This is a genomic window from Arthrobacter subterraneus (genome assembly GCF_900099735.1).
Lineage (GTDB): Bacteria > Actinomycetota > Actinomycetes > Actinomycetales > Micrococcaceae > Arthrobacter_D > Arthrobacter_D subterraneus.
This window is the reverse complement of the sequence record NZ_FNDT01000011.1, coordinates 1-57,671: the sequence shown is the minus strand read 5'-3', so window position 1 is coordinate 57,671 and position 57,671 is coordinate 1. Positions and strand designations below refer to the sequence as shown.

At 65.0% G+C, this 57,671-nt stretch carries 40 protein-coding genes, 4 tRNA genes, 1 rRNA gene and 1 pseudogene (1 of these 46 running past the window's edge); 31 read left to right on the top strand and 15 right to left on the bottom strand.

Going from position 1 to position 57,671, the window contains the following annotated elements:
- The 3 genes from upp to BLS52_RS12265 all read left to right on the top strand — a co-directional run.
- Nucleotides 1-93: the 3' end of a uracil phosphoribosyltransferase gene (upp, locus tag BLS52_RS12275; RefSeq protein WP_090587072.1), read on the top strand. Its footprint begins 543 nt before the window's first position; only the last 93 of its 636 coding nucleotides appear in the window; the start codon falls outside the window, past its left edge; the stop codon is at nucleotides 91-93.
- A gap of 450 nt (nucleotides 94-543) precedes the next feature.
- A complete protein-coding gene (locus BLS52_RS12270; protein WP_090587070.1) occupies nucleotides 544-1,386 on the top strand; it encodes a winged helix-turn-helix domain-containing protein in 843 nt (280 codons plus the stop codon).
- Between the two features lie 31 nt (nucleotides 1,387-1,417).
- On the top strand, nucleotides 1,418-1,942 hold the full coding sequence (locus tag BLS52_RS12265) for a SixA phosphatase family protein (RefSeq protein WP_090587069.1): 525 nt from the start codon (nucleotides 1,418-1,420) through the stop codon (nucleotides 1,940-1,942).
- Nucleotides 1,943-1,994: 52 nt separating this feature from the next.
- On the opposite strand, the gene BLS52_RS12260 is transcribed toward BLS52_RS12265, so the two are convergent.
- Together BLS52_RS12260 and BLS52_RS12255 are read right to left on the bottom strand one after the other, a co-directional pair.
- Complete coding sequence (locus tag BLS52_RS12260; RefSeq protein WP_090587067.1) at nucleotides 1,995-3,407, bottom strand: dihydrolipoyl dehydrogenase family protein; 1,413 nt, start codon at nucleotides 3,405-3,407, stop codon at nucleotides 1,995-1,997.
- A gap of 108 nt (nucleotides 3,408-3,515) precedes the next feature.
- Nucleotides 3,516-3,591, bottom strand: a tRNA-Arg gene (locus BLS52_RS12255).
- Nucleotides 3,592-3,884: 293 nt separating this feature from the next.
- Here BLS52_RS12255 and BLS52_RS12250 point away from each other — a divergent pair.
- Nucleotides 3,885-5,744 carry a phosphoenolpyruvate carboxykinase (GTP) gene (locus BLS52_RS12250; protein WP_090587065.1) on the top strand — a complete coding sequence of 620 codons (1,860 nt, stop codon included), beginning with the start codon at nucleotides 3,885-3,887 and terminating at the stop codon, nucleotides 5,742-5,744.
- Between the two features lie 71 nt (nucleotides 5,745-5,815).
- Here BLS52_RS12250 and BLS52_RS12245 read toward each other — a convergent pair whose 3' ends face one another.
- Entirely contained in the window at nucleotides 5,816-7,222 is a 1,407-nt protein-coding gene (locus BLS52_RS12245) for a phosphomannomutase/phosphoglucomutase (RefSeq protein ID WP_245702844.1), read from the bottom strand.
- 123 nt (nucleotides 7,223-7,345) lie between these two features.
- Between BLS52_RS12245 and BLS52_RS12240 the strand changes: the two genes are divergently transcribed.
- Nucleotides 7,346-9,460, top strand: coding sequence for a RecQ family ATP-dependent DNA helicase (locus BLS52_RS12240; protein ID WP_090587062.1), 2,115 nt, complete (start codon nucleotides 7,346-7,348; stop codon nucleotides 9,458-9,460).
- 81 nt (nucleotides 9,461-9,541) lie between these two features.
- On the opposite strand, the gene BLS52_RS12235 is transcribed toward BLS52_RS12240, so the two are convergent.
- Together BLS52_RS12235 and BLS52_RS12230 are read right to left on the bottom strand one after the other, a co-directional pair.
- Nucleotides 9,542-9,629, bottom strand: a tRNA-Ser gene (locus BLS52_RS12235).
- A 66-nt stretch (nucleotides 9,630-9,695) separates the two neighbouring features.
- Nucleotides 9,696-11,785, bottom strand: a pseudogene (locus BLS52_RS12230) (prolyl oligopeptidase family serine peptidase).
- 87 nt (nucleotides 11,786-11,872) lie between these two features.
- Between BLS52_RS12230 and BLS52_RS12225 the strand changes: the two are divergent.
- Together BLS52_RS12225 and BLS52_RS12220 are read left to right on the top strand one after the other, a co-directional pair.
- Complete coding sequence (locus BLS52_RS12225; RefSeq protein WP_090587060.1) at nucleotides 11,873-14,245, top strand: ATP-binding cassette domain-containing protein; 2,373 nt, start codon at nucleotides 11,873-11,875, stop codon at nucleotides 14,243-14,245.
- A gap of 76 nt (nucleotides 14,246-14,321) precedes the next feature.
- Nucleotides 14,322-16,232, top strand: a complete 1,911-nt coding sequence (locus BLS52_RS12220; RefSeq protein ID WP_342707452.1) for an FAD/NAD(P)-binding protein — start codon at nucleotides 14,322-14,324, stop codon at nucleotides 16,230-16,232.
- Nucleotides 16,233-16,323: 91 nt separating this feature from the next.
- On the opposite strand, the gene BLS52_RS12215 is transcribed toward BLS52_RS12220, so the two are convergent.
- Nucleotides 16,324-20,799, bottom strand: a complete 4,476-nt coding sequence (locus BLS52_RS12215) for an ExeM/NucH family extracellular endonuclease (RefSeq protein ID WP_090587057.1) — start codon at nucleotides 20,797-20,799, stop codon at nucleotides 16,324-16,326.
- Nucleotides 20,800-21,269: 470 nt separating this feature from the next.
- Nucleotides 21,270-21,357, bottom strand: a tRNA-Ser gene (locus BLS52_RS12210).
- A 79-nt stretch (nucleotides 21,358-21,436) separates the two neighbouring features.
- On the opposite strand from BLS52_RS12210, the gene BLS52_RS12205 reads away from it, so the two are divergent.
- From BLS52_RS12205 to BLS52_RS12165, 9 genes are all read left to right on the top strand, one after another.
- The gene (locus BLS52_RS12205; RefSeq protein WP_090587055.1) at nucleotides 21,437-22,417 is read left to right on the top strand and encodes an NAD(P)H-quinone oxidoreductase; all 981 of its coding nucleotides are present in this window, start codon (nucleotides 21,437-21,439) and stop codon (nucleotides 22,415-22,417) included.
- A gap of 69 nt (nucleotides 22,418-22,486) precedes the next feature.
- Nucleotides 22,487-22,726, top strand: a complete 240-nt coding sequence (locus BLS52_RS12200; RefSeq protein ID WP_026544313.1) for a hypothetical protein — start codon at nucleotides 22,487-22,489, stop codon at nucleotides 22,724-22,726.
- Between the two features lie 132 nt (nucleotides 22,727-22,858).
- Nucleotides 22,859-25,156 (top strand): carbon starvation CstA family protein, encoded by a 2,298-nt coding sequence (locus BLS52_RS12195; protein WP_035778016.1) that lies wholly within the window; start codon nucleotides 22,859-22,861, stop codon nucleotides 25,154-25,156.
- On the top strand, nucleotides 25,156-25,332 hold the full coding sequence (locus BLS52_RS12190) for a YbdD/YjiX family protein (RefSeq protein WP_090587053.1): 177 nt from the start codon (nucleotides 25,156-25,158) through the stop codon (nucleotides 25,330-25,332). Before BLS52_RS12195 ends, BLS52_RS12190 begins: the two co-directional genes overlap by 1 nt.
- 106 nt (nucleotides 25,333-25,438) lie before the next feature.
- The gene (locus BLS52_RS12185; protein ID WP_090587052.1) at nucleotides 25,439-25,693 is read left to right on the top strand and encodes a hypothetical protein; all 255 of its coding nucleotides are present in this window, start codon (nucleotides 25,439-25,441) and stop codon (nucleotides 25,691-25,693) included.
- 52 nt (nucleotides 25,694-25,745) lie between these two features.
- Nucleotides 25,746-26,384, top strand: a complete 639-nt coding sequence (locus BLS52_RS12180) for a bacterial proteasome activator family protein (protein ID WP_090587051.1) — start codon at nucleotides 25,746-25,748, stop codon at nucleotides 26,382-26,384.
- Nucleotides 26,385-26,390: 6 nt separating this feature from the next.
- Nucleotides 26,391-26,849, top strand: a complete 459-nt coding sequence (locus BLS52_RS12175) for a hypothetical protein (RefSeq protein ID WP_026544310.1) — start codon at nucleotides 26,391-26,393, stop codon at nucleotides 26,847-26,849.
- 66 nt (nucleotides 26,850-26,915) lie between these two features.
- Nucleotides 26,916-27,755 carry an aldo/keto reductase gene (locus BLS52_RS12170; RefSeq protein ID WP_090587049.1) on the top strand — a complete coding sequence of 280 codons (840 nt, stop codon included), beginning with the start codon at nucleotides 26,916-26,918 and terminating at the stop codon, nucleotides 27,753-27,755.
- A gap of 184 nt (nucleotides 27,756-27,939) precedes the next feature.
- Complete coding sequence (locus BLS52_RS12165; protein WP_245702849.1) at nucleotides 27,940-29,796, top strand: amylosucrase; 1,857 nt, start codon at nucleotides 27,940-27,942, stop codon at nucleotides 29,794-29,796.
- A 27-nt stretch (nucleotides 29,797-29,823) separates the two neighbouring features.
- On the opposite strand, the gene BLS52_RS12160 is transcribed toward BLS52_RS12165, so the two are convergent.
- From BLS52_RS12160 to tmk, 4 genes are all read right to left on the bottom strand, one after another.
- Nucleotides 29,824-29,896 (bottom strand) — tRNA-Thr (locus tag BLS52_RS12160).
- An 82-nt stretch (nucleotides 29,897-29,978) separates the two neighbouring features.
- Entirely contained in the window at nucleotides 29,979-31,529 is a 1,551-nt protein-coding gene (locus BLS52_RS12155; protein WP_090587046.1) for an alpha/beta hydrolase, read from the bottom strand.
- On the bottom strand, nucleotides 31,526-32,689 hold the full coding sequence (locus tag BLS52_RS12150; RefSeq protein ID WP_090587044.1) for a DNA polymerase III subunit delta': 1,164 nt from the start codon (nucleotides 32,687-32,689) through the stop codon (nucleotides 31,526-31,528). Before BLS52_RS12150 ends, BLS52_RS12155 begins: the two co-directional genes overlap by 4 nt.
- Nucleotides 32,686-33,300, bottom strand: a complete 615-nt coding sequence (gene tmk / locus BLS52_RS12145; RefSeq protein WP_090587043.1) for a dTMP kinase — start codon at nucleotides 33,298-33,300, stop codon at nucleotides 32,686-32,688. The genes BLS52_RS12150 and tmk overlap by 4 nt, the downstream gene beginning before the upstream one ends.
- 200 nt (nucleotides 33,301-33,500) lie before the next feature.
- Between tmk and BLS52_RS12140 the strand changes: the two genes are divergently transcribed.
- Both BLS52_RS12140 and BLS52_RS12135 read left to right on the top strand, forming a co-directional pair.
- Nucleotides 33,501-34,646 carry a trans-sulfuration enzyme family protein gene (locus BLS52_RS12140; protein WP_090587041.1) on the top strand — a complete coding sequence of 382 codons (1,146 nt, stop codon included), beginning with the start codon at nucleotides 33,501-33,503 and terminating at the stop codon, nucleotides 34,644-34,646.
- Nucleotides 34,647-34,679: 33 nt separating this feature from the next.
- Nucleotides 34,680-34,979, top strand: coding sequence for a DUF2516 family protein (locus BLS52_RS12135; RefSeq protein ID WP_035778048.1), 300 nt, complete (start codon nucleotides 34,680-34,682; stop codon nucleotides 34,977-34,979).
- A gap of 42 nt (nucleotides 34,980-35,021) precedes the next feature.
- Here BLS52_RS12135 and BLS52_RS12130 read toward each other — a convergent pair whose 3' ends face one another.
- Nucleotides 35,022-35,819: an SAM-dependent methyltransferase gene (locus BLS52_RS12130; protein ID WP_090587040.1), complete on the bottom strand. Its 798-nt coding sequence runs from the start codon at nucleotides 35,817-35,819 to the stop codon at nucleotides 35,022-35,024.
- Nucleotides 35,820-35,926: 107 nt separating this feature from the next.
- On the opposite strand from BLS52_RS12130, the gene BLS52_RS12125 reads away from it, so the two are divergent.
- Nucleotides 35,927-36,682, top strand: a complete 756-nt coding sequence (locus BLS52_RS12125) for a phosphoglyceromutase (RefSeq protein WP_026544303.1) — start codon at nucleotides 35,927-35,929, stop codon at nucleotides 36,680-36,682.
- Nucleotides 36,683-36,757: 75 nt separating this feature from the next.
- On the opposite strand, the gene phoU is transcribed toward BLS52_RS12125, so the two are convergent.
- Nucleotides 36,758-37,417: a phosphate signaling complex protein PhoU gene (gene phoU, locus BLS52_RS12120; RefSeq protein ID WP_090587130.1), complete on the bottom strand. Its 660-nt coding sequence runs from the start codon at nucleotides 37,415-37,417 to the stop codon at nucleotides 36,758-36,760.
- A 174-nt stretch (nucleotides 37,418-37,591) separates the two neighbouring features.
- Here phoU and BLS52_RS12115 point away from each other — a divergent pair, with 174 nt between their 5' ends.
- Entirely contained in the window at nucleotides 37,592-38,842 is a 1,251-nt protein-coding gene (locus BLS52_RS12115; RefSeq protein ID WP_090587038.1) for a sensor histidine kinase, read from the top strand.
- Nucleotides 38,839-39,519 (top strand): response regulator transcription factor, encoded by a 681-nt coding sequence (locus BLS52_RS12110; protein WP_090587037.1) that lies wholly within the window; start codon nucleotides 38,839-38,841, stop codon nucleotides 39,517-39,519. The genes BLS52_RS12115 and BLS52_RS12110 overlap by 4 nt, the downstream gene beginning before the upstream one ends.
- 49 nt (nucleotides 39,520-39,568) lie before the next feature.
- On the opposite strand, the gene BLS52_RS12105 is transcribed toward BLS52_RS12110, so the two are convergent.
- Entirely contained in the window at nucleotides 39,569-40,096 is a 528-nt protein-coding gene (locus BLS52_RS12105) for a hypothetical protein (protein ID WP_139186264.1), read from the bottom strand.
- Nucleotides 40,097-40,351: 255 nt separating this feature from the next.
- Here BLS52_RS12105 and BLS52_RS12100 point away from each other — a divergent pair, with 255 nt between their 5' ends.
- The 6 genes from BLS52_RS12100 (at nucleotide 40,352) to glgX (ending at nucleotide 46,814) form a co-directional block, all read left to right on the top strand.
- Complete coding sequence (locus BLS52_RS12100; protein WP_026545321.1) at nucleotides 40,352-40,834, top strand: CarD family transcriptional regulator; 483 nt, start codon at nucleotides 40,352-40,354, stop codon at nucleotides 40,832-40,834.
- Between the two features lie 110 nt (nucleotides 40,835-40,944).
- A complete protein-coding gene (ispD, locus tag BLS52_RS12095) occupies nucleotides 40,945-41,664 on the top strand; it encodes a 2-C-methyl-D-erythritol 4-phosphate cytidylyltransferase (RefSeq protein ID WP_090587034.1) in 720 nt (239 codons plus the stop codon).
- Nucleotides 41,661-42,149 carry a 2-C-methyl-D-erythritol 2,4-cyclodiphosphate synthase gene (ispF, locus tag BLS52_RS12090; RefSeq protein WP_090587032.1) on the top strand — a complete coding sequence of 163 codons (489 nt, stop codon included), beginning with the start codon at nucleotides 41,661-41,663 and terminating at the stop codon, nucleotides 42,147-42,149. The genes ispD and ispF overlap by 4 nt, the downstream gene beginning before the upstream one ends.
- 49 nt (nucleotides 42,150-42,198) lie before the next feature.
- Nucleotides 42,199-43,638: a cysteine--tRNA ligase gene (gene cysS, locus BLS52_RS12085; protein ID WP_090587031.1), complete on the top strand. Its 1,440-nt coding sequence runs from the start codon at nucleotides 42,199-42,201 to the stop codon at nucleotides 43,636-43,638.
- 88 nt (nucleotides 43,639-43,726) lie between these two features.
- On the top strand, nucleotides 43,727-44,719 hold the full coding sequence (gene rlmB, locus BLS52_RS12080; RefSeq protein ID WP_090587029.1) for a 23S rRNA (guanosine(2251)-2'-O)-methyltransferase RlmB: 993 nt from the start codon (nucleotides 43,727-43,729) through the stop codon (nucleotides 44,717-44,719).
- A gap of 16 nt (nucleotides 44,720-44,735) precedes the next feature.
- Nucleotides 44,736-46,814, top strand: coding sequence for a glycogen debranching protein GlgX (gene glgX, locus BLS52_RS12075; protein ID WP_090587028.1), 2,079 nt, complete (start codon nucleotides 44,736-44,738; stop codon nucleotides 46,812-46,814).
- On the opposite strand, the gene glgP is transcribed toward glgX, so the two are convergent.
- Entirely contained in the window at nucleotides 46,811-49,423 is a 2,613-nt protein-coding gene (gene glgP, locus BLS52_RS12070) for an alpha-glucan family phosphorylase (RefSeq protein ID WP_175460159.1), read from the bottom strand. The two genes, glgX and glgP, sit on opposite strands and share 4 nt — an antisense overlap.
- Nucleotides 49,424-49,612: 189 nt before the next feature.
- Here glgP and BLS52_RS12065 point away from each other — a divergent pair, with 189 nt between their 5' ends.
- The 4 genes from BLS52_RS12065 to BLS52_RS12050 all read left to right on the top strand — a co-directional run.
- Nucleotides 49,613-51,628 (top strand): alpha-1,4-glucan--maltose-1-phosphate maltosyltransferase, encoded by a 2,016-nt coding sequence (locus tag BLS52_RS12065; protein ID WP_090587024.1) that lies wholly within the window; start codon nucleotides 49,613-49,615, stop codon nucleotides 51,626-51,628.
- Nucleotides 51,628-53,394: a maltose alpha-D-glucosyltransferase gene (gene treS / locus BLS52_RS12060; protein ID WP_090587023.1), complete on the top strand. Its 1,767-nt coding sequence runs from the start codon at nucleotides 51,628-51,630 to the stop codon at nucleotides 53,392-53,394. Before BLS52_RS12065 ends, treS begins: the two co-directional genes overlap by 1 nt.
- Nucleotides 53,394-57,119, top strand: coding sequence for a 1,4-alpha-glucan branching protein GlgB (gene glgB / locus BLS52_RS12055; protein ID WP_090587021.1), 3,726 nt, complete (start codon nucleotides 53,394-53,396; stop codon nucleotides 57,117-57,119). Before treS ends, glgB begins: the two co-directional genes overlap by 1 nt.
- Before the next feature lie 422 nt (nucleotides 57,120-57,541).
- Nucleotides 57,542-57,671, top strand: a 16S ribosomal RNA gene (locus tag BLS52_RS12050); the annotation flags it as partial.

The window sequence follows — 57,671 nt, the reverse complement described above, 5'->3', positions numbered from 1 at the left end:
CTCGCGTCCATCGACGAAAAGTTGAATGAGAACGCCTACATCGTCCCCGGTCTGGGCGATGCCGGAGATCGTCTGTACGGCGTCGTCGGCTAACCGGACAGCCGTCCACTATCCGGGCAACCGGCTAAACGCCTTCACGCGTAACCGGTTCACATTCAGGACAATCCGTCCGTTTTTTCGACGCACCGAGACAGTTCGTCCAACATTCTGCCGGAAACACGGCAGCGGGTTGACATTCTGTCTGCGTGCCCAGCCGTCCAGAATGCGGACGCCCTACCATTGTTACTTGTGCGTAGCGGATTGTTACGTGCAATAATTCGGATTGTGAACACCAACTCAGCAGCATCTGCAGCCGCAGCCTATTCCCCGGACGTCCTGTCCGCGCAGGGATCCCGCTGCTGTCGAATGTGCGCGTAACGGTTTACCCCACCCTCTTACGCATTCCTGGCCCAACGGCGGGCTCCACCAGAAGCTCCATCTCGACCGGGCACACCCCTGCATTCGAGCCGTGATGACGGCGATTCACCTTGAGGTTGTTTAGACATGACCGTTTCTTCCGGATACGTCCACATTTCCCTCCGCAACGCGCAGAACCGCGCCGGCATCCAGCGACAGGCCTACGGGCAGCGCCCCGGAATTCCGAGCTACAGCCAGCCGGCCGCAGCCGCATACTCACCGGCCTACGGGCAGCTCCAGTCCGTGCCGTCTCCCGCGGAACCGGCCCAGCCCATCACCGCGCCGGTTCCTGTGGTCACTCCGAACGGGATCCCGGGCCCCCAGGCGGTCACGGGCGACACCACTGCACGCGGCTTTGTCCTGTACGTCGCACTCGATGAGGACACCGCCGCCGAGCATGACACCACGCTGAGCAAGCTGGCACAGGACGTGCGCGCCTATGTCCGCACCCTCGTGCCCGGCGCTCAGAGCCACGCCGCCGTTGCGCTCGCTCCGGCAGATGCGGTGGGAACTGATATCGACGTCGTCCGGCAGGCCCTCGGTGACCCGACGGTGAACCGCCGGCCGCGCACCGAGCAGCAGCCCACTCCGCCGCCGGCTCCGCGCCCCACCGGGGTGCTGATCGATCTTTCCCGCCGTGAAGTGCACCTCGACGGCGACATCCTGAACCTGACGTTCAAGGAATTCGAACTCCTCAACTACCTCGTGGAGAACGCCTCCCGGACCGTCGGGCGCGAGGAACTCCTGAGCGGACTGTGGCGCAACGCCGATGAGGTGCCCAACGAACGCACCATCGACGTGCACATCCGGCGGCTGCGCTCAAAGCTTGGCCGCCTGGCAAACACGGTCCGGACGGTTCGCGGGCAGGGCTACCGCTTCTACGAGCACCCCGAGGTTGTTGTGTGGGCTGCTCCGGAGTACTCGATCTAGGCGCACGCTTCGCACAAAGTAGGGTGAGGGAATGTCCTCCCACCATCTGAAGCGTCTGATGCTCCTGCGGCATGCGAAGTCGGACTGGCATGGTGATGTCTCGGACCATGAGAGGCCGCTCAGCGGCCGCGGTCATCGTGACGCGCCGCTGATCGGCCGCTGGATGGTGGAGAACAGCGCCGTCCCGGACCTCATTCTCACCTCCACCGCACTGCGCGCCCGGCAGACCTGCATCTGGGTGTGCCAGGAACTGGGGGAGAAGGCTCCAACGCCGCGGCTCGAGCCGAAGCTCTACGCTGCCAGTGCCACCGAGATGCTCACGGTGATCAACCAGGTGCCGGAAACCGCAACGAGCGTCCTGGTCATTTCACACCTCCCAGGTATCCAGAACCTGGCCATGCGGCTCGCGTCGGTCGACTCGGATGAGGACGCCGTCGTCGACCTTGCCACCCACTATCCGACGGCGGGACTCACCGTCCTCAGCCATGCCGGGGAGTGGGCGGAACTGGACGGGCGGGACGCCGAGGTGACGGACTTCGTGGTTCGACGCGCCTGAACCGCGCCGGAATCAGGATCGCGCCCGGAATCAGGATCGCACCTGAAAAAGGCTAGAGACCGTACTTCTCCAGCAGCCGCAGCCACACTTCGCTGATGGTCGGATAGGCAGGCACCGCGTGCCACAGCCGCTCCAGCGGTACTTCGCCGGCAATGGCGATGGTTGCCGCATGCAGGAGTTCGGCGACGTCAGGTCCGGCGAAGGTCACGCCGACCAGCACCTTCCGGTCCTCGTCCACCACCATCTGCGCCCAGCCCTCGTAGCCGTCAGCGTGCAGTGAGGACCCGGCAACAGCCAGCTCAAGCGATGTTTCGCTGACGTTCAACCCGTCCTTCCGTGCGGCCTCGAGTGTCCGGCCCGCCATGGCTATCTCGGGATCGGTGAAGACAACCTGCGGGACCGCGTAGACGTCCGCCGTGGCCGCGAAGGCGCTCCACTTCGGCGGCGATCCATTCAGCGTCCCGTTGGCGCGGGCAATGACGGCATCGCCCATTATGCGCGCCTCATACTTCCCCTGATGGGTCAGTAGCACCTTCCCGGCGGCGTCGCCCACCGCATAGAGCCACGGGTGGGTGACGACCTGACCGGATTCATCCGTGTCGAGCTGCCGGGTCTCCAGTCCGAGTCCTTCAAGGCCCAGCCCGGCCAGCGCCGGGCGCCGGCCGGTGGCCACCAAGAGCTTCTCCGACTCCACCACCGTGTCGCTGGCCAGTGTCACCCGGAAGCGGCCGCCGTCGTAAGCAACGGATTCTGTGGTGGTGTTCAGGTGGAGGGTCACGCCGTCGTGCTCCAGACCCTGCTGCACCAGACGGACAGCGGGTTCCGGGTAGCTGCCCAGCAGGGCGCTGCGGGCCACCAGGGTGACCTTCGAACCGAGCCGGGCGTACGCCTGGGCAAGCTCTGTTCCGGCAACGCCGCCGCCCAGCACCGTAAGGCTCTCCGGAATTTCCTTCACGGAGGTCGCCTCCCGCGTACCCCAATACGTGAGGCCCTCAAGCCCACCGATGGGCGGAACGGACGGGACGGATCCGGTAGCGAGAACAACGGCGTGGCGCGCAGTGAGCGTGGTGACGCCGTCGTCGGTGGTTACCTCCACCCGACGCTCACCGGTGAGGCGCGCCGTCCCGCGGAGCAGGGTGATCCCCGTGGCGTTGACCCAGTCGACCTGGGAGGAGTCGTCCCAGTGGGAGGTGAAGCTGTCGCGGCGGGCGAGCACTTCCTGGGTGTCGAGAGCGCCGGTGACTGCTTCCCGCGCGCCGGCCACGGAACGGGCGGCGTGCAGTGCGGTCCCGGAGCGCAGCAGTGCCTTGGACGGCATGCACGCCCAGTAGGAGCATTCGCCGCCGACCAGTTCGGATTCCACCAGGACGGCGGAGAGCCCACCGCGGACAACGCGGGCGGCCGCATTCTCGCCGACGGCGCCGGCTCCAATAACAACGACGTCGGTACTCTGCTCTGTGCTCATGGTCCCGAGCCTGTCATCCGGCCGACGGCGGGGCAAACAGTTCCCGCGGGAAACGCCCGGGCCAGGCATGCACAAAAAAACCGCCCCGGAGGTCCGGGGCGGTTTGGCTGGTGCGCGCGAAGGGATTCGAACCCCCAACCTTCTGATCCGTAGTCAGATGCTCTATCCGTTGAGCTACGCACGCAATTCAAAAGCCGGTTTGAAAGACTTTCTCAGGCCGTTTGGCCGTAGATAACTTTACAGCCATTCGGAACCTAACGCTAATTGAGATGGCCGGGTGGTCTTCTACCGGTCGGTAGTATAGACCGGTCTACGTGACCTTTATCACAGCGCGGGGCATCATTGGATAGTGAAAACCGCAGAAACTCGCGGATCACCGTCGACCTGAAACCAACTCTACGCCCGCAGCGACCGAAATCAGCCGGAAGCCCGCCCCTAGCATCAATACACACCATCCACCCAACGAAGGGACGAGAAATGGGCGATTCCGCGCGACAGCCGCTGCTCGCTGACCGAGCGACTGACCGGGACGCAGCCTCCGCTGCGCCGACAACCCATCAGGGCCTGCTGGCCTGGGTTGAGGAGACTGCCGCGCTGACGCAGCCGGACCGGGTGTATTGGGTCAACGGATCCGAGGAGGAGAACCACCAGCTCAGCGACGAGCTCGTCTCCGCAGGCACCTTCAAACGCCTCAACCCTGAACTTTTCCCCAACTCCTTCGCGGCGTTCTCAGACCCGGCCGATGTTGCCCGGGTCGAAGAGCAGACCTTCATCTGCTCGCGGAATGAACGCGACGCCGGGTTCACCAACAACTGGATGGACCCGGACGCCATGAAGGAAAAGCTGCGCGGCCTGTTCGCCGGCTCGATGCGCGGCCGGACCATGTACGTCATCCCATTCGTCATGGGACACCTTGACGCCCCGACTCCCAAGTTCGGTGTCGAGATCACGGACAGCGCGTACGTGGTGACGTCCATGCGCATCATGGCGACCATCGGCACCGAGGTCCTCGACCGGATGACCGAACTCAATGCGGACTTCGTTCCGGCGCTGCATTCCGTGGGCGCACCGCTCGAACCGGGACAGCAGGACGTCGCGTGGCCGTGCAACGAGGAGAAGTGGATTGTCCACTTCCCTGAAGAACGGTCCATCTGGTCCTTCGGATCCGGCTACGGCGGAAACGCGCTGCTCGGCAAGAAGTGCTACGCGCTGCGCATCGCCTCGGTCATGGCACGGGACGAGGGCTGGCTGGCCGAGCACATGCTCATCCTCAAGCTCACCTCGCCGCAGAACAAGACGTACTACCTGTCGGCGGCGTTCCCCTCGGCCTGCGGCAAGACGAACCTCGCACTCCTCGACCCGACGATCGACGGCTGGAAGGTCGAGACACTCGGCGACGACATCACCTGGATGCGGTTCGGCAAGGAGGGCGAACTCCGTGCCGTCAACCCGGAGGCGGGCCTGTTCGGGGTTGCTCCCGGCACCGGATGGCACACCAACCCCAACGCCATGCGCGCCATCGCCAAGGGCAACTCGATCTTCACCAATGTGGCACTGACCGACGACGGCGGTGTCTGGTGGGAGGGCATGACCGAGGAAGTGCCGGCGCACCTCACGGACTGGCAGGGCAACGAGTGGACGCCGTCGTCGGACGCTCCGGCCGCGCACCCCAACGCCCGGTTCTGCACGCCCATCGACCAGATCGACATGCTGGCCGAGGAGTTTAACGACCCCGAAGGGGTCGAGCTGTCCGCGATCCTGTTCGGTGGCCGGCGCAAGACCACGGTGCCTCTGGTCACGCAGTCCCGCGACTGGACCAACGGCATCTTCATGGGCTCCACATTGTCCTCGGAGACCACTGCCGCGGCTGCCGGCGCGGTCGGCCGGGTGCGCCGCGACCCGATGGCGATGCTTCCCTTCATGGGGTACGACGCCGGTGATTACCTCAGCCACTGGCTGAAAGTCAGCGGACAGGCGAATCAGGAGCGGCTGCCGAAGATCTTCCTGGTCAACTGGTTCCGCCGCACGGCCGACGGCGGCTTTGCCTGGCCCGGCTTCGGCGACAACTCGCGCGTGCTCAAGTGGATCATTGAGCGCCTGGAAGGTGAAGCGGAAGCTGTCGAGACACCGATCGGGTATGTCCCGGCCCCGGATGCACTCGACCTGACAGGACTCGACATGGCCCCGGAGGATGTCGAACAGGCCGTCCGGGTCGACGCGGAAGAGTGGGCTGCCGAGCTCGAGGGCATCGAGCAGTGGTACCAGCAGTTCGGCGATTCGCTGCCCGCGGAGCTTTCCGCGGAGCTGCAGCGGCTCAAGGAGCGGTTCGCCGCCTAGCAGCGGCTTTCGCAAGGTGTGGCCGGTTCCGTGCAGCAGTGCGGTACCGGCCATACTGCTTTCCGGTTTCGTTACTGGCGGATCTGCTCAAGGACGGCAGCGGTGAGGTTTTCCAGGATCTCGGGGTTCTCCGCCTCGGCGTTCAGCCTCAGGAACGGTTCCGTGTTGGACGCCCGGAGGTTGAACCACCAGGAGCCGTCGGCAGCGGTGAAGGTGAGGCCGTCCACCTCGTCCACTGTGACGCCGTCGCTCTCGAATTCCTGCCGGACCCGGGCGGTGGCGGCCTCAACGTCGTCAAGCCGGGTGTTGATCTCCCCGGAGGCGAAGTAGGGCTCGTATTCCTTACCGAGTGCGGAGAGCGGCCGGTCCTGCTCGCCGAGAGCGGCGAGTACGTGCATGGCCGCCAGCATCCCGGTATCAGCGTTCCAGAACTCCCGGAAGTAGTAGTGGGCGGAGTGCTCGCCGCCGAAAACCGCGCCTTCTTCGGCCATGACGGCCTTGATGAACGAGTGGCCCACGCGGGTGCGTACCGGCCGGGCGCCTTCCGCACGCACGAGTTCCGGCACCGCACGCGAGGTGATCAGGTTGTGGATGATGACCGGTTCCGCCTCCCCGGCAGCCTGGGCACGGCGGATCTCCCTGCGCGCAACCATGCCGGTGACAGCACTGGGTGAGAGCGGCTCGCCCAGTTCGTCGATGACAAAGCACCGGTCCGCGTCGCCGTCGAATGCCAGGCCGAGGTCCGCGCCGTTGCTGACGACCGCCTGCTTCAGGTCCCGCAGGTTCTCAGGTTCCAGCGGGTTCGCCGGATGGTTGGGGAAAGAACCGTCGAGCTCGAAGTACAGCGGAATGATCTCCAGGGGCAGCGCGCTGAGGTATTCGGCGCCGAGGACGGCCGGGGTGGTGAGGCCGGCCATGCCGTTGCCGGCATCCACAACCACCTTCAGCGGACGGATTCCAGACAGGTCAACCAGCGAACGCAGGTATTCCGCGTAATCCTTCAGGACGTCACGTGAAGAGGTTGACCCCCGCCGGTCGGCTTCCGGGATGGTGCCCTCGGCGAGGTACCGTTCAGCGCCTTCCCGCACCTCGGCAAGCCCCGTCTCAGAGGACATCGGCACAGCGCCTGGCCGGGACATCTTCATCCCGTTGTATTGCGCGGGATTATGGCTCGCGGTGAAGGTGACACCCGCCGCGTTGTAGATCCCGCTGGCGTAATAGAGCTCGTCCGTGGAAATGAGGCCGAGCATCACCACATCTGCGCCCCGCGCGGTGGCTCCCTCGGCGAATGCCTCGGAAAACTCGGGCGAGGACGGACGCATGTCGCCGCCCACCAGCACCGTCTCTCCGGAAAGCCCGAGTACGTCGACGAACGCCGCACCCACCGCCCTGACGGACTCCACCGTGATGGTCTCACCGACGATCCCTCGGACGTCGTAGGCCTTGAACGATGCGGAAAGGTCGATGGTTGTGTTCACGCTGGAAAGTCTAACCGCTCGGGTCCGCCGGTCCGGAGCCTGGGGAGGGCAGGACGACGGCGGTTGTCCACAGCGCATGGAACCCCGCCGGATACGTCAGAGGCAACTGCCATACTGGGGCGCATGGCTGAAACAACCACCCTGCACCAGCAGGCGCTCGCGATCCTCCAAACGCTTGTCGGACGGGATGATGCCGTCTTCCATGAGGGGCAGTTCGAGGCGATCGAAGCGCTGGTCAACGGTGGGCGCAGGGCGCTCGTGGTCCAGCGCACCGGGTGGGGGAAGTCTGCGGTGTACTTCGTGGCGAGCCTGCTGCTGCGTTCCGCCGGTGCCGGGCCCACCCTCATCGTGTCGCCCCTGCTCGCGCTGATGCGGGACCAGGTGGCAGCGGCCGGGCGTGCCGGGGTGCGCGCCGCAGCGATCAACTCTGCAAACCAGACGGAGTGGCAGGAGATCACCGCCCGGCTGGACGCGGATGAGCTCGATGTTCTGCTGGTGTCGCCGGAGCGGCTGAACAATCCGATCTTCCGTGAAACCCAGCTGCCCGAGCTCGTCCGGCGCACCGGCCTGCTGGTGATTGACGAGGCCCACTGCATTTCCGACTGGGGCCATGACTTCCGCCCGGATTACCGGCGCCTCCGTGACCTCATCACGTCGCTGGCGGCCGGGGTCCCCGTGCTGGCAACCACCGCTACCGCCAACTCCCGGGTGGTCAAGGACGTCGAAGATCAGCTCGGTACGGACGGCACCGCCGTCTACACGCTGCGCGGTGAGCTTGCCCGCAAGTCGCTGCGCCTCGGCGTGCTCCGCCTGCCCAGCCCCCGTTCCCGGCTGGCATGGCTTCTGACACACCTCGGGGACCTCCCTGGCAGCGGCATCATCTACACGCTCACTGTTTCCGCGGCTGAAGACACTGCGCGTCTGTTGCGGGAGAACGGCCATGCCGTGCTCGCCTACACCGGCCGTACGGACCCGTCGGACCGTGAGGCGGCTGAACAGTCACTGAAGAACAACGAGGTGAAGGCCCTCGTGGCCACCAGCGCTCTCGGCATGGGTTTTGACAAGCCGGATCTCGGTTTTGTGGTCCATCTCGGAGCGCCATCCTCCCCGGTTGCCTACTATCAGCAGGTCGGAAGGGCCGGTCGAGGAACCCCCAACGCGGACGTCCTGCTGCTGCCGGGAAATGAGGACCGCGAGATCTGGGAGTACTTCGCCACGGCCTCCATGCCCGCCGAAGACAAGGCGCAGCGCATTCTGGAGGAACTTGCTGGCGGCACCGTACTGTCCACTCCTGCGCTGGAAACCCGGGTGGACGTGCGGCGCTCGCCGCTGGAGCTCCTCCTGAAGGTGCTGGACGTGGACGGTGCGGTGCAGAAGGTGACCGGCGGCTGGCAGGCCACCGGGAAGCCCTGGACCTACGACCGCGAGCGGTATGCACGGATATCGCAGGCCCGCGTTCATGAGCAGAACGCAATGCTCAACTACGAGAACACCGAAAATTGCCGGATGGAGTTCCTCGCGGCGGCGCTCGATGATCCCGCTGCTACACCGTGCGGCCGGTGCGACAACTGCGCCGGCCGGTGGTACTCCGATGAGGTGTCCTCCGGCGCCTCCGAGAGCGCCGGAAGCGCACTGGGCAGGGTCGGTGTGCTGCTTGAACCGAGAGGGCAGTGGCCTTCGGGGATGGACAAGCTGGGGGTGCCGGTCAAGGGGCGCATCCCGGCGGACCAGCAGCTCTCCGCCGGTCGGGCGCTCGCGCGGATGACCGACCTGGGCTGGGGCAACCGGGTCCGCGAACTCCTGGCGGACTCGTCTCCGGACGCCGCACTTGATCCGGCTGCCATCCAGGCCTGTGTCCGTGTACTTTCCGAATGGTCCTGGGACACCCGGCCGGTGGGAGTGGTCAGCATGCCGTCACGACGGCGCCCGCTCCTGATCAGTTCCCTCGCGGAGGGACTGGCCGGTGTCGGGCGCATCCCCTACCTGGGTGCACTGCAGCTGCCGCAGGGCTGGCCGAGCGGGAGCTCCGGCGGCAACAGCGCGTTCCGTCTCGCAGCGGTCTGGGACAGGTTCGCGGTTCCCGAGGAGGGCCACGCCTGGTTTGCTGCAACCCCCGGCCCGGTGCTGCTGGTCGATGACCTGGCGGACAGCCGCTGGAGCCTGACGGTGGCCGGCCGGGCACTCCGACAGGCAGGTGCCCAGGAGGTGCTTCCCTTTGTCCTTGCGCAGAAGGCCTAGCAGTCGTCGAGCCGGGAACCCATACAGACGAAAGGCGTCTTCGGGGATCAGCTGACCCTCGAAGACGCCCTTCGAAAAACGCGGAGACGGGGGGATTTGAACCCCCGGTAGGCTTTAGGCCCACACTTCATTAGCAGTGAAGCCCATTCGGCCGCTCTGGCACGTCTCCAGCAGCTATTACTAGCCACCCAAGACTACCCAGAACCTCAGGGCAAGAGCAAAATACCCCCAGGGTCTAGAGCTGCCCGGTGAGTGCCTTCCACAGGAACTCGAAGGACATGGCGTGCATGCGCGCAGCCTGGCGGTTGTCAGACGCCCCGGCATGGCCGCCCTCAAGCGCCTCGTGGAACCACACATTCCCAACCCCAAGCGCCTTCATCCGTGCGGCCATCTTCCGTGCCTGAACCGGACCCACCCGGTCATCGCTCGTTGCCGTCCAGATCAGCGTCTTCGGGTACTTCCGGCCCTCCTGCAAGCGGTGGTACGGCGAGAAGGTCTGCACGTACTCCCACTGTTCGGGCTTGTCCGGGTCGCCGTACTCGGCAATCCAGGAGTACCCGGCTGACAGCTTGGTGTACCGCTTCATGTCCAGCAGTGGAACGCCGCACGAGATCGCCCCGAACAGGTGCGGGTACTGCGTGAGCATGTTGCCCACCAGCAGCCCGCCGTTGCTCCTGCCGGTGCAGCCGAGCAGCTCCGGACGGGTCACCCCGCGCTCCACCAGGTCCTCCGCGATTGCAGCGAAGTCCTCATACGCCCGGTGCCGGTTGGCGTGCAGCGCCGCCTGGTGCCAGGCCGGCCCGTATTCGCCCCCGCCCCGGATGTTCGCGAGCACGTACACGCCCGGGCGGCCGTCAGCTGTCCGGCGTTCCAGCCATCCCCGCCCGATCACCCCGCTGTACGCCGGCGTCATGGCGTGCTCGAAGCCCCCGTACCCGGAGAGTAGCGTCGGGTTGCCGCCGTCGAGCGCCAGATCGTTCGCCGCGACCTGGAAGTAAGGCACCCGCGTTCCGTCGCTGGAGACCGCGAAGTGCTGTGAGACGGTGAAGGACTCCTCGTCAAAGTACGACGGCGACGCCTTTACTTCCACATGCGTGCCGCCAATAGTGCCGCGCACCACCGTTGTGGGGGTGAGGAATCCGGTGGCGACCAGCCAGTAGTCGTTGCCGGCGTCGTCGTCCTCATCATCGACCGCGTAGGCATCCACCGCATGCAGGGGCGGACAGGCGTCCAGTACTTCGGCGGTCCAGGACTGTGCAGGGTTGACCACCCGGATCTCCGAAGACACGTCCTTCAGGAGATTGAGCAGGAGATGGTCCCGGGTCCAGCTCCAGGACTGCAGGGCTGTGTGCGCATCGGGTTCGAACACGGTGGTCAGAGCGCGCTGCCCGGCCAGGAAGTCCTCGAGTGGGCGGCCTGAAGGGAACCGCCGCGGTACGTTACGCCGTCGAGCTCGAAGTCGGTGCGCGGACGGAGCACCAGCCACTCCCGGTGAAGTGACACGTTGACGTCGTCAGGAACGTCGATGTGCACCCATTCATCCCCCCGGCGCAGGAACGTGCGGCTGGAGTAGAAATCCACGATGTGGGCGGCGATGTCCCGCTCGAACCCAGGGGTCTGGTCACGCACCACCACGGCCATCATGGAGGTTTCGGGGATCTCGAAATACAGGCGCGCGGACTCGAGCGGTTCACCGCGGCGCAGCGTCCGCACGGTCCGCGGGTAGGAACTGGTGGTCATGGACCCCGGCCCGAAGTCCGTACCCACATGGAGGGCGTCCGGGCCCGCCCAGCTGATCCTGCTCTTCGCCACCGGAATATCGAACCCGCCCTCCACAAAGGAGCGGTCGACGACGTCGTACTCGCGGTAGCGCTGGGCATCCCCGCCGTCGGGGGAGAGCGCTATCAGCGCCCTGCGGTAGGGCCCACCGTCGGTGGGGCGAAGGAACATCGCCCCACCCCACACCCACTCCTGGCCCTCCGCAGCGGCCAGGGCGTCAACGTCGAGCAGGACGTCCCAGTCGGGGGCATCGGTCAGGTAGCTTTCCCAGGTGGTCCGCCGCCACAGGCCCTTGGGGTGCTCCCTGTCCCGCCAGAAGTTGTAGTAGTGGTCGCCGCGCTTGACCACCATCGGAATCCTGTCAGTGGAATCGAGCACCTCAAGCAGGCGCTGTTCATCCGCGAGGAACTGCTTATTGACAAGTTCCGCTTCCGTGACGGCGTTCTGGCTGCGCACCCATTCCAGGGGCTTCTGACCGTAGATGTCCTCCAGCCAGAGGAACTCATCGTCGGTTGCGGAATCAGGCTGCTGCGTGGTGGACGTCATACCGTTATCTTAGGCAACCTGACGCCCGGGCAGAATGCCTTCCATACGGGTCTGCCCATCGAAGCTGCCAACTGGTTAGATGGAGCAATGCATCCAGCGGATACCCATGACCTGATCCGGGTGCAGGGCGCCCGCGAGAACAACCTCAAAGACATCAGCATTGACATCCCCAAGAGACGGCTGACGGTGTTCACCGGTGTGTCGGGCGCAGGCAAGAGTTCGCTCGTCTTTGCGACGATCGCAGCCGAATCGCAGCGGATGATCAACGAGACCTACAGCGCCTTTGTGCAGGGATTCATGCCCACTCTGGCTCGGCCGGACGTTGATCTGCTTGAGGGGCTGACCACCGCGATCATCGTTGATCAGGAACGGATGGGTGCCAACCCGCGGTCCACCGTGGGTACGGCGACTGACGCCAACGCCATGCTGCGCATCCTTTTCAGCAGGCTCGGCTCCCCCTATGTGGGACCACCCACCGCGTACTCCTTCAATGTCCCCACCCGCAAGGCCAGCGGCGTGATGTCCACCGAGAAGGCCGGACGCGTTGAGCGGAGCGTCGTCAGTCAGGCCGTCTACCTGGGCGGCATGTGCCCGAGATGCGAGGGCATGGGAAATGTCAGCGACATCGACCGCGCCGCGCTGTATGACGAGGCAAAGTCCCTGGCCGACGGCGCCCTGACCGTCCCCGGCTACTCGATGGACGGCTGGTACGGAAGGCTGTTCGAGGGTATGGGCCTGCCGATGGACAAGCCCATTGCGAAGTTCACCAAGAAGCAGCTCGACACGATGCTGTACGCGGAACCGACCAAGATCAAGGTTGAAGGCATCAACCTCACGTTCGAGGGCATCATTCCGAAGATCCAAAAGTCCATGTTGTCCAAGGACCCCGAGGCCATGCAACCCCACGTGCGCCGGTTCGTGGAGCGGGCAGTGACCTTCCAGCGCTGCCCTGAGTGCGACGGGACGCGGCTCACCAGGGAAGCGCTGTCGTCAAAGATCAACGGGAAGAACATCGCTGAGCTCTGCTCGATGCAGATCACCGACCTGGCGGAGTGGCTGCGCGGGCTGGGAAAGGCCGGCAGCACGGCGGCGCCCCTGGTGAAAGGGCTGCAGCACCTCCTGGATTCCTTCGCGGAGATCGGTCTGGGCTACCTCTCGCTTGATCGGCCGGCCGGAACGCTCTCGGGCGGCGAAGCGCAGCGGACCAAAATGATCCGCCACCTCGGTTCCTCCCTGACCGACGTCACCTACGTCTTCGACGAGCCGAGCATCGGCCTGCATCCGCATGACATCGAGCGCATGAACAAGCTGCTCCTCCAGCTTCGGGACAAGGGCAACACGGTGCTGGTGGTTGAACACAAGCCCGAGACCATCACGATCGCCGACCACGTGATCGACCTGGGGCCAGGTGCAGGCACCGCGGGCGGAACGGTGTGTTTCGAGGGCACCGTTGAGGGACTGCGCCAGACGGATACGATCACCGGACGCCACCTCGATGACCGCGCACGCGTCAAGGATGCCGTCCGTTCCTCCACGCACGCCATGGAAGTCCGGGGAGCGTCGACGCACAACCTTCGGAACGTCGACGTCGACATCCCGCTGGGCGTGCTGTGCGTCATCACGGGCGTGGCAGGCTCCGGCAAGAGCTCACTGATCCACGGATCCGTTGCAAAACGCGACGGCGTTGTGGTGATCGACCAGGCGGCCATCCGGGGCTCACGGCGAAGCAACCCCGCCACCTACACGGGACTGCTGGAACCGATCCGCAAGTCCTTCGCCAAGGCGAACGGCGTCAAGCCCGCGCTCTTCAGCTCCAACTCCGAGGGCGCCTGCCCCACCTGCAACGGTGCCGGCGTGATCTACACCGACCTGGGCGTCATGGCCACCATGGAGTCACCCTGTGAGGAGTGCGAGGGCAGGCGGTTCCAGGCCTCGGTGCTCGAGTACACACTGGGTGGAAAGAACATCGCCGACGTGCTCGCCATGCCGGTGTCGGAGGCACTGGAATTCTTCGACACCGGGGATGCGCGCACTCCCGCCGCCTCCAGGATCCTGGACCGGATGGCCGACGTCGGGCTCGGGTACCTGAGCCTGGGACAGCCGCTCACCACGCTCTCCGGCGGCGAGCGGCAGCGGTTGAAGCTGGCCACCCAGATGGGCGAGAAGGGCGATGTCTACGTCCTCGATGAACCGACCACCGGCCTGCACCTTGCCGACGTCGAACAGCTGCTCAGGCTCCTGGACCGGCTCGTTGATTCGGGCAAGTCCGTGCTCGTCATCGAGCACCATCAGGCGGTGATGGCGCATGCCGACTGGATCATCGATCTCGGTCCCGGTGCCGGGCACGACGGCGGGACGGTCGTTTTCCAGGGAACGCCGGCGGACCTCGTCGCGGACCGCTCCACCCTGACCGGCTCGCATCTGGCCGCCTACGTGGGGGAAACGGAGCCCGCGCGCTGAACCCCGGTACGGGCGGCCTGGGCCGGTCACGCCGAACGGGGCGGGTCCGACCGGCCGATAACCTAGAAGGATGGAGATGACGCGGGCAGTTCAGGTGGCCATTATCGGCGCCGGTCCGCGCGGCACTTCCGTGCTGGAACGCCTGATCGCAAACTGGTCGGCACTGCGGGAGGCTGATCGCCCGCGGGTCACCGTTCACCTGATCGATCCTTACCAGCCAGGACCCGGGCATGTGTGGAGGACCGACCAGTCGCGGCATTTCCTCATGAACACGCCGGCGCTGTTTCCCACGGTGGTGCCCGTCGGCCCCGCAGCCGCCGCACGCGCTCCCTCCCTGGTGCCGCTGTCCTTTGACGACTGGCGGCAGCTGATGGATGCCTCACCGGATGATCGGCTGAGCGACGGCGACCGCAAGGAAATCCAGTCCCTCACCTCGGCAGACTTCGCCAGCCGGGCACTGTACGGGCGCTATCTCGAGTACATTTACACGTCGCTGATCGAACAGCTCGGCGACGGTTTCGACGTCGTCGAGCACCGCGCGGAGGCAAGCCATCTCGAGGAGCTGGAGTCCGGCTTCCGGGTGAATGTCGGCGGGAACACCACCGTGATGTGCGACGCCGTCGTGCTGGGGATGGGTCACCTGCCCGCCCAGCTCAACCCGGAGCAGGAGTCGCTCAGGGACGGTGCCGCGCGCCTGGGACTGCAGTACTGGCCGCCGAACGTTCCCGCCGATGTCGACTGGAACCGGCTGCCGGCGCGCAAGACCGTACTCGTGCGGGGCCTGGGCCTGAACTTTTTCGACATCATCACCCACCTCACCGAGGGCCGGGGCGGAACTTTCGTCCCCAGCGGCGAACCGGCCGGCCGCGCGCTGATCTACCGCCCTTCGGGCCGGGAACCCCAAGTGGTCGCCGCCTCCCGGCGAGGTACGCCATACCGCGCCAAGGCGAAACTCACCAGCTACGTGCCGCGCAGCGTGCGCCTTCGCTACTGCACGCCCAGCCGCGCCGGCGCCTTCGCAGCAAGCGGCATCCAGCCCGGCTTCGACCATGACCTCTGGCCGCTGCTGCACCGGGATGCCGTCTGGGCCTACTACAGCACGCTGGCACGCACCGGCGGACTGCCGGCGGAGTTCCTGCCGTCGCTCCAGAGCGTGCTTGACGATCCCGACAACGCCTGGCGCGCTCGCCTTGAGGAGCTCCTGGGTGACTACGTGCCTCTTGCCGACCGGCTGGACCTTGAGTCGCTCGCCCGACCCTTCGGGCGGCACCGGTTCGCTTCCGCGGAGGAATACAACCAGGCGGTGCTCGACTATCTCGAGGAGGATGCTGCAGGCTCCGACCGCGGCGAAGAGGATCCCCTGAAGATGGCCATCGGCGCCATGAACGCGGGACGCTCAGTCATCAAGCAGATTGTCGCCGACGGGGGGCTGACCGAAGCGTCATGGACGGCGGAGCTGCGCGGGTGGTTTGAACCGCTGGTGGAGGGCCTTGCGAGCGGACCGCCCGCCCTCCGGATCGAACAGTTGGCCGCCCTGGCGAGGGCTGGCGTCGTGCGCTTCGCCGGTCCGGCGCCGCGGTTCGAGCTGGATGCTGCGAGGGGGAGGTTCACTGTCTCCTCGCCATGGGTGGAAGGCGGAAAATACGACGCCGGCGTGCTGGTCGAGGCGATGATGCCGGCCAACCGGGTGGTCCAGAACCGCTCGGTCCTGCTGCGCCGGCTGCTCGAGGATGGACTCGTGCGGGCGCGCACCACCATGTCCGAAGACGGCGTGCCGGAGGTTTCCCCGGGACTGGACGTGACCAGGCCGCCCTACCGGGCGGTGGGCGCGAGCGGGCTGGTGCAGGAAAATCTGTTTGTGCTGGGACTGCAGCTCAGCGCCGTGCAGTGGGGAACAGCGATCGCCGCCGAGGCAGGCGCCTCACTCGACGCCGGAAGCAGGACGCTGCGCGACGCCGATGACATCGCGCTCGCAATCCTCGGCTGACCTGCCGGCGGCACGGCAGAAAGCGCTCGTCCGCTGCTGCGGACGAGCGCCTCCTGCCGTTCCTATCGGGGCCGGGATCCCCGGTTGTGCTCTAGCCGCGGCGTGCGTCGGCGAGGCACTTGCGGTACTCCGCCATTGCCTGCCCGAAGCCGTCCGCCTTTTCGGCTTCCGGCCCACGCTCGGGTTTGGCCGGGGCAGCGCATCCGGTTTCGGCGGGCGCCTCCACGGTCACGGGCAGATTGACCGTCGTGCCCGATTCCTTCGCAACCAGGACAATGGTCCCCGCTCCAGGCGTTGATTCCGGAACGGTGAGGGTGACCTGCGCGGCACCATCGGTCACGGGGGTGGTTCCCAGCTCCGTGACGGTGCCGGTGCCGTCAACAAAGCTGGCAGACAGGCTGGTGTTGGCGGGACTGCCCAGTGAGGTCAGATCCAGCTTCGCAACGCTGAAGCTGACGGAATCGCCGCCCTGCACGCTGACCGGCGCGTCCTTCACCACCACTGACCGACGGTCGAAGCTCGGTGACAGCGGGCTGTTCTGCCCGATGTAGCTGATCCACGCGTCGCGGTCCACGAGTCCCGAATCGCGGACATCGGTTGCCTGCTGGAAGACGGTGAAGTTGTCACCGCCCTGAGCCAGGAAGCTGATCGTGCCGATGCGGTATTCCGCAGCCGGATCCAGCGGAGCTCCGTCGATCGTGACCGACGTGATGCGGGAACCGGCAGCGAGGTCCGGGTTGTAGGTGTAGGCCACGTTGTCGGACAACCCGAGCGCCTGGAAGGACCGGGATGCACCCGCCGGCTGCCACTGCTGCTCCAGCATCGTCCTGAACTGCTCCCCGGTCAGGGTGACGGTCCAGAGGTTGTTGACGAAGGGCAGGACTGCGTTGGCTTCGGCGTAGGTGATCACTCCGTCCTCTCCGTAGTAGAGCTCGTTGCGGAGCCCGCCTGGATTGACGACGCCGATGTCAGCTCCACCGCGTTCGGCGGCCGAGAGCGAAGCCCTCATGGAGTCAGCAACCAGGTTCCCAAGCGTCGACTCCGAACCGCGGTCATCCCGGGCGCCGTTGAGGAAAGCCGTGGTGATGTCGGCAGTCACCGAACCAACCGGGCGGCTGCCGATGACCTTCGCTTCAGCGAGGGCAGCATCGACAATTGCCTTGACCTCCGCCACGCGGGGGTAGGTTGCTGCCAGCACGGCCGGGTCCGTTGCGGACCGTGCCACGTTCTGCGCGGTGTAGGACTCGACCTCGCCGGTGGCGTTATCGACGCTCAGTGTGATCTGCCCGATGAATTCGCCGTAGGAGCCGGTCTGCACAATGGGGCGGGTCTCGCCCTCAGCACCGGGGACCGGAGCGTCCCACACGTACTGCTTGTGGGTGTGGCCGGTGTAGATGGCGTCGACAAGCGGCGTGGTCCCGGTGACGATCTCTGCAAAGGCGCCGCCCGCGGCAACCTCCTGCTCTATGGTGGCACCCTCGACGGCGCCGTCTCCGGCTCCCTCGTGGTAAGCGGCCACAATGACGTCCGCCAGATCCTGGTCCTCGATCTGCTGAGCCACGCGGTTCACGGCCTCGACGGGGTCCCCGAACTCGAGAGCGGCGATGCCGCCGGGGCTCACGAGCGACGGTGTCTCCTGCGTGACAGCACCGATGACAGCCACATCAATGCCGCCAACGGTCACGATCCCATATTCCTCGAGCGCGGGAGTGTTGGTTCCCTTGAGGTAGACGTTGGCGCCGAGGTAGGGGAACTCTGCGGCGTCGGCCACCCGGCCGTCCAGGTCCTCGAAGCCGCCGTCGAACTCGTGGTTGCCCACCGCTGAGGCTCGGAGGTCCAGCGCGTTGAGGACGTCGAGAGTGGGCTGGTCCTTCGCTACCGAGGAGGCGAAGAGGGAAGCTCCGATGTTATCCCCGGCGGAGAGGAACAGTGAGTTCTCTTCACCGTACTGCGCGCGCAGTTCCTCGATGGTGCCCGCCAACTTCACGGTGTTCGAGTCGATCCGCCCGTGGAAATCGTTGATTCCCATCAGGTTGAGCTCGGTGGTGGAGTCCGCCGGTGCGAGGTCCAGCCCCACGATCACCGGATCGTGGTCGCTTGCCCTGAACTGGTTCGGCGCGTAGAAGTTCGTTGCGTTGTAGTTGTAGCGGCTGTACTCAAGCGCCACGGACTCAACAGCGTTGATGCTCCACACGTCCACGCCGGAAACCGTTGCATCGGCTGCGGGGGAGGCGAGGATGTGGTCGAGGGAACCTACAAGTCCCGAGAAGACGTAGGAGTAGCCCTCGGTCTTGCCGCCCTGGTTGATGTAGCCCGCGTCATAGAGAACCTGCATCGGGTCCTCGGCCGAGTAGGAGTTGAAGTCACCGGCGAGGAAAACCTTGTCGGTGCCCGCCTCGGACTTCATTCGGTCGGCGAACGCCACGAGCGCCGTTGCCTGCTCAATCCGGTCTGCATTGGATGCGCCCTGGCCGTCGCCCTGGTCAGCGTTCTCATCGGAGCCCGATCCCTTCGATTTGAAGTGGTTGGCGATCACCAGGAATCTGGTGGACGCGTCCCCGCCGGCAACAGTGAAGGACTGGGCGAGCGGCTTGCGTGCGTTTGAGAAGGCCACGTTGTCATTCAGGATGACTGACTCCCCGACAGGCTCCACTGCCGCCACCTTGTAGATGAAGGCCGTGCGGATGAAATCCTCATCCTCGACGGCAGGCCGTTCAGCGGGCGAGCGGACGTAGTCCCAGACTCCCGGGGCAGCCTCATTCAGTGCGGCTGTCAGCGTGGCGAGTGCCTCGTCCCGGTCCTTCCCGAACCTGGCCGAATTTTCGATTTCCTCCAGGGAGACAACGTCGGCGCCGAGACCGTTGATCGCCGCGACGATCTTCGCTTCCTGCCGCTCAAGATTCTCCGCGTTCGCTGCACCGCGGGCGTCACAGCCGCCCCGGACAGTAACGGGATTGCCGTCGCGGTCCTGGTAATAGGTGCACCCGGTGAGCTGATCGCCGGTGGTGGTGAAGTAGTTCAACACGTTGAAGGATGCGATCTTCACGTTTCCGCCGACGTTCGCGGGCACCTCAGGACGCGTGCCCTCGAACGTGACCGGCTGGACCGCCGCGGCGTTCGCGGCGGTAAGGGCGGTCAGCGGCTGGAATTTCCAGGAGCTGTTGCGGAAGTCGAGAACAACGGGCGCCGTGAAGGTTGCCGACGAGTTGACCCGTACCGGCTGCTCCGGTGTGAGGTACGGCAGCGGCTGGTCCATGTTCGCAGCGGAGAGGAAATTGGTGGTGGCGCCGTCGTCGAGCTTCACCCGCCGCGCGGCGTTGTCCGCCGCGACGGCCGCGTTACCGGCGGTCCCAGGCGGAGCGATTTCGGTTGGCTGGACCAGCGGAGTGTCTCCGACGGCGAGCGTGATTTCCCCATACTGGTTCAGCGCGTAGTTGTCTGAAACCGTGAAGCCGGAGGTCGGCTGGACGAGCATCCCCTCGAGTGCTTCGCGTCCGGCGTCGTCGGCAGGGTAGGCAACGGCGGCCGCCTTGACCGCCTCGGCAGGTTCAGCCGGTTTGGTCATGCCGCCGGCGGGGACCGTGATCTGCGAAAGGTCGAAGTATTCCCCTGCCGTTCCGGTCACCTCGACGAAGTCGCCGACCGCAACCTCCGCGACAGTAGCCGGAGAGTAGATGAAGATGCCGTCGGAGGCCGCGTGATCAGAGCCCAGGTCCCCTCCTGTCCCGGCAGTCTGGAGGTAGTAGCCGTCAAAGCCGCCGGAAGGGTAGGCAGCGGTCACAACTCCACGGGTGGTCACAACCTGTCCCGCATAGGGGGTGGCTGTGCCCGTTCCCTGAATCTGGTCAATCGGCACTACCTGGCCGGGGGCCGGCGGCTGGGGCTCGGGTTCCGGCTCGTTATCCGCCGTTTCACCAGCGGCATTGGTGGGCGTCACGGCGTCGAGCGCGCTGAAGTCCACCTGATTGTTGTCGGTATCGACACCGCCGGAACGGTTCATGGAGAGCGGGTTGCCGGTGCCGCCGGGACCTTCCTCGCCGCTGGTCTCATAGGTGTTGGACGAGCCGTAGCCCAGCAGGTCAACCACGCCGGGAGCTCCCGTCACCGACCCGACAGCCAGCGGGGTCACCGCGGTGGACTGGTTGGACAGGACGATGGTTCCGCTTGTGCCGCTGAAGTTCAGGGAGGAGGACAGGTCAGGCGCCGGCAACGCGGATCCTGCGGATCCGTTGCTGGACCCCTGAACCAGGTAGGTCCCGTTCGCGGGAATGGTGCCCCTCAACACGGCGACCCCGGTTGGTGCGGCGCTCCCCGTCGCCGAGCGGTACTGCAGCGACCAGCCGTCGAGGCTCACCGGAGCATCAGTGGTGTTGGCCAGCTCAACAAACTTGTGGGTGAACGGCGCGTTTGCGCTGCCCCCGTTGACGTATGCCTCATTGATGACGACGCCGGTGCCCGCCTGCGGCCCGACTGTTTCCTCTGCGCTGGCTGGCAGGAACGCCACCGGGGAAGCGAGTAGCCCCACCGAAAGCGCTGAGCACAGCGCGCCCCTCCACGAATTTTTCATTCGTACTGTTTCTCCTTGGCTTTGGCCGGGTTACGGCCGCGAGTGATGCCCGCAGCGGCTTGCGCCTCCGCGGAACTGGCCACGAAAGTGACAATAGGATTCGTCGGTGACATTCCGGCCGCGGCAAGCCAAGCACGCCGCAGCGAACGGGTGGTTACCCTGCGGGGAACAGATCAGCCGGGTTGAGACCATCAACGGAATTTCCCATCGTCGGCCCGGTGGTATCGGACTTGGCGCCCTGTCCCACTCCACCCCATTAGTGATGCAGGACACATCAGGCGCCGAGCACATTCAAACACGACTGCTTGCCGTTGGAAACTATTTGTTGGAGTCCCGGAGTGTTCCGGTGAGGGGCCCGGTGTCCGTGTCGCCGAAAAGGCTTCTCATCCCGGGATTCGGCTCATTAAAAGCAGTTGCACCCCGATCCTTCCGGAACGGGGTGCAACGGGTGAGCCGGCTCAGGCTCAATGCGGAAGGTAAGGGATTCGAACCCTTGAGGCGGGGTTACCGCCCACTGGTTTTCAAGACCAGCTCCTTCGGCCGCTCGGACAACCTTCCCTACGGGGAATAGTGTTTCATGCAGAGCAGGCTGCACAAAACTCCCAAAACCCGCAGGGCAACTCCCGGGAAGGAAACAATGAAAGCCGTAGTGCTGCGAAAGTCCGGCGAGCCGGATGTTCTCGAGGTGACCGAAGTGGAGCCCCCGCGCCCAGGGGCCGGTGATGTCCTCATCGACGTTGTTGCTGCAGGCCTCAACCGTGCCGACGTCCAGCAGCGCAGGGGCGTGTACCCGCCGCCGCCCGGCGCTTCCGAATATCCCGGGCTGGAGGTTTCGGGGAGGATTGCCGATGCGGGCACCTCCGACTTCCGGCCCGGTGACGCGGTGGTGGCGCTTCTCGCGGGCGGTGGTTACGCGGAACAGGTTGCGGCGCCTGCCGGTCAGGTGCTGCCGGTGCCTGCCGGAGTGGACCTCGCAGCAGCCGCCGGGCTGCCGGAAGTGGCCGCGACCGTCTACTCGAACCTGATCCTGACTGCCGGGCTGCGCCGCGGTGAAACCGTTCTGGTTCACGGCGCAACCGGGGGGATCGGCACCATGGCCATCCAGCTCGCACAGGCGTGGGGAGCGCGGACAATCGTGACCGCGGGTACCGCGGAGAAGCTGGAGTTTGCCCGTTCCCTCGGTGCGGAGGTGTGCGTGAACTATCGGGAGCAGGACTTCGTTGCCGAGGTGGACGCGGCCACGGGCGGGCGGGGAGTGGACGTCATTCTCGACGTCGTCGGCGCCAAATACCTCAGCCGTAACGTGAAGGCGCTGGCAACCGGTGGTCGGCTCGTCGTCATCGGACTGCAGGGAGGCGCCAAAGCCGAACTTGATCTGGGCGCGCTGATGGCCAGGCGGGCGTCGGTCACCGGGACCACGTTGCGTTCGCGTCCTGTGGAGGAGAAGTCGTCCATCATGGCGGGCGTCTACCAGCATGTCTGGCCGCTCATTTCGGACGGGACCATTTCCGTACCCGTCGATCGGACGTTCCCGCTGGCCGAGGTGGTTGAGGCGCACCGGTACTTCGACTCCGGGCAGCACACGGGAAAAATCCTGCTGAGCGTGCAGGAGGCATGACAGGGTCTGCTTTGTGGATTCCGGGTGGTATGACAAGCTAGCACCCACCGTAATTCCAAGGAGGAAACCATGGCCAAGCACAGGGCAGACGGCGAGCCGGACGGCGTATCGCGGGCCGGAGATGAAGAGTCGGGCCTGGAGCGCGCTGCGGAAAGCTGGGCGGAAAACCTCGCCGATCAGGTCAATGACGGAGTCCAGAGCAGTCCCCGCGACACCGCTGAGGACGGTCCGGATCCGCAGACCGAGACCCACTCCAGCCTGAGTGAGGGCTCGAATTCCCGCGACGGCAGGGACGATCCCAGCCACTAGCTGCGCAAGCCGTTTGGCTCATGGAAACAGCCGTTTGGCGATTGCACGCCTCCTCTGTGCAAACTCTGTGACGCAGCACTCGTGGCACTGCTACTTTCAGTGAGTTAAGCCACTCACATATAAGGGAGCGCCATGAGTGAGAACGAATCTGGTCGCGGACAGGCGGGGGCGAGCCGCGTCCAACGGAATGAGGACGCCGACGTCCTCCTCCAGGATCCGGATCTGCCGCCGACTGCTGTCGATGCGGACAAGGAAGATGGCGGCTGGACGCCGCTGAAGATTGCAGTCTGGGTGGGTATAGCCCTGCTCGGCGGCGTGAGCTGGACGGTGCTTGCCATTGTCCGCGGCGAGACGGTCAACGCGATGTGGTTTGTATTCGCAGCCGTCTGCAGCTACCTCATCGCCTACCGGTTCTACTCCAAATTCATCGAACGCAAGCTCCTGCGGCCCAACGACCGGCGCGCCACCCCCGCCGAATACAAGGCCGACGGCAAGGACTTCGCCTCTACCGACCGCCGTGTGCTCTACGGCCATCACTTCGCAGCGATCGCCGGAGCCGGCCCGCTCGTGGGTCCCGTACTTGCTGCCCAGATGGGTTATCTGCCCGGAACCATGTGGATCGTCATCGGCGTGATCTTCGCCGGCGCGGTCCAGGACTACCTGGTCATGTTCTTCTCCATGCGCCGCGGCGGGCGGTCACTCGGCCAGATGGCGCGTGAAGAGCTCGGCCTAATCGGCGGCACCGCCGCCCTGATCGCAACGCTCACCATCATGATCATCATCGTGGCGATCCTGGCTCTTGTTGTGGTCAACGCTCTCGGGGAAAGCCCGTGGGGTGTGTTCTCCGTGTCGATGACCATCCCCATCGCACTGTTCATGGGCGTCTACCTGCGCTACCTCCGTCCCGGCAAAGTGTCCGAGGTATCCCTCATTGGATTCGCGCTGTTGATGCTCGCAATCGTTGCGGGTGGCTGGATCGCCGAGACCGAGTGGGGCGTTGCCCTCTTCACGCTCGACAGGGTCACCATCGCGTGGGGCATCATCATCTACGGCTTCATCGCGGCAGTCCTGCCGGTGTGGCTCCTGCTCGCCCCCCGCGACTACCTCTCCACCTTCATGAAGATCGGCACGATTGTCATGCTGGCCGTGGCAATTGTGATCACCCGCCCGGAAATCAGCGTTCCTGCGGTCAGCGAATTCGCCTCGCGGGCCGACGGACCCGTTGTTCCGGGAACCCTCTTCCCGTTCCTGTTCGTGACAATCGCCTGTGGTGCGCTCTCCGGCTTCCACGCCCTGATCGCCTCCGGAACCACACCGAAAATGATCGAGAAGGAACGCCAGACCCGGTTTATCGGTTACGGCGGAATGCTCATGGAGTCCTTTGTGGCGATCATGGCTCTGGTGGCGGCGCTGTCGATCGACCGCGGCATCTACTTCGCGATGAACTCCTCGGCCGCGGCCACAGGAGGAACCATCGAGGGCGCCGTCGCCTTCGTCAACGGCCTGGGCCTGACCGGGGTAAACCTCGCACCGGAGGCTCTGAGTACGCTCGCCAACAACGTGGGTGAGGAGTCGATTGTCTCCCGTACCGGCGGTGCGCCGACTCTCGCAGTAGGCATTGCCCAGATCATGCAGGGCCTCTTCGGCGGCGCCGGCATGATGGCGTTCTGGTACCACTTCGCCATCATGTTCGAGGCACTCTTCATCCTGACCGCGGTCGACGCCGGAACCCGCGTCGCACGGTTCATGCTGCAGGACACCATCGGTAACTTCGTGCCGAAGTTCAAGGACACCTCCTGGCGGGTAGGCGCCTGGATCTGCACAGCGATCATGGTCGCGGGGTGGGGGGCCATCCTGATCATGGGCGTCACCGATCCGCTGGGCGGCATCAACACGCTGTTCCCGCTGTTCGGTATTGCCAACCAGCTCCTGGCAGCCATTGCGCTGGCCGTCTGCATGGCGATCTGCGCCAAGAAGGGTGCCTTCAAGTACCTGTGGATTCCCGCCCTGCCGCTGGCGTTTGCAGCAGTGGTGACCATTACGGCGTCGTTCCTGAAGATCTTCTCCCCGGTGCCCACCGTCGGCTACTGGGCCAACCACATGGCTTTCCGCAATGCGCTGGCCGCAGGGGAGCAGAGCTTCGGCAACGCCGCCACCGTGGAGGCGATGGAGAAGGTGGTCCGCAATACCTTCATCCAGGGAACGCTGTCCATCCTCTTCGTGACGCTGGCGATCATCGTGATCGCCACGGCAATCATGGCAACTGTCAGGGCGTACCGCACAGGCGGTGGGCCGAGCGCCGAGGATCCCGCAGTTCCCTCGCGCACCTTCGCCCCGGCAGGCCTCATTGCAACTCCGGCCGAGAAGGAACTCGAAGCGCAGTGGGCCAACCTCCCGCATGACAAGAAGCCGGCGCGGGCAGGTCACTGATGAGCGTCAAAGAGCTGATCTGGCTCTTCAAGGGTGTGATGGGAGAGAACGCGTATCAGCAATACCTTGACCACCACGCCTCGACGCACAGCAGCGAGGCACCCATGACGGAGCGCCAGTTCTGGCGGGACAAAACGGACCGCCAGGACGCACACCCTGAGGGACGCTGCTGCTAGGGCTGCACACCGGTGCTGATAGGGCGGGCTCGACTGCGGTCGTGCCCGCCCTATCTGTGTACCGACGCTCTGGCGGGCCCACCGCCGGCCGTGGTTTGCTGGTGGAATGACTGAGAACCTGCCGGAACACCTCCGCGAAGACATCGGCGCGCCTTCTCCGGAGGCAGAGTCGGAAGAAGAGCACCTCCGTGAGGACGTCAACGCGCCCACGGAAGAGAACGACGGCGGTCCCGAATTTTCAGGAGACCACTTCACTTCCGGGCAGCTCAACGCAGGGCAGCGCGTCCCCGGCGTCAGCCCGGGCGGGGAGTACCGGGAAGGCCGTGAGGAAGAGCTCGCTGACAGGGAAGAGGCGGACTGACGCGCGCCGGGGAGCCGCACCGGCGCCCATGGTCGCGTGAGAGCATGAACCTATGACCGAAAAGCACCCCGATCACGTGACGCCGGAACAGGCGGCCGGCAACCAGGAGAGCCCTGTCCTCGTCGGAAGGCTGGAGCCCGGCCGTGGGCTTCCGGAACACGATGACCACGGTGGCTCCCGCAGCAACAGGGACCGGACCACCAAGCTGACCGAGCTGGTGGATGAACCTGCAAAGGTGATGCGCATCGGCACCATGCTGAAGCAGCTGCTTGAGGAAGTGCGCAGCGCCCCGCTGGACGACGCCGGGCGCAGCCGCCTCGCCGAGATCCATGAGCGCTCGGTGCGTGAGCTCGAGGACGGGCTCGCTCCGGAGCTGGTCGAGGAGCTGCACCGGATCAACCTGCCCTTCACTGATGATTCGGTTCCTACTGATGCTGAACTGCGTGTTGCGCAGGCACAGCTGGTGGGATGGCTCGAGGGACTCTTCCACGGGATCCAGACCGCGCTTGCCGCCCAGCAGATGGCCAACCAGCAGCTTGCCGCCCAGCTTCAGCTGAAGCAGCTTCCTCCCGGAACCGTCATTGCGCCCGGCGTTATCGTGGGCGAGGACGGTGAGCCGCGGCGCGCGCCCGGAGCACGGCCGGGCCCGGCGCACAAGCCGGACACCCACGGCCCCGGCCAGTACCTGTAGTTCCGCATGGCGCTTTTCGCGGCGGCCAGGCAGGGCCGCAAGGATGATGCCGAGCTCGGTACGGGGGTGTGGCGGCGTGCCCATGACCGGTTCCGGCGTGGGCTGGACCGTTACCACCAGATCCTCGAGGGTGTGGAGGATGACGCCGTCTACAACGATCTGGCCGCCCTCGCCAATGAGCTGGCGCAGTTGCTCCCGCGTGTGCGGGCGTGCTGCATTGCCGCGCAGGCGCAGCATCCGAGTGAGGGACTTGATATTCCGGGAGCGTTGCTCCAGGTGCACCGGGCGCTCTCCCGCGCCGGCAATGCACTGGCCACAACCGCTGAGGCTGCCGCGATGGCGCGGTTGGACGGTGAGCGGTGGGGGATCGCTTCGGCCGGGCTGGACAACGTCCGGCGGCGGGCGGAAGTGGTTGCCGAAGATGTGATCGAAGCTGAACGTTTGCTGTCAGGATCCGGACGGTAGGAATATTCCCGGGCAGGTGCACGGTTGCCATAGTCCGGAGAAGCAATCAGTTATCGAAAGGGATACATGAGCACCTCACCCAACCTCACCTTCAACGACGGCCGCACCATTCCCCAGTTGGGCTACGGCGTATGGCAGGTCGACGACGCCACGGCTGAAGACGTCGTCGGGCGCGCTTTCAAGGCGGGTTACCGCCACATCGACACCGCAAAGATCTACGGCAATGAGGCAGGCGTCGGCCGGGCCATCGAAGCGTCGGGGCTGAGCCCCGAGGAGCTGTTCATCACCACCAAGCTGTGGAACGCCGATCAGGGCTACGAGAGCACGCTGGCCGCCTTCGAGGAATCCATGCAGCGGCTCGGTCTTGAGACCCTGGATCTCTACCTCATCCACTGGCTCCAGCCGAAGCGGGGCAAGTACGTGGATACCTGGAAGGCGTTGATCGAACTCCAGAAGCGCGGACGTGTACGCTCCATCGGCGTCTCGAACTTCACCGTCGAAGCCCTGCAGGAGATTATCGACGAGACGGGCGTGGTGCCGGCCATCAACCAGGTCGAGACCCACCCGTATTTCAACCAGGCGGAGCTGCGCGCCTTCGAAGCAGACAAGGGGATCCTGCACGAGTCCTGGTCGCCGCTGGGTTCCGGCAAGGGTCTGCTGGAAGACCCCGTGCTCGCCGGGATCGCCGAGAAGCGCGGTGCCACCCCCGCCCAGGTTGTGCTCGCCTGGCACCTGGCGCTCGGCCTCGTGGTCATCCCGAAGTCGGTCACTGAATCACGCATCATCGAGAACTGGGGTGCGCTCGAGGTTTCCCTGACGGACGAGGACATCGCAGCGATCAACGGACTCGACAAGGGTGAAGCCGGACGCATCGGCGCCAACCCCGCCACGGCGGACTTCGCCTAGGAGCCTCTGACACGGCCGAAGCCACCTCCGCAGCCTCGGCTGCGCGGGTGGCTTCGGCCTTTGTGCGTCATTGACGGTGACCGGTCCGCCGTGTCTGCAAGGATGGAACGCAAAGGTATTCCCTGCGCTAGGAGCATTGGTGGACGATCAGGAATTGCATGGGACGTTCTCCCGCATCCGGGATGTGGTGCGCACAGACGCTGAATCGGACGAGACGAACTGGCTGGACTTCAACCGACGGTTCGACGCGCATTTCCCCACGCTGTACCGGCTCTTCGAGTCCCTGTACGGCGATCGCAGTGACTGGCTCGACCAGCTCACCCAGCTGGTGGTCCTGTCGGCCCGCTCGTGGGCTGCCCGCCCGGCCGAACTGAAGCAGCGCGACGATAAGCAGGAGCAGGATGCCACCTGGTTCTCCTCCAACAGCATGCTGGGCGGGGTCTGCTATGTGGACAGGTATGCCGATAATCTCGACGGCGTGCGCGCCCGCATCCCCTACTTCAAGGAGCTGGGCCTCACCTATCTGCACCTGATGCCGCTGTTCCTGGCGCCCGAACCGAATTCCGACGGCGGCTATGCGGTTTCCAGCTACCGGCAGGTCAGCCCTGCACTGGGAACAATGGAGCAACTCCGGGACCTCGCTGCGGAGCTCCGCAGCGAGGGCATCAGCCTGGTGGTTGACTTCATCTTCAACCACACCTCAAACGAGCACCAGTGGGCGCGCAGGGCCGCGGAGGGCGATCCCCGCTACAGCGACTACTACTGGATCTTCCCCGACCGCACCATGCCGGACGCATTCGAGACCCACGCCCGGGAGATCTTCCCGGATGACCACCCGGGGTCCTTCGTCCGGCTCGACGACGGCCGCTGGGTCTGGGCTACCTTCCACAGCTACCAGTGGGACCTGAACTACTCCAATCCCGAGGTCTTCCGCGCCATGGCGGAGGAGATGCTGTTCCTGGCCAATCAGGGGATCAGTATCCTCCGCATGGATGCGGTTGCGTTCATCTGGAAACAGCTTGGTACAACCTGTGAAAACCTGCCCCAGGCGCACCTTCTCCTCCAGGCGTTCAACGCGGTCTGCCGGTTGGCGGCGCCGTCGTTGCTGTTCAAGTCCGAGGCGATCGTCCATCCGGACCAGGTGGCGGAGTACATCGATCCGGGAGAGTGCCAGCTTTCCTACAATCCGCTGCAGATGGCGCTGATCTGGGAGTCCATGGCAACCCGGGACGTCTCGCTGCTGTCACAGGCACTCGAGCGCCGGCACAATCTCCCCGACGGCACGTCCTGGGTGAACTACGTCCGCAGCCACGATGACATCGGCTGGACGTTCGCCGATGAGGACGCCGCGGAGCTGGGCATCAACGGGTTCGAACACCGCCGGTTCCTCAATTCCTTCTACGTCAACCGTTTCCCCGGAAGCTTTGCACATGGTGTTCCTTTCCAGGACAACCCCAGGACCGGTGACTGCCGGATCTCCGGTACCACGGCGTCACTGCTGGGCATCGAGCAGGAACCGGACGCCGCGGTTGAGCGGATCCTCCTCGCTCACTCCATCATCCTGAGCACCGGAGGCGTCCCGCTGATCTACCTGGGCGACGAGGTGGCCCAGGAAAATGACTACGCCTACGCCGGGGAACCGGGACATGACACTGACAGCCGCTGGGTTCACCGTCCGCACTACCCGGCCGAAAACTATGCGAAGCGGACCGATCCTTCCACGCCCCAGGGTGCGGTCTACACGGGATTGAAGCAGCTCATTGCCGTCCGCTCAGGCACCCCTGAGTTCACCGGTACTCGGTTGGTCGACTTCCACACCGGGAACCGGCACGTTCTCGGGTACCAGCGGCCGGGTGAGGGAACCAACATCCTGGTGCTGGCGAACTTCGCGGACCAGCCCCAGCGGGTCCCAGCCGAAACCCTGTGCGGCTTCAACCGCACTGCCGGGAACCTGGTCACTGGAGAGCAGGAGACGCTCGACGACGGCGTTGAACTTGCGCCCCGCAGTTTCGTTTGGCTGCGGACCGCGTTTAGGACCTGACGGCTATCAGTGTGAGGGCACAAAAAGAGCCTCCTGCCAGAGTCGAACTGGCGACCTTCTCATTACGAGTGAGACGCTCTACCGACTGAGCTAAGGAGGCTGGTTGCGGGTGACCCTTCAAAAACTCAAAGGCTCATTCCACAAGCAATAACTGTATAAGAGCATCAGCTCGCGGGTCAAAATCAGCAGCGGGCGCTCATCTCGGGCACGGTTCCGTCAATCAGGAAATCGTCCACCAGGGATTCGATGCACTCGCCTGAACGGCCATAGGCCGTGTGCCCCTGGCCCTCCCAGGTGACGTGCACGGCGGATTCCAGCTGCTCGGCCAGGGCCAGCGACCACTCATAGGGAGTCGCGGGATCTCCGGTGGTGCCGATGACGAGCATCGGCGGGGCGCCGGGCGCGCTGGCCGGCGAGGGTTCATTCACCGGCTCATACGCCCAGTTCTTGCAGGCCAGGGCGCCGTAGCTGAGGTACTCACCAAAAACCGCCGACGATGCCTCCAGCGCCTCCGCTTCCTCAGCCATCACGCCCGGGTCAGCCGGCATCGGGTAGTCCAGGCAGGTGACGGCGGTGAAGGCCGCGGCCGAGTTGGTGAGGTAGTCGCCGGTGGGTGAGCGGTCAGCGCCGAGATCGGCGAACCGGAGGAACTCGCTCGGATCGCCCTGCAGCGCCTGATCGATCGCCGCGGTGAGAGCGGGCCAGCTCGCGCTGTCATACAGCGGCAGCACAAAACCCTGGAAGAAGGTGCCGATGGTGACCGGGCGGCCATCGGCGGCCGTCATCGGGCTCTCCTCGACGGACTCGAACAGCTCATCCACCACTGCCACGCCCTCGTCCACGTTCCCCGGAAGCGGGCACTCACTCTGGCTCTGGCAGTCGGCCACGTAGTTGCGCAGCGCCTCGTCGAACGCGGCCACCTGGCCGGCAGTGATCTCGGCGGAGCTCAGCGAGGGGTCCACCGCCCCGTCCAGCACAAAGCGCCCCACGTTGCCGGGGAACAGCCCCGCGTACGCCGCTCCGAGTTGGGTGCCGTAGGAGAAGCCGAGATAGTTCAGCTGCTCGTCTCCCAGGACGGCGCGCAGAATATCCATATCCTTCGCGGCGCTGACCGTGTCGATATGACCAAGCAGTTCGCCGGTCCGCTCGGCACACAGCTGTGCGTATTCCGCGGAGTCCGCTTCCAGGATCTCCAGGGCTTCGGCGTCGGTGGCATCCGGTGGCAGCGTCTCCGCGCGGGCTTCATCGCGTTCCTCATCGGTCAGGCATTCCACCGCAGAGGACTCGTTGACCCCGCGCGGATCAAAACCCACCACATCGAAGGACTGGCGCAGCCGGTCGCTGAGGATGAATGCCGCGGAATCCCGCACCAGGTTGTACCCCGAGACTCCCGGCCCTCCCGGATTCACCAGGAGCGAGCCCTGCGCGTCTCCCGGAGCATCGAGGCGGATCATGGCAATGTCGATCGACGCCCGCCCCGGGTCGCTGTAATCCAGCGGAACCTTCACCGTCGCGCAGGCGAAGTCGTCGCCCTCGCATTCCTCCCACGTCACTTCCTGTGCGTAGAATTCGCGCAGGTCCTCCGGAACTTCCCCGATCACCTCGGGAGGCGCGGTCACCGCACCGGTGTCCGGACCCGCTGTACAGCCGGATAGCACCAGACCAACGACGACGGCGGCAGCACCTGCCAGCGCGCGCAGCGGTGAGCGGCGCGCGGGGTGGGAGTGTGTCACGCGGAAAGTTCCTTCTCTGGCAACAGGCTGACGGCCATCGCTTCGATGGCCAGCAAGGGGGCGATATTGGTTCCAACGATCCGGGTGCGCACTTTGTTGATGGCCTCGATGCGCCCGAGGGTCTCCTCAGGCGTGCCGTGCTCCGCGTAGCGTTCAAGTTCAGGGCGCAACGGCTCATTGACCAGGTGCCCGCCGGCGCCCAGCTGCAGCATGAGGACGTCCCGGTAGAAGGACGTGAGGTCAGTGAGGGCACGGTCGAAGTAGTCGTTTTTCGACCGCTTGGCCCGCCGGTTCTGGTCCTCCTCCAGCCGCTTGACCTGCGAGCGGATTGCCGGGGGGATGGTGCCCGAATCCGGGGCGCCCAGTGAGGCCAGCAGTGCCGCCTTTTCCTCGGCGTCCCGCTGCTCGAAGGAGCTTTGTGCCTCGGCCTCCGCCAGCTTGACCAGGTCCGCGGCGGCCTTCATGGCGCCGGCGATGCTGCGGAGGTTCAGGGGCAGCCGCACAATCTGGTTCCGGCGCTCGCGTGCGTCGGTGTCGGTGGCGAGCCGCTTTGCCACCCCGATATGGCTCTGCGCCGCACGGGCGGCGGCTTCGGCAATGACCGGGTCGATCCCATCCCGCGTGATCAGCAGCTCCGTCACGGCCTCAACCGGGGGTACGCGCAGGCTCACCGAGCGGCAGCGGGACCGGATGGTCACCAGCACGTCGCCGGGACTCGGCGCGCACAGGAGCCAGATGGTGCGCGGGGGAGGCTCCTCGATCGCCTTCAGCAGGACGTTGGTACTGCGTTCCTGCATGCGGTCGGCATCTTCGACGATGATCACGCGCCACCTGCCGGTGGATGGCTTGTCCTGCGCCTTCCGCACCAGTTCACGGGCCTCGTCAATGCTGATGGTGACCTTCTCGGTGGTCACGTTGGTGACATCGGCGTGCGAGCCGGCCAGCGCCGTCGTACAGGCCTTGCACTCGCCGCAGCCCCGATCCTCGAGCAGCGGTCGGTCGCAGAGCAGCGCGGCGGCGAAGGCCCGCGCGGCGTTGGAACGTCCCGATCCCGGAGGGCCGGTGAACAGCCAGGCATGGTTGGGCTGCTCGGCGGCCGCGGCGCGGCGCAACTGCTCGACGGCGGCGGCCTGGCCGGTGAGGAAGGTCCAGACGCTCATGCCAGGCGGTCCCGTACTGCTTCGAGGATGGTCTTCGCGAGGACGCCGACCGGGTCCGAGGCGTTCAGCACCAGATACTGCCCGGGGTTCGAGGCGGCCTGCTGGCGGAACGCAGCCCGGATCTGTTCGTGGAAGGAGTCGGGCTCGGATTCCATGCGGTCTTCCGGTGCGGCTGTGGAGGTTCGGCGGCCACGGCCCTCCACATGGTCAACGTCCAGCAGGACGGTGAGATCCGGACGCAGGTCTTCAACGGCCCACAGGTTGAGGTCGAGAACGCTCTGCGCGCCCAGCCCCCGGCCCACCCCCTGATAGGCAACGGAGGAGTCGATATAGCGGTCACAGATGACAACGTCGCCGCGGGCCAGCGCGGGCATTATTACCTGGTGTACGTGGGCGGCGCGGGACGCAGCGAAGATGAGAGCCTCCGTGCGGGCGTCGATATGGCCATGCCCGTGGTCGAGGACAAGCGAACGCAGTTTCTCGCCGATTTCCGTTCCGCCGGGCTCACGCGTGCGCACCACGGTGTAGCCCTCAGCCTCAAGCGACTCGGCGAGCCGCGCGGCCTGCGTGGACTTGCCGGCACTGTCGCCGCCCTCGAAGGCAAGGAACATGCCGCGGGAAGGGCGGGGAGTCTGGGATGTCACTGGATCAGCCTACCGACTGACCCTGACAGACCGCATAGCGCCTGTGGACTGATGCATCCGCAGCGGAGGGGAACTGCGCATCAAGTGGGCACAAATAACCCACCTGAGATGTAACAAGCGCCCGCCCGATGCGTCAGGGCCGTGCCCGCACCAACTAACCTGATCGAATGACCCAGCACGCGCACCTCGCCCCGGATACGATCACCGTCGCAGCGGGCCGCCCGCCACGGAACCACGATTCCCCGGTCAATCCGCCGATCGTGCTCTCGTCGACCTTCCACGAGACCGCTCCACCCGTCGGCTCCGACCGCATCTACGCGCGCATGTCCAACCCCACCTGGGACCCCTTCGAGGAGGCGCTTGCCGAGCTTGAGGGCGCGGCGCTGCCGGCTCTCACCTTCGCCTCCGGTCTCGGAGCGGCCGCTGCGGCGCTGTCCCTCGTCCCGGCGGGGGGAATGGTGGTGATCCCGCGGCATGCGTACGGCGGGTCTGTCTCGCTGGCGCTCGCCGAGGAAGCCCGGGGCCGTCTGACGGTCCGGCAGGTGGATATCGCCGACACCTCGCAGGTCCTCGGGCAGCTCGACGGCGCTGACATGCTGTGGCTCGAAAGCCCCACCAACCCGATGCTTGAGGTCGCCGAAACCGCGGTTCTGGCCGCCGCCGCCAAGGCAGCCGGCGCCACCGTCGTCGTCGACAACACCTTCAACACACCGCTGGTGAGCCGGCCGCTGGACTATGGCGCCGACGTAGTGCTCCACTCCGTCACCAAGTACCTGGCCGGCCACTCCGACGTGGTCCTGGGCGCCCTGGTGACCTCGGATGCCGCGATGCGCGCCGAGCTGGCAACCTACCGCACACTGCACGGCGCGATTGCCGGCCCGTTCGAGGTGTGGCTCGCGCTGCGCGGACTGCGCACCCTCGCGCTGCGGATGGAGCGCAGCCAGGCCAACGCACTGGAACTCGCGCGCCGGCTGGAAGTCCATCCCTCGGTGACGCGCATCCGCTACCCGGGGCTGCCGAACGATCCCGGCCATGAGCGCGCCACCGCCCAACTCAAGGGCTACGGCGGCATCATCAGCATCGAACTGGAGAGCAGGGACGCCGCCGACGCCCTCGTGGAGGCGGTCCGCCTCTGGCTGCCTGCCACCTCCCTTGGCGGTGTCGAGTCCCTGATAGAACGACGACGGCGCCAGCCCGGTGAACCGAAGACGGTGCCTGAGGCGCTGGTCCGGTTGTCCGTCGGCATCGAAAACGTCGAGGACCTCTGGGCTGACCTCGAGGCGGCGCTCTCATCCGCGCCGAATAACGGCTAGGCTGATTCCGTGGAACTTGTGCTTTTGACCGAAATGTGGCTCTTCAGAGTCCTGGGGTACGTTGCGCTCGGCATTGAACTGTGGGCGTTCATTGACTGCATCCAGCGAAAGCCCGCGTCCTTCGAAGCCACCTTCAAACGCACCAAGAGCTTCTGGCTCGGCCTGACCGCCGGTGCGGCCGCGATCGGAGCGCTGACCGCCCTCTTCGGCGGCATCGGCCTGTTCGGACTGCTGCAGCTCGCTGCGATCATTGCCGCCTGCGTCTACCTTGCGGACGTAAAGCCTGCGGTGAGCGAAGTCCAGGGCAGCAGCGGCCCCTACGGTCCCTGGTAAGGCTGACCGGCCACTCGCAGGGTCCCGTCTATCCGGCGCCGTTCAGCCGGGCGCCACCGCATCCCACGCAACAGTGATTTCACCCAGACGCCACCGGGCCGGACCGTCGACCAGCGGCCAGCCGGCGTCCGCCATGGCCGAACACATTCGCAGCCAGCGCTGCCGGTTGCCGAAGGAGCCCAGCGGTGCCGCATCCAGCCACGCGCGGTCGAGCGCCTGCAGATAATCGAACACCCGCTCACCGGGCACGTTCCGGTGAATCAGCGCCTTCGGCAGCCGCTCCGCCACATCCGACGGCACCCCGAAACCACCGAACCGCAGGGAAATGCTGAGCGAGAGCGGACCGTCCACGCCGAGGGCAACCCATGTAGCGCGGCGCCCGATCTCGTCGCAGGTCCCGTCAATGAACAGGCCGTGTTCGGACAGCCGCCCGCGCACCAGGTCCCAGTGGGCCGGATACTCGTCCTCCCTGTACTGACGCAGGACGTTGAACGCCCGGACCACGGAGGGCCGCCGCCCATCCAGCGGCACCTCGAATCCGCCCTGTACAAAGCTGAGCCCGGGACATTGCAGGGGGAGGGCGGCGCGGACGCGCTCCGGGTCGATCTCGACGCCCACCACCTCGACGTCGCTGCGCACCGTACGCAGGCGGGTGAAGAGCTCGACGGCGGTGACCGGCGTCGCGCCGTAACCGAGGTCCACCACCAGGGGATCTTCCGCCGCACGGATACGCCACGCATGCGGACCGGCCAGCCAGCGGTCCATCCGCCGCAGCCGGTTGGGATTGGTGGTGCCGCGGGTGATCGCTCCCACCGGCTTCCCGGGCTTTCGTACTGGCACCGTTCAAGATTACGGGCAATGCTTGCGCGCGTCGGGTTACGGGTAATGAAAGGGCCGGTGAGCGCGCAGTATGTGCCCCTCGTGGCCAAATACGGCAGACTTGGGCCATGACTTCTTACAAACTGATCCTGCTGCGCCATGGCCAAAGCGAGTGGAATGAAAAGAACCTTTTCACAGGCTGGGTGGACGTGGCACTGACGGAACTCGGACGCAAGGAAGCCGTTCGCGGCGGCGAGCTGCTCGTTGAGCATGACATCCTGCCGGACATCGTTTACACCTCGCGGCAGAAGCGCGCCATCATCACCGCGAACCTCGCGCTTGAGGCAGCAGACCGCAGCTGGATCGACGTCAAGCGCAACTGGCGCCTCAATGAGCGCCACTACGGTGCGCTCCAGGGCAAGGACAAGGCGCAGACGCTCGCAGAGTACGGCGAGGCGCAGTTCATGGAATGGCGCCGCTCCTATGACACCCCGCCGCCGCCCCTCGACGATTCGAGCGAGTATTCGCAGGCCAATGACCCGCGTTACGCGGACCTCGGCGATGATGTGCCCCGCACGGAGTGCCTGAAGGACGTCCTCGAGCGGTTCCTGCCGTACTGGGAGTCGGATATCAGCGCAGACATCAAGGCCGGCAAGACCGTCCTTATCGCTGCCCACGGAAATTCGCTGCGCGCGCTCGTCAAGCACCTCGACGGCATCAGCGACGCGGACATCGCCGCGCTCAACATCCCTACGGGCATCCCGCTCGTGTATGAACTGGACGAGGACCTCAAGCCGGTCAAGGCCGGCGGTACCTACCTTGACGCGGACGCCGCTGCCGCAGCCATCGAGGCGGTAGCCAACCAGGGCAAGGCCAAGCACTAGCAGCCAGACCGGCATTCAGACGACGGCGGCCCGCCTCCGGGAAGGAGGCGGGCCGCCGTCGTTCTTTGGGTGGTGCTAGTTCAGCGGAGCGCTGGGCTGCCATTCGCCGGTCACGAGGTAGGTGACCTTCCGGGCCACCGATACACCGTGGTCAGCGAAGCGCTCGAAGTAGCGGCTGGCCAGCGTGACGTCAACGGTGGTCGGGGCGGACGCATTCCAGTCTGCTGCGGCCACTGCCTTGAAGACTCCGGCGTGCAGCTCGTTGATCCGGGAGTTGTGGGCATAGATCTCGTTGCTGAGTTCGAGATTCCGGGTTTCGAGGAGTTCGGTGACCTTGTGGGCAATCGCGATGTCCAGCTGCGCCAGTTCAATGAAGGTGGGCCGGATGCTTTCCGGGATCACGTTCTCCGGGAAGCGCAGACGTGCCAGCTGGGCGATGTGCCGGGCAAGATCGCCCATCCGCTCAAGCGACGCGCTCATCCGCAGCGCGCCCACGATCATCCGCAGGTCGCTGGCCACCGGCCCCTGCAGGGCGAGCACGTCGATGGCGCGCTCGTCGAGATCGTTCTGGAGGAAGTCGATGCGCGCGTCGGCGGCGATGACTTCCTGCGCCAGTTCGGTATCCGCTCCCTCGAACGCCGTGGTGGCCTTCTGCATGGCCTCTTCAACCAGCTTCGAGATCTCGATGAGTTCTTCGCCGATCTGGTGAAGCTCCGCCTGAAAAACCTTACGCACGTGGGCGTCCTTTCCCTTTGAAATGCTGAACGGGCGCAGATGCGCAGTCCTGCTCAGCACGTTTTCAGTTGCCCCTTAACTGTTACGCACCTTTAGGTGAACGTTAGTTGAACCACCGGCCCAAAGCCACCGGATCAGCAGGGTGCGGCGTAACCACGGCCTAAGCTGGGTTTTGTGGATCCTGTACTGCTGAGCCTTGTGGCCGGGCTGGTCGGCCTCGCCATCGGCGTCGCCGGCATGCTGGCGTTCCGTGCCAGCGAGGCGCAGCGGCGCGTGCGGCTCGACTCCGATGAGCCGGTGCTCCCGAAAGGGGCCGCCGATGTGCTCTCCGTCATCGGGCGCGCCTACGTCATCGTCGACGGCATTGACGGCGTGGTCCGGGCAAGCCCCGCCGCGTACGCTTTCGGCCTTGTCCGCGGCCATACCGTTGTCCACCGCGAACTTCTTGAGCTCACGGCCCGGGTCCGGAGGGACGGAGTCATTGAGGAGCGGCAACTGGAACTTCCCCGGGGCCCGCTCGGGCAGGGCACCATTGTTGTCCAGGCGCGCGTCGCGGCGCTCGGTGAGGAGTACATCCTGATCCTGGCCGATGACCGCACCGAGATCACCCGCACCGAGGAAATCCGCAACGACTTCGTGGCGAACGTGTCCCACGAACTCAAGACCCCCGTCGGCGCCATCTCCCTTCTCGCCGAGGCCCTCGATGACGCGGCCTCGGACGAGGTCGCCGTGCGCCGTTTCGCCCAGCGCATGCATAAGGAATCGGGCAGGCTCTCAGCCCTGGTCCAGGACATCATCGAGCTGTCCCGCCTGCAGGGTACCGATGTGGTGCGGCGCGGGAAGCCGGTCGATGTGAATGCGGTGATCGCCGAGGCCGTGGACCGCAACAAGCTTCCCGCGGAAAGCAAGCAGATCGACATTGTGGTCGGCGGGAAGATCGAGTCACCGGTCTACGGGGATCCTGACCTGCTCATGACCGCCTTCCGCAACCTCATCGACAACGCCATCCGCTATTCACCGGAGGGAACCCGGGTGGGGGTCGGCCTGCGCTCCCGCGACGGACTGGCGCAGATTTCCGTCACGGACCAGGGCCTCGGCATCACACCCGAGGAGCAGGAACGCATCTTCGAGCGCTTCTACCGCATTGATGCGGCGCGTTCCCGGCAGACCGGCGGCACGGGCCTGGGCCTGAGCATCGTCAAGCATGTGGTGTCCAATCACGGCGGCGAGGTGACCGTGTGGTCCCAGCAGGGCCAGGGAAGCACCTTCACCGTCCGCCTGCCGGAGATGGAAACAGCAGACGACGACGCCGGCCCGGCCGCCGCTTCCGGCGCCACCGGAAGCTCGCGAACAGAGACCACACAGCACGAGAGCCCGCTGGGCGACAAGGGCGGCAGCGCCCGGAACCAAGGAGTAAAAGCGTGAGCCGCATCCTGATCGTTGAAGATGAAGAGTCCTTCAGCGACCCCCTGTCCTATCTCCTGGGCAAGGAGGGCTTTGACGCCGTCGTGGTGGATAACGGTCCTGACGCACTGACCGAGTTCGACCGGGCGGGAGCAGACCTTGTGCTCCTCGACCTGCAGCTGCCGGGCCTGTCGGGTACTGAGGTGTGCCGCCAGCTGAGGCAGCGCTCTTCCGTCCCGGTCATCATGCTGACGGCCAAGGATTCGGAGATCGACAAGGTGGTGGGCCTCGAGCTGGGAGCCGATGACTACGTCACCAAACCCTATTCGTCACGTGAGCTCGTGGCACGCGTCCGCGCAGTGCTGCGCAGGCAGGGCGAACCGGAAGAGCTCATCTCCAGCACCGTCGCGGCCGGCCCGGTCCGCATGGACGTGGAACGGCACGTAGTGAGCGTCAACGGAGAGCAGGTCTCGCTGCCCTTGAAGGAGTTCGAGCTGCTGGAGATGCTCCTCCGCAATTCCGGCAGGGTGCTCACGAGGGGCCAGCTGATTGACCGGGTGTGGGGCTCGGACTACGTGGGGGACACCAAGACGCTGGACGTCCACGTCAAGCGCCTTCGCGGGAAGATCGAGCCGGACCCCTCCGCGCCGCGCCACCTCGTCACGGTGCGCGGACTGGGATACAAATACGAGCCTTAAACCAGGGAAGGCGCCGGGCCCTTGGGTCCGGCGCCTTCCGTCGGTGTACTTAGTGGTCTTCCTCGCCGGCTTCCTCGGACGGTGAAGGCTCCGGGGTGAATCCGCCGGGCACATACTCACGGTATTCCTCGAGGGTCCCGTCCAGCACCGGTACACGGAACGTCTGGCTCTCTGAGTTCACCGTGAAGTCGAGGTCCACCAGGGCGCCGGGGATCTCGCTGATGCCCTGCAGCGTGCCGTCGTCGTCCACCTCGTCCTCGAACACGTACTTGTCGTTCGCTTCGATGGTGATCTGCGAACTCTCGTTCTCACCGTCAATGGTGACCTGAACGGGCGAGTCCGATTCGTTGAACATGGTGCCCAGCAGTCTGCCCGGCTCGCCCTCATCAGAGGTGATGATGAGGATGTTGCGCAGGAGCACCGGTCCCACCTGCTCCACAATCCCATCCGAGGCGGAGTACTGCAGGGTGGTCGCCTGAAGGCTGGTGGCGGAACAACCGGTGGCTCCAAGGAGAGCCAGCACAGCGCTTCCGGCAGTTACTGCCAGCTGTACTCGTTTCTTCGGGGAACTCTTCACGGCAATAACTCCTGAGGGTTGGTTCGGTGACCGGTGGACAAACGCTATGCCACAGCCTATCGGCAACGGGGACGATTATTGGACTTCAATGAACCCCGGCGAGCGATCCGGAAGTCCCGCATGCATCAAATCTGCCCTGCGTCAAGAGCGGAATGATAGCTAACTGATCGCTGTCTGCCCCGCTGACCTGCGATAACGCGTAATGGGCGTGTCGTTTTCGTGATAAACTGATCTGCGGGAAAGGGGATTATCCACATGGTTTTTGAGGTCGGCGAAACAGTTGTTTACCCTCACCACGGCGCAGCAAAGATTGAAGAGATCAAGATGCGCACTGTCAAGGGCGAAGAGAAGATGTATCTCAAGCTCAAGGTGGCACAGGGTGATCTGACCATTGAAGTTCCAGCAGAGAACGTTGACCTCGTCGGGGTACGTGACGTTGTGGGCAAGGAAGGCCTTGAGCACGTTTTCGACGTACTCCGGGCGGAATTCACCGAGGAGCCTACCAACTGGTCACGCCGGTACAAGGCAAACCTGGAGAAGCTCGCATCGGGAGACGTCATCAAGGTCGCGGAAGTTGTCCGGGACCTTTGGCGCCGGGACCACGATCGCGGTCTGTCCGCCGGTGAGAAGCGGATGCTGGCAAAGGCTCGCCAGATCCTGATCTCGGAGCTCGCCCTGGCCGAGAAGACGGATGAAGAGAAGGCAGCCACCGTGCTCGACGAAGTACTGGCTTCCTAGAAGAAAAAGGACCGCGGAAACGCGGTCCTTTTCTTTTGTCGGCTTCCGGCGGGGAAACGGTGCGGAAAATGGTCACAGGTGTGCCTGTGCGGTTCGCGTAGGGTGAAGCTGTGTCAGAAGATTCACGCCGCGTTGGCGTCATCATTGTTGCCGCCGGCGCCGGCGTCCGCCTTGGCCGCGGCATGCCCAAGGCCCTCGTCCGGTGTGCCGGCCGCACACTGCTTGAGCTCGCACTGGACGGCGTCCGCGCCTCGGCGCTTGCGGGCCACATCAGTGTGGTGGTGCCGTCCGGCGACACAGAGTTGAGGGCCATCGTCCACGCCCACGATCCCTCCGGTCTCACCATCACCGCTGTTGACGGCGGACCCAGCCGGCCTGAATCCGTTCGCGCCGGACTGGCGGCGCTGCCCGGCGACGTCGGCATTGTGCTTGTTCATGATGCCGCCCGGGCGCTCACTCCACCGCACGTCTTCCATTCAGTAGTGGCCGCTGTCCGCGGGGGCGCGCCCGCCGTCGTGCCGGGAATCGCGGTGTCGGACACCATCAAGGTGGTGGATGGAAACACCGTGACCGCCACGCCCGATCGCGCCACGCTGCGCGCCGTCCAGACTCCGCAGGGCTTCGACGCCGCGACGCTGCGTGGTGCGCACGCAGCAGCGCGGAAGCACAGTTCCGTCACCGACGACGCGATGCTCGTTGAGTCCCTCGGCACCCCGGTCACCCTCGCGCCGGGTGACCCCCTGGCATTCAAAGTCACAACGCCGCTCGACCTGATGCTCGCGGAAGCGGTTGTTCTGCAGGCCCGGGCGGAGTCCCAGGAGGATCAATGAACGCAAAGTTGCCGCGCACCGGCATCGGAATCGACGTCCACGCATTTGCGTCCTCCGCCGAGTCCCGGACGCTGTGGCTGGCGGGGCTGGAATGGCCCGGAGAACGGGGGCTTGCCGGACATTCCGACGGCGACGCCGTGGCTCACGCCGCAGCCGATGCACTGTTCTCCGCATCCGGAACGGGAGATCTCGGAACCAATTTCGGCACCGACCGCCCTGAGTACGCCGGTGCTTCCGGGATCACCCTGTTGAGCGAGGCAGCGCGCATTGTGCGGGCGGCGGGCTTCGAGATCGGCAACGTTGCCGTGCAGCTTGTTGGGAACCGCCCGCGGTTCACTCCGCGGCGCGCCGAAGCGGAGGCCGTCCTCTCTGCTGCGGTCGGGGCGCCGGTCACCGTCTCCGCGACCACGAGTGACGGGCTGGGCTTCACCGGCCGGGGCGAGGGAATAGCGGCGGTTGCCACCGCCGTCGTCGTCGAGTGTTGACCGGATTTTCCGGTCAGGGCACCGGGACCGGATTCGGTAGTCTGGGTCGGTGAGCCTGAGATTCTATGACACCGCAACAGCAGAAGTCCGCGAGTTCACGTCCCTGACACCGGGGGCCGCGCGGGTGTACTACTGCGGTGCCACAGTGCAGGGGATGCCGCACGTGGGCCACGTGCGCTCAGCCATAGCGTTCGACCAGCTCACCCGCTGGCTCCGGGTACGCGGCTACGTGGTCACCGTGGTCCGTAACGTCACCGATATCGACGACAAGATCCTTGCCAAGTCCCGGGCATCCTTCGAGGAGCCCCTCGAGGATTCCGACGCCGTGCCGAACGAGGAGTGGTGGGCGCTTGCCTACCGCTACGAGCAGGAATTCCTCAAGGCCTACGACACCCTCGGCGTGCAGCGCCCCACTTATGAGCCGAGGGCAACAGGGCACATCCCCGAGATGCACCAGCTCATCCAGCAGCTCATCGACCGTGGGCACGCCTACCCTGCGTCGGACGGATCGGGAGATGTGTATTTCGACGTCCGTTCCTGGCCCGTCTACGGGAGTCTGACCCGCCAGAACGTGGATGACATGCAGGCAGCGCCGGACGCCGATCCCCGGGGCAAGAGGGATCCCCGCGACTTCGCCCTCTGGAAGGGATGGAAGGAAGGCGAACCGGAAACAGCGGCCTGGCCCAGTCCCTGGGGCAATGGGCGCCCGGGCTGGCACCTGGAATGCTCGGCAATGGTCACCAGGTACCTTGGCACCGAGTTCGATATCCACGGCGGCGGTCTCGACCTGCGGTTTCCCCATCACGAGAATGAGATGGCGCAGTCCCAGGCCGCAGGCCACCGGTTCGCCCGGTTCTGGATGCACAACGGGATGGTGACCTACGAGGGCGAGAAGATGTCCAAGTCGGTCGGCAACACGGTCAGTCCCGCCGAGATGCTCCAGCTCACCACACCCAGGGTGGTCCGCTACTACCTCGGGCAGGCCCACTACCGCTCCGTGCTGGACTACCGGCCCACCTCGCTCCAGGAAGCCGCTGCCGCCGTCGAGCGCATCGACGGGTTCCTCGCCAAGTCCGGTCACGCGGGCGGCGCACCGGACTGGGCGGATCTGCCGGAAGAGTTCGGTGCCGCCATGGATGATGACCTCAACGTGCCCCGGGCCCTCGCCGTACTCCACGAGACCGTGCGGGCAGGAAACTCGGCACTGGCAGTCAACGACAGTGCCGGCGCGGCCCGCGCTGCTGCCGCGGTATCGGCCATGACGGCGGCACTCGGGCTCGACGACGCCCGCCCGGCCGGAGGGGCAGAGAAATGCCCGGAACTCACAGCTCTGGACGCGCTGGTCCGTTCCCAGCTCGCCGAGCGCGCGGCAGCCCGGGCAGGGCGGGACTGGGCCCGTGCGGACGCCATCCGGGACGCGCTGGCGGAGGCCGGCGTCGTCGTTGAGGATTCGGCGGACGGTGCGCGCTGGAGCCTCTCCCGCGGCTGAAAGTCCCGGAACGCGACAGCGGAGGGGGCGGGGCGTCCGCCCGCGTAAACTGGACTGACGCAAGTCCTCTATCTGAAGGTGTTTCCCCATGGCCAACCCCCACGGACGTCCTGGCGCTATCCGCAAGACCAAGAAGGGTCCCACCATCGGTACTGGGGGGCACGGACGGAAGTCGCTCGAGGGCAAAGGACCAACACCCAAGGCCGAAGACCGTCCCTACCACAAGGCGCACAAGAGCAAGCAGCTGGCAGAGCGCTCTGCGGCGAAGCGGCTCGGAGGCAAGGCAGCGCCCGGCCGCTCCAGGGCCAAACCGGGAGAAGAGTACGTCACCGGGCGCAACGCCGTCGTGGAGGCGCTTCGGGCCGGTATTCCGGCGAAGGCGCTCCACTTGGCGATCCGGATCGACGTGGATGACCGCGTGCGTGAATCCCTCAAGCTCGCCACGGAGCGCGGAATACCTCTGATGGAAACCGGCAAACCGGAACTCGACCGGCTCGCAGACGGCTCCGTACATCAGGGTCTGATGCTCCAGATCCCTCCCTACGAATACGCGGACGGGCTCGATCTTGCCGGTGAGGCCATCGCCAAATGGAAAAAGGGGCACCTCACGCAGGCGCCCCTGCTCGTCGCGCTGGACGGTATCACCGATCCCCGTAATCTCGGCGCTATCATCCGTTCAGTCTCGGCCTTCAGCGGTCATGGGGTGATCGTCCCCGAGCGGCGGTCGGTCGGCGTTACTGCCTCGGCGTGGAAGACCAGCGCAGGTGCCGCAGTGCGTGTGCCTGTGGCGCGCGTGGGCAACCTCAATTCCACGCTGAAGTCCTTCAAGGAGATGGGCATCTTTGTCCTGGGCCTCGACGGCGACGGCGACGTCTCCCTGCCCGACCTCACCCTCGGCACCGAGCCGGTCTGCATCGTCGTCGGCTCCGAAGGCAAGGGACTCTCGCGGCTCGTCCGGGAGAACTGCGACCAGATCGTCTCCATCCCGATCGACTCCGCGATGGAATCACTGAACGCGTCCATGGCTGTGGGGATCAGCCTGTATGAAATCTCGCGCCAGCGGGCAACCAAAAAGCGCTAGGGACCGAATCACCGTCATGAGCCTGATCACTGAGATCCCCCAACTTTCCCAGGCGTTCCCGCTGGGGGTCAGCCGGTGCGCCGGTGACCAGCCGGACATCTTCAACGTCGCCGTGTACGCCCCGGACCTGGAGGCGGTGACCATCCACTACCAGGGCGCGCACGGAGAGTGGACCGAAGCCCAGCTGCCGGAGCTCACGGACGGTGTCCACCACGGCGTGGTGGAGGGGCTCGGAGAGTCGGCGCGGTATGCGTTCTGGCCTGCCGGAGCGCCGTTGCCCGGAGAGCCCGGCGAGTCCCAGCTGCTTCTGGATCCGTACGGCCGCGCCATCGACACGCTGCCGGCAGGGGATCAGCCCGCATATTTCTCGGTGGTGGTGGACAAGGCGTTCGACTGGGGCTCATCCCGCCGCCCTGCCACCCGCTGGCGTGACACCGTCATCTACGAGGCGCACCTCAAGGGGCTTACCCAGCTGCACCCGGACGTGCCCGAGGAACTTCGCGGCACCTACGCAGGCCTGGCTCACCCGGCGATGATCGGGTACCTCAGGGAGTTGGGGATCACCGCCGTCGAGCTCCTGCCGATCCACTTCCACATCGATGAGCCGCACCTGGCTCCACTGGGGCTCAACAACTACTGGGGTTACAACACGCTCGGCTTCTTCGCGCCGCATCCCCAATACGCCACCGAGGCCGCCAGGCAGGCCGGTCCCAAGGCCGTGCAGGACGAGCTGAAGGGCATGGTCCGTCTCCTTCATGAGGCGGGAATCGAGGTGATCCTCGATGTGGTCTACAACCACACGGCAGAAGGTCCGCAGGGCGGGCCCGCGCTCTGCTGGCGCGGCCTGAGCGAGATGAAGTACTACCGCCATTCCGACGACGGCCGGTACATCGATACCACCGGCTGCGGTAACACGGTCAACTTCGCTGAGCCGCGCGTCATCCAGTTCGCGCTGGATTCGCTGCGCTACTGGGTGGATGAGTTCGGAATCGACGGATTCCGGTTCGACCTCGCCGTAGCGCTGTGCCGGGATGAAAATCATCAGTTCACGCCGCGCCACCCGCTGCTGATTGCCATCGCCGCGGATACCGTCCTCAGCGGCGTCAAGCTGATCGCCGAACCATGGGACGTGGGCTACAACGGCTGGCAGACCGGCAATTTCCCGCAGGGCTGGGCCGACTGGAATGACCGTTTCCGGGACACGGTCCGTGACTTCTGGCTGTCCGACCAGGCGGCTCTGGCCGAGGGCGGCGGCGCCGGCACTGTAGCCCGGCTGGCCAGCTGCCTTGCCGGGTCCGCCGACGTCTTCGGCCGTTCCGGCCGCACCGCGGTGTCGTCCATCAACTTCGTGACCGCGCATGACGGTTTCACCCTCGCGGACCTGACGGCCTACAACCGTAAGCACAACGAGGCCAACGGTGAAGCGAACCGCGATGGCCACAACCACAACCGGAGCTACAACCACGGTGTTGAGGGCCCTACTGAGCAGGAACGGATCCTGGCTGCCCGTGCCCTCACGGCCCGCAACCTGATGGCCACCCAACTGCTCGCGCTCGGCGTACCGATGATTACCGCGGGTGACGAATTCGGCCGGAGCCAGCACGGCAATAACAACGCCTACTGCCAGGACAACGAGTTGGCCTGGGTGCACTGGAACCATGACGAGGATGCCCGGACCATGCTCACCGCGACGCGGGAGCTGCTGCGGATCCGACGCGAATTCCTCAGCGAGCAACCCGCCGGGTATCCGGCACGGGAGGACACATCCTATCTGCTGTGGTTCAACGAGGACGGCGAACCGATGTCCCCGGAACAGTGGTCGGATCCCGGGTGCCGGACCGTCCAACTGCTGCTTGGATCGCCGGACGGCACCCTGGACGGCCTGATCGTGATCAACGGGCACCTCGAGGACCGGCACCTGGTGCTTCCCACGGTGTCGGCGCTGGAGAGGTTCGGAGTGCCCGAGAGCGGGAGCCAGATGTTCGAGCTGCGGTTCAGCACAGCGGCAGCGAACGCGAAACGCCGCGGCGCCCGCCTCCATGGAGGAGAAACGGACACCGCGGCGTCGAACTCGATTACGGTCTACCGCGCCTAGGCATTCACAACGAGCCCCAGCTCCGCCTTGGACGCAAGGCTCTCATGCTGCGGGAGAACCCGGACGGTGTAGCCGAAGGACCCGGAGTGATCAATGACAATGCCGCCTTCGAACAGGAACCGGCCCCTGCCGAGGTCCTCGGAGACCTTCAGTTCTGCGACCGCCACGTCGCTGAGGTCGTCGCTGTCCGAAGCGCGGCCGTAGACCACTTCCACAACAACATCCTCCGGGTTCAGGCTGCCCAGTGACACGTAGGCGTTAACGGTGAGGGAATCGCCGATCTGCGGATCCTCGGAGACCCCCAGCGAGTCGACATGCTCAACCTGGACCGCCGACCAGCCGTCCTTGATCCTCGAACGCCAGGACGCGGCCTGCCGTGCAAACCTGTAGCCGTCGGCCACCGCGAGGCGCCCGGAACGGCAGGCGGGCTGATACAGCTGGCCGACGTAATCCTGCAGCATCCGCTCGGCGGAGACGGCGGGTCCAAGGTTTGCCATGGTGTGCTTGATCATCGCCACCCACTGGTGGGGGACGCCGTCCTTTGATGAAGCGGACGGCCCCGCGGCTCCCGCGTCAGCAGGCCGGACGGTGTTGTAGAAGCGGGGTGCAACCTGCTCCTCGATGAGGTCGTACAGAGCCGCCGCCTCGATATCGTCACGTTCCTCAGTCGAGGCGCCGTTATTTGCGGTGGGGATCGCCCACCCGTTGTCGCCGTCGTACATTTCATCCCACCAACCGTCCAGCACCGACAGGTTGAGCCCGCCGTTGATGGCCGATTTCATGCCCGACGTGCCGCACGCCTCGAGTGGGCGGAGCGGGTTGTTGAGCCACACATCGCAGCCGGGGAAGAGGGTGCGGGCCATCGCAATGTCGTAATTGGGCAGGAAGACGATCCGGTGCCGGACCTCGGGGTCGTCAGTGAACCGGACCAGATCCTGGATCATCCGCTTGCCCTGCTCGTCGGCAGGGTGTGACTTTCCTGCGATGACCAGCTGGATGGGGTTGGTCGGATGGAGCAGAAGTGCCTTAAGGCGGTCAGGGTCCCGCAGCATCAGGGTGAGCCGCTTGTAGGTGGGAACCCGGCGCGCAAACCCGATGGTCAGTACGTCCGGATCGAGGACATTATCCGTCCAGGCGAGCTCGGCGTCGGCAGCGCCGCGCTTCTTCCAGGAAGACCGCAACCGCGAACGGACGTCGTCAATGAGGTTTGAGCGCATGATCCGGCGCAGCCGCCAGATGTCTGCGTCCTCGACGTCGTACACCCGGGACCACTGCGGGTCGAGGACCGATTCCGTGCCGAAGCTCTCCCGCGCGAAGTCCGCGATGAGGGGATCCACCCAGGTGGGCACGTGCACGCCGTTGGTCACGGAGCTGATGGGAACTTCCCTTGAGTCGAATCCCGGCCAGAGCCCGGAAAACATCTCGCGGGACACTTCGCCGTGCAGCTTCGCCACCCCGTTGGCGCGCTGTGCGAGGCGCAGACCCATGACGGCCATATTGAACTTTGAGCTGTCGCCGCCCTCGTAGTTTTCGGCACCGAGTTCCAGGACACGTTCGGTGGGCACTGACGGCGCCAGACCCGCATCGAAGAAGTGCTGGATCTGGGCCCGCTCGAAACGGTCGATGCCCGCAGGGACCGGTGTATGCGTGGTGAACACCGTCGACGCGCGTCCGGCTGTCAGGGCTTCCTCCCAGGACATCGGCTGCTCGTTCGAGGAGTCCATCAGCTCACGGATGCGTTCGATTCCAAGGAATCCGGCGTGGCCCTCGTTGGTGTGGAAGACCTCCGGCGCGGGTGAACCTGTGAGCCGCTGGAAGATCCGCAGCGCCTTTACACCGCCCATGCCGAGCAGAAGTTCCTGCTGCAGACGCTGGTCACCGCCGCCGCCGTAGAGGCGGTCGGTCACATTGCGGGCCGCTTCGTCATTACCCGGCACGTTGGAATCCAGCAGCAGGAGGGGCACGCGGCCGACGTCGGCCCGCCAGATATGCGCGAGCAGTTCGCGGCCGTTCGGAAGCGGCAGCACCACCGTCGCGGCTGAACCATCGGCCTCGCGCAGCAGCGTCAGCGGCAGGTTGTCGGGATCCAGGACCGGGTAGGTTTCCTGCTGCCAGGCATCCCGTGAAAGGGACTGCTTGAAATAGCCCGCCTGGTAGAGGAGGCCGACACCGACCAGCGGGACGCCCAGGTCGGATGCCGCCTTGAGGTGGTCACCGGCGAGGATCCCCAGGCCGCCGGAATACTGGGGCAGCACAGCGCTGATGCCGTACTCGGGCGAGAAGTAGGCGATGGACCGGGGCGCGTCCTCCCCGAGCGACTGGTACCAGCGCGGTTCGGAGAGGTAACGATCGAGGTCCTCTCCCAGATCCCTGATCCGCGCAACGAGTTCCTGGTTCGCTGCGATCCGCTGGAGCTGTTCGCGGGTGACCGAGCCGAGGAACTGCACAGGGTCATGGCCGCTGGCCTCCCAGGCCTCCGGATTGATGTCATGGAACAGGCGCGCGGTCGGCAGGTGCCAGGACCAGCGCAGGTTGCCGGCCAGCTTACCCAGCGGGGCAATGCTCGACGGAAGAACGGTACGGACAGTAAACCTTCGGATTGCCTTCACGTTGGGTAGGTTAGCGTACATTTCAGAGCTGGAGTACGTCCTGGGGCCGCATGTGCGTAAACGCTTGCATTGTGACGCGCAACACTCGACTTCCTTAGGAAGTCCCCTTAGCAATCTGGCCCGATAATGGCTAACGTCTAGTCTGTGACCACTTCGAGCGAGGCGACACAAACAAGGACAGGCGCATCAATGGGCGAAGATTTGCGGTTCGGAAGAATTCCCATCACCAAGGTCTCCCCGGTGGTTGAGGCTGGATTGTTTCCCTCAAAGGCCATTCCGGGATCAGACATTGTGGTTGGAGCGACGGTGTTCCGTGAAGGACACGATCAACTCGGTGTGTCGGCGGTGCTGCTCGATCCGAATGGAACCGAAGTGCAGCGGGTACGGTTGACGCCCCTGGGCCTCGGTACGGACCGGTACGAGGGCAGACTGCGGCCCCCCAAGGAAGGGCTTCACTCCTTCCTGATCGAAGGCTGGAGCGACCTCTACGAAACCTGGCACCACAACGCGAGCGTGAAGATCGCGGCCGGCGTCGACGTCGAGCTCATGCTGGAGGAGGGCGCTGTCCTCTTCTCCACCCATGCAGCTGCCAGGCCGCAGGCTGAGCGTGAACTCTTCGTCGCCAGTGCAGAGCGGCTGCGGAACCGGGAGCTGCCGGTTGATGAGCGGCTTGCCGCCGGCCACTCAGCCGACATCCGCGCTGCGGTCGAGCGCGAGCCGCTCCGGGACCTGGTGACACCCTCCCGGGCGTACCCCATCCTGGTGGAGCGCGAAGCAGCCGGGCGGGGCGCCTGGTATGAATTCTTCCCGCGGTCTGAGGGTGCTTCCTACGACCCCTCTACCGCCCAGTGGACCTCCGGTAATTTCACAACTGCCGCCAAGCGCCTGCCCGCCGTCGCGCAGATGGGTTTCGATGTCGTCTACCTCCCGCCGATCCATCCGATCGGAACCTCACACCGCAAGGGGCCCAACAACACCCTGAACGCAGGGCCCGGTGACCCCGGTTCGCCCTGGGCGATTGGTGCTCCCGAAGGCGGCCATGACGCGATCCATCCGGATCTCGGTACGTTCGAGGACTTCGACGCCTTCGTCCAGCGTGCCGCCGAACTGAATCTCGAGATCGCCCTGGACCTCGCGCTGCAGGCGTCCCCGGACCACCCCTGGGTCACGGAGCATCCCGAGTGGTTCACCACCCGCGTGGACGGTTCGATCGCGTACGCCGAGAACCCCCCGAAGAAGTACCAGGACATCTATCCGATCAACTTCGACAATGACCCGGACGGCATCTACAACGAGGTCCTGCGCATCGTGCTTCTGTGGGTCAGCCACGGTGTGCGTATTTTCCGGGTGGATAATCCGCATACCAAGCCCGTGCAGTTCTGGGAGTGGCTCATTGCGAAGGTGAACGCGAAGCACCCCGACGTTGTCTTCCTCGCCGAGGCATTCACGCGCCCCGCCATGATGCACGCCCTGGGGCGCGCCGGATTCCAGCAGTCCTACACGTACTTCACCTGGCGGAATACCAAGGAAGAGTTGGAGCAGTACTTCACGGAGGTCAGCAGGGAAACTCCTGCGTTCTTCCGGCCCAATTTCTTCGTCAACACTCCCGATATCCTGACGGAATACCTCCAGTACGGCGGCCCGGCAGCCTTCAAGGTCAGGGCTGTCCTCGCTTCCATGGCGAGCCCATTGTGGGGCATTTATTCCGGCTACGAACTGTACGAGCACGTCGCACGCCCGGGGGCGGAAGAGTACATCGACAACGAGAAATTCCAGTACCGCCCACGTGATTACGAAGCCGCCGAAGCGCAGGGCCGGAGCCTCGCCCCCTTCCTGACACGGCTGAACGAGATCCGCCGCTCGCATCCGGCACTCGGTGATCTCGAGAACCTTACGGTTCACAGCACCACAGACTCCGCCACCGTGGCCTTCTCCAAGCACAAGGCCGGTCTCGGTGAGGACGGGCAGGGGAAGGACACGCTGATCATCGTGGTCAATGTTGATCCGCACAGTGCGCGGGAGTGCACCGTATCCCTCAATCTTGAGGCGCTTGGCCTCTCGGGCGAGGACTGGAACGAGGACGGCACTTTCTGGGTCGATGACCTCATCACCGGTCAGAGTTGGCAATGGGGAGCCCATAACTATGTCAGGCTGGACGCCCATGTTGAACCAGCACATATCCTTTCCGTCAGGAGGACGAGTTAGTGGCGAACCCGTTTCAGCTACATGCCCCCGGTCTTGCGCATGACCCCCACTGGTATCGCAAGGCGGTGTTCTATGAAGTGTTGGTGCGTGGTTTCGCGGACGCCAACGGCGACGGCTCCGGAGACTTCACGGGTCTTATCGACAAGCTCGACTACCTGCAATGGCTTGGGGTCGACTGCCTGTGGCTTCCGCCGTTCTTCAAGTCCCCGCTGCGCGACGGCGGTTACGACATCGCGGATTACTACGATGTCCTCGACGAGTTCGGGAGCCTGAGTGATTTCAAGCGCCTGGTGGCTGAGGCGCATGCGCGCGGCGTGCGCGTCATCATCGACCTTCCGCTGAACCACACCTCTGACAAACACCAGTGGTTCGAGGAATCACGGACGGATCCGGACGGGCCGTACGGTGACTTCTATGTCTGGAGTGACACGGACGAGAAGTACCAGGACGCGCGCATCATCTTCGTGGACACCGAAGAGTCCAACTGGACCTTCGACCCTGTGCGCAGGCAGTTCTTCTGGCACCGGTTCTTCAGCCACCAGCCGGACCTCAACTTCGAAAACCCGAAGGTGATCGAGGCACTCTTTGACGTCGTACGCTTCTGGCTCGACCAGGGAATCGACGGCTTCCGGGCGGACGCAATTCCATACCTCTTCGAGGAAGAGGGCACAAACTGCGAAAACCTTCCCGCCACCCACAAGTTCCTCAAGGACCTGCGGGCCATGGTTGACGAAAACTATCCCGGCCGCGTCATCATCGCCGAAGCAAACCAAATGCCGGAAGAGGTGGTTGAATATTTCGGCGACGACGACGGCGCGGAATGCCACATGTGCTTCCACTTCCCGATCATGCCGCGGCTGTTCTACGCGCTTCGCGACCAGAAGGCTGCCCCGATCATCGAAACGATGGCGGAGACTCCGGATATCCCGTCAGGGGCGCAGTGGGGAACTTTCCTCCGCAACCATGACGAACTCACCCTCGAGATGGTGACCAACGAGGAACGTGAGGCGATGCTCGGCTGGTACGCCCCTGATTCCCGGATGCGGGCCAACATCGGTATCCGGCGCCGGCTTTCGCCGTTGCTGGACAATTCCCGCGCCGAAGTGGAACTCATCCATGCCCTGCTTCTGTCCCTGCCGGGAAGTCCCTTCCTGTACTACGGCGACGAGATCGGTATGGGCGACAACATCTGGCTCGAGGACCGCGACGCTTCACGCACGCCGATGCAGTGGAACCCGGACCGGAATGCCGGCTTCTCCACGGCGGACCCGGGAAAGCTCTACCTCCCGGTGGTGCAGTCCCTCGTCTACCACTACAACCACGTCAACGTTGAAGCGCAGCTGGCAAGCTCCAGTTCACTGCTTCACTGGATGCGCCAGATGCTCGCGGTTCGGCGGTCGCACCCCGCGTTCGGCCTGGGGTCTTACCGCAACGTGCCCACCGAAGCTGAGCCGGTCCTCGCCTTCATCCGTGAGGTCGAAGCCGGAAACGCCGAAGGAGAGCAGCCGGAAGTCATTCTGTGCGTCTTCAATCTCTCCCAGCACCCGGTCGCGGCGCGTCTCCACCTTCCGGAGTACTCCGGTCGGGGACTGCGGGACCTCTTCGGCGGCACCCCATTCCCGGCCTTCGGCGAAGAGGGAGGCCTCACGCTCACGCTGGGCAGCCACGACTTCTACTGGTTGCGCCTGCGTTCGGCCAGCTCGAATGTCGCATCTCCACATACCGAAGCCATCCCCGTAATCCCTATTTCGGAGGCAGCACAGTAATGGACGCACCGACTTCACCCCTTCCCGAACTGCTTGCGGCCTGGATGCCCAGCCAGCGCTGGTTCCCATCGAAAGGCAGGGAGATTTCCCTGAGCCGTGCCGGCGGGATCCGCCTGGAGGATCCATCAGGTGAGGTGGGCCTCGAGGTCCACCTTGTCGCAGTCGAATCGGGGCGAAGACTCGACGTCGTCAATGTTCCGCTTTCCTTCCGGTCCGAGCCGCTTGAAGGCGCTGACGCGGCCCTTCTGGGCGAGACGGATCATGCCGAACTTGGGCGCCGCTACGTCTATGACGGCACCCATGACCCGGTCTTCGTCTCTGCGTGGCTGGAGCTGATCCGTACCGGCGGCGGGACACCGGATGGAAGGACCACCGCCACCGCGCTGGGCGACTTCGCGTCCAGTAACGGGGTTCCGCCGTCGGCCCGGATTTCCGTGCTCGGTGGTGAGCAATCGAACACCTCGGTTGTGATCTCCTCGGGCAAGACCCCCATGATTCTGAAGTTTTTCCGTGTCCTCGCTGCCGGTGAGAGCCCTGACGTTCAGGTGAGCGCGAAACTGACAGATGCCGGAAGCACGGACGTCCCGCAGACGTTCGGGTGGGTGATGGGCAGCTGGCAGGACGCGCGGGCGGACGGTGAGTGGATAACCGGTCACCTCAGCGTGCTGCGGGAATTCCTTACCGGAAGCAAGGATGCCTGGAAGCAGGCGCTCACGGCACTCGAAGCGGGTAAGCCGTTTGCCGCGGAGGCCGCAGAACTGGGCCGCGTCGTCGCGCGGGTCCACACCCAGCTGGGGCAGGCCTTCGGGAGCCGCCCGGCAACCGATGCCGAAGCGGCAGAGTTCCGCGAATCACTGGCCAGCCGCATCGAATGGGCCTGGCGGGAAGCGGGCTCCGCTGTGGGACCCTTCGACGCGGAGATCCAGTCGGTCACCCGCGAGGTCCAGGGACTGGAGAAGCTTCCGGAGCTCCAGCGCATTCATGCCGACCTTCATCTGGGGCAGATCCTTGCAACACGCGAGGGCGCCTGGCTGGTCCTCGATTTCGAAGGGGAACCACTGCGGCCGGCGGCTGAACGGAGCGTGCCCGATGTGCCGGTCCGCGACGTCGTCGGGCTGGTCCGTTCCCTCGAGTACGCAGCGGGGGTGGGCGTGCATGAGGGCTCAGTAACGCCGTCGGTTGCGGAAGCATGGGCCTCGGAGGCGGTTGAAGCCTTCCTCGAAGGGTATTCAGACGAAGCCGGAACAACGGTTGACCGCGCGAGCGTCCTGTTCCGCGCACTATGGCTTGACAAGGCACTCTATGAGGTGGTGTACGAATTGAGAAACCGGCCAGATTGGGTGGATGTACCTGTTTCCGCAGTTCGACGGATGCTTAAGGGCGGTCGTGCCGCAGAGGAACAGAGCGTGGAGGAGAAGCCAGACCAGGAAGAGGCCCACCAGGAAGGGATTGTGGAGGAGACAACAGCAGGCCCGCAGGAAACCGGCAAGGCGCCCGCGGCAGAAGCTGCGCACAGTGAGGGCGCTGCCGGGACGCCGCCCGGAGATCCCATTCCTGTCGATACCGAAATCCTGCAGGCCGTCTCGGAAGGCCGTTACTACCAGCCGCATGCTGTGCTAGGAGCGCATCTTGACCATCACGGCCATGTGACGGTCCGCACCCTTCGCCGGCTCGCCGAGAGCGTGGTGGTTGTCACAGGCAGCGGCCGGGTTGAGCTGAGCCACGAACACAACGGCATCTGGGTCGGAACGCTGGAGCCCGAGCGCCCTGGGCATGTCCCCGATTACCGTCTGGAAGTGGTGTACGACGGCGCCCCGCAGCTGACCGACGATGCTTACCGCTTCCTTCCCACCCTCGGTGAAATCGACATGCACCTCATCGCCGAAGGCCGGCACGAGACGCTGTGGACCGCGCTCGGTGCGCACGTCCGCCGCTATGCCTCCGCGTTGGGAGACATTTCCGGCGTGAGCTTTGCGGTGTGGGCGCCCAACGCACAGTCGGTCCGGGTAAAGGCTGATTTCAACGGCTGGGACGGATCGGTCCACGCCATGCGGTCCCTCGGGAGCTCCGGTATTTGGGAGCTCTTCGTTCCCGGGGCTGAAGCCGGAGCCTGCTACAAGTTCGAGATTCTCGGGCGGGACGGACAATGGCGCGAGAAGGCAGATCCCATGGCCCGCGGTACCGAAGTCCCGCCGTTGACCGGATCCCGCGTCGTGGAGTCCCGCTATGCCTTCGGTGACGATGCATGGATCCAGGAACGCAGCGGCAAGGATCCCCACAATGGTCCGATGAGCGTGTATGAAGTCCACCTTGGATCATGGCGCCTCGGACTCGATTACAAGCAACTCGCTGAACAGCTTGTCGAGTACGTGCAGTGGCAGGGATTCACCCACGTCGAGCTGATGCCTGTCGCGGAACACCCGTTCGGTGGATCCTGGGGTTATCAGGTCACGTCCTACTACGCGCCGACTGCGCGTTTCGGCCACCCTGACGACTTCAAATACCTCGTGGACAAGCTGCACCAGGCAGGAATCGGCGTCATCATGGACTGGGTCCCCGCCCACTTCCCGAAGGATGAATGGGCACTCGCCCGGTTCGACGGCGACACCCTCTACGAGCACGGCAACCCCCAACTGGGCGAACACCCTGACTGGGGAACACTGATCTTCGACTTTGGCCGGCGCGAGGTACGCAACTTCCTTGTCGCAAACGCCCTGTACTGGCTGGAGGAATTCCACATTGACGGGCTGCGCGTGGACGCGGTCGCATCCATGCTTTACCTGGACTACTCGCGGGAGGACGGCCAATGGCAGCCCAACCGCTTCGGAGGCCGGGAGAACCTTGAGGCGATTTCCTTCCTCCAGGAGGTGAACGCCACCGCGTATAAGCGTGTGCCCGGCATAGTCATGATCGCTGAGGAATCGACCGCTTTCGACGGCGTCACCCGCCCCACTGCCCAGGGTGGCCTGGGCTTTGGGATCAAATGGAACATGGGCTGGATGCACGACTCCCTGCAGTACATCGCCGAGGATCCGATCAACCGGGTGCACCACCACGGCAAGGCAACGTTCTCCATGGTCTACGCGTACACCGAGAACTTTCTGCTGCCGATCAGCCATGACGAGGTAGTCCACGGCAAAGGCTCGCTCCTTCGCAAGATGCCGGGTGACCGGTGGCAGCAGCTGGCGAACGTGCGCGCCTACCTCGCATTCCAGTGGGCGCATCCCGGCAAGCAGCTGATCTTCATGGGCACCGAGTTCGCGCAGGAGTCCGAATGGTCCGAGCAGCATGGTCTTGACTGGTGGCTCTCTGACACCATTCCCCACAAGGGCGTGCAGAAGATGGTGCAGTCGCTCAACTCCATCTACCGGGATACGCCCGCGCTCTATGCGCGGGATAACGATCCGTCAGGCTTCCAATGGATCGATGAGAACGACGGCGCCCACAACACGTTGTCCTTCATTCGCTGGGACACGCAGGGAAACCCGCTTGTCTGCATCGCCAATTTCTCCGGTTCCCCGCACGAGGGATACCGGGTCGGTATGCCGTGGGCCGGCCAGTGGACTGAACTGCTGAACACCGATGCCGAGGAGTTCGGCGGTTCCGGGGTTGGCAACATGGGGGTTGTCGAAGCGGTCGAGGGAGCCTCAAACGGGTTGCCTGCATACGCTGAACTGCGGGTTCCACCGCTGGGCGTTCTGTACCTCACTCCCGCCCAGGTCTAGCCTCCGAAGGGGCCCCGGCCGCCGGATTTACAAGTCCGCTGCCGGGGTGCTAGAGTTTATATCCGCGCCGACGATCACTTCGGATCCGGCCCTCCATCCACATCGAGTGAAAACCAGGTTGTTTATGGTCGCCACGAAGTGGAGGTGAAGGGGTGGATTTGACGGGGTGGGGTTTGGCGGGTAAGTTTGAAAAGTTGCTCCGGAGCGATGATGCGGCCTTGAGGGTTGTGTTTGGTGCCGGGTGCTTCTGTTGTTTGAGAACTCAATAGTGTGCCATGTTTGTTGATACCGATTGTTTTTTGATTGGTTGATTTGCTGGTCGTTTCGCTCTCGTGTGGGGTGGCTGGTTTTTTGGCTGGTTTCGAATTTTGTGCAGCATGGGTTCTTCTTTTTCCGGGGGGCTTGTGTTGTGTTCGTATTTTTTTACGGAGAGTTTGATCCTGGCTCAGGATGAACGCTGGCGGCGTGCTTAACACATGCAAGTCGAACGATGATCTCCAGCTTGCTGGGGGGATTAGTGGCGAACGGGTGAGTAACACGTGAGTAACCTGC

Bases quoted from the DNA above. Each gene is read 5' to 3' on its own strand.
- BLS52_RS12240 (WP_090587062.1), top strand. From the start codon at position 7,346: ATGGCTGAAACAACCACCCTGCACCAGCAGGCGCTCGCGATCCTCCAA.
- BLS52_RS12180 (WP_090587051.1), top strand. From the start codon at position 25,746: ATGACCGAAAAGCACCCCGATCACGTGACGCCGGAACAGGCGGCCGGC.
- tmk (WP_090587043.1), bottom strand. From the start codon at position 33,300: ATGTTCCTTGCCTTCGAGGGCGGCGACAGTGCCGGCAAGTCCACGCAG.
- BLS52_RS12260 (WP_090587067.1), bottom strand. From the start codon at position 3,407: ATGAGCACAGAGCAGAGTACCGACGTCGTTGTTATTGGAGCCGGCGCC.
- BLS52_RS12100 (WP_026545321.1), top strand. From the start codon at position 40,352: ATGGTTTTTGAGGTCGGCGAAACAGTTGTTTACCCTCACCACGGCGCA.
- BLS52_RS12225 (WP_090587060.1), top strand. From the start codon at position 11,873: ATGCATCCAGCGGATACCCATGACCTGATCCGGGTGCAGGGCGCCCGC.
- BLS52_RS12065 (WP_090587024.1), top strand. From the start codon at position 49,613: ATGGGCGAAGATTTGCGGTTCGGAAGAATTCCCATCACCAAGGTCTCC.
- BLS52_RS12220 (WP_342707452.1), top strand. From the start codon at position 14,322: ATGACGCGGGCAGTTCAGGTGGCCATTATCGGCGCCGGTCCGCGCGGC.
- BLS52_RS12250 (WP_090587065.1), top strand. From the start codon at position 3,885: ATGGGCGATTCCGCGCGACAGCCGCTGCTCGCTGACCGAGCGACTGAC.
- BLS52_RS12215 (WP_090587057.1), bottom strand. From the start codon at position 20,799: ATGAAAAATTCGTGGAGGGGCGCGCTGTGCTCAGCGCTTTCGGTGGGG.
- BLS52_RS12175 (WP_026544310.1), top strand. From the start codon at position 26,391: ATGGCGCTTTTCGCGGCGGCCAGGCAGGGCCGCAAGGATGATGCCGAG.
- BLS52_RS12125 (WP_026544303.1), top strand. From the start codon at position 35,927: ATGACTTCTTACAAACTGATCCTGCTGCGCCATGGCCAAAGCGAGTGG.
- BLS52_RS12205 (WP_090587055.1), top strand. From the start codon at position 21,437: ATGAAAGCCGTAGTGCTGCGAAAGTCCGGCGAGCCGGATGTTCTCGAG.
- BLS52_RS12265 (WP_090587069.1), top strand. From the start codon at position 1,418: ATGTCCTCCCACCATCTGAAGCGTCTGATGCTCCTGCGGCATGCGAAG.
- BLS52_RS12150 (WP_090587044.1), bottom strand. From the start codon at position 32,689: ATGAGCGTCTGGACCTTCCTCACCGGCCAGGCCGCCGCCGTCGAGCAG.
- glgB (WP_090587021.1), top strand. From the start codon at position 53,394: ATGGACGCACCGACTTCACCCCTTCCCGAACTGCTTGCGGCCTGGATG.
- BLS52_RS12195 (WP_035778016.1), top strand. From the start codon at position 22,859: ATGAGTGAGAACGAATCTGGTCGCGGACAGGCGGGGGCGAGCCGCGTC.
- glgX (WP_090587028.1), top strand. From the start codon at position 44,736: ATGAGCCTGATCACTGAGATCCCCCAACTTTCCCAGGCGTTCCCGCTG.
- BLS52_RS12140 (WP_090587041.1), top strand. From the start codon at position 33,501: ATGACCCAGCACGCGCACCTCGCCCCGGATACGATCACCGTCGCAGCG.
- BLS52_RS12200 (WP_026544313.1), top strand. From the start codon at position 22,487: ATGGCCAAGCACAGGGCAGACGGCGAGCCGGACGGCGTATCGCGGGCC.
- BLS52_RS12190 (WP_090587053.1), top strand. From the start codon at position 25,156: ATGAGCGTCAAAGAGCTGATCTGGCTCTTCAAGGGTGTGATGGGAGAG.
- BLS52_RS12185 (WP_090587052.1), top strand. From the start codon at position 25,439: ATGACTGAGAACCTGCCGGAACACCTCCGCGAAGACATCGGCGCGCCT.
- rlmB (WP_090587029.1), top strand. From the start codon at position 43,727: ATGGCCAACCCCCACGGACGTCCTGGCGCTATCCGCAAGACCAAGAAG.
- BLS52_RS12135 (WP_035778048.1), top strand. From the start codon at position 34,680: ATGTGGCTCTTCAGAGTCCTGGGGTACGTTGCGCTCGGCATTGAACTG.
- BLS52_RS12270 (WP_090587070.1), top strand. From the start codon at position 544: ATGACCGTTTCTTCCGGATACGTCCACATTTCCCTCCGCAACGCGCAG.
- ispF (WP_090587032.1), top strand. From the start codon at position 41,661: ATGAACGCAAAGTTGCCGCGCACCGGCATCGGAATCGACGTCCACGCA.
- BLS52_RS12170 (WP_090587049.1), top strand. From the start codon at position 26,916: ATGAGCACCTCACCCAACCTCACCTTCAACGACGGCCGCACCATTCCC.